This is a genomic window from Dryocola baronae (genome assembly GCF_051297175.1).
Taxonomy (GTDB): domain Bacteria; phylum Pseudomonadota; class Gammaproteobacteria; order Enterobacterales; family Enterobacteriaceae; genus Dryocola.
On sequence record NZ_JBINNY010000001.1, the window covers coordinates 4,796,051 to 4,853,721 of the forward strand.

Genomic DNA, 57,671 nt, shown 5'->3' on the forward strand with positions numbered 1-57,671 from the left:
TCTTCAGGAACTGCCTGCGCAGGGGCGTCAGGCTTTGCCCGTCTTTCATCGCCTGGCTGATGGTGTTGACCATGCGGCGGCACGGGCGTAGCTCGTCCATCTGCGTGCGGTACTGGAGCAGCGTGGTCAGCGCGTCGCGGTAGTCGGCGCTCAGCGCGGATTCGGCAAAAGACGCTTTCCAGTTCATCCCGCCCTGCATAAACAGCCGGATCACCCGCGAATCGCCGCGTTCGATGGCCGAGCGCAGGCTGTTTTCGTCCCAGGTGATACCCATATTGGCCAGCATATCGCGCGGGCTGTCTTTGTCGAGAGAACGCTCGTCGGCCATTACGCCGGTCGGCGTTTTCGGCGCGGAAACCGTCTGCGCGGGGCGAGCCATATCGCCGACGACAAACAGCCCGAAAATAACCATCGCCAGAACCGCGACCCCGACCGCAGCCCACAGCGCCACGGAGGCCGTTTGGGCCGCGTCGTGCTTTTTGCCGCTGGCGCGCAGGTTCGGGCGCTCGATGGTGTCCCTGATTTCATCCGCGTCCCCGCCCTGCGCCGCAAATTTTTTCTGCGCCAGGGCGACGTATTCCTCGAGCTGCATCTCGTCGCCCGCAAGCAGCGCCGCAGGGTTCACTTTGCTACGCCCTTCGTCGAACGCGCGCTGCACCGGCGCGCTGCTTTCACGGTAATAGTTATCCAGCAGGGCGATTTGCACGGTGCTAAGCGGGCGCTTGTGCATCAGCTCATTGCGGATCTGACGGACGTCATCAAGGAAGGTTTGCAGGGTTTTGCGCTGGTCGATAAGCAGGCTGAGCTGGGGAGCATTCTGGTAGATCGGCGCGTAGTGCCGCGCAAACTCTTTCTTATCCACCACCAGCAGCGCAAGTTCGCTAAAACGCAGGCCGCTCAGAATATCCCCGCGATCGGCATTTTTCAGCCAGCGTCGCACCTGTTCGCCGCCAAACTGGGATTTGAGCTGATTCACCAGCTGCGGCTGGCTGCTCCAGGCGCTGTTAATCAGCCCGCGCAGCATCATCTCCAGCGCGCGAATCTGCCGCTTCGCGGTCTGCTGCTGCGCCTCGCCGTCGCTGGATAAATCGGTGGAGTAGCCCAGCAGCGGCTGCTTGCTGCGCACGAGTTCGAGATAGCGAATAAAGCGCAGCGCGGCGATAAGCTGGTTATCGCTCACCTCCTGCCCGCTTTCATACTGCGGCACGAGCTGCTGGAAGTGGCGCAGCGCCAGGGTGAACTGCGAGATTTCCGCATCGTTCAGGTTCAGCCGCCGCGCCACCGCGGCCCAGCTGCCCATGCTCTGCCGGGCCTGTTCAAGCTGTTGATAGAACCACTGCGGGTCTTTGCCGTCGGCGGCACGAATTTTCAGTAGCGGTAGGATTTGTAGCGAGGCCTGACGGACAATATTCAGGCAAGTCTCAAACTTATCCCGTACAGCCAGTGCAGTACTGGTCATGATTATCCTTTAAAGGTAAGAGGCGCGAGCGCCTGACGCGGTTTGCCCCGCGCCGTCCATCAGCGATGGTCGTTTTTATGATTGTTAGCTTTCGGGTACAGATGCGCCCGGTGCCGAGTGTAGCGCACCGGCACCGGAGCAATGCTCAAAAAAGAGGGGGAAAATTAAGCGTTTTCCAACACTTCGCTCAGCACTTCACCCAGCCTGCGCAGCGCGGCTTCCATGTTGGCGTCGAGCGGCAAAGCGTAGTTCAGGCGCAGGCAGTTGCGGTACTTTCCGGAGGCGGAAAGCAGCGAGCCGACGGCGATATGAATGTGCTGCTCCCGCAGCGCGCAGCAGATCGGCACGATATCGATATTTTCCGGCAGCTCGACCCACATCATAAATCCGCCCTGCGGACGGCTAACGCAGATGCCGCACGGGAAATACTGGCGCACCCGGCAGGTAAAAATATCGAGGTTTTTCTGGTATTGCTGGCGCATCCGCCGCAGGTGACGATGGTAGTTACCGTTGCGGATAAACTCCGCCACCGCCAGCTGCGAAAAGGAGTTGGTGCTGCCGGTGACGATGTATTTCATGTGCAGCGCGCGGTCAAGATAGCGGCCCGGCACCATCCAGCCCACGCGCAGCCCCGGCGCGAGAGTTTTCGAAAACGAGCTGCAAAGCAGCACGCGGCCGTCGACATCCAGCGACTTAATCGTCATCGGGCGCGGGTATTCGTACGCCAGCTCGCCGTACACGTCGTCTTCAATAATGGCGATATCAAACCGTTGGGCAAGGTTAAGCACCGCACGTTTGCGCGCTTCCGGCATGATAAACCCGAGCGGGTTGTTGCAGTTGGGCACCAGAATCACCGCTTTGATCGGCCACTGCTCCAGCGCCAGCTCGAGCGCCTCTACGCTTATCCCCGTCACCGAATCCGTTGGGATTTCAACCACCTTGATGCCCAGGGCGCGCAGCATCTGCATCGTGCCGTGGAACGACGGCGACTCCACCGCCACGATGTCCCCGGCCTGGCAAACGGCGCGGATGCCGATCGACAGCGCCTCGTGGCAGCCGTTGGTGATCAGAATGTCGTCGGCGGTCACCACGCAGCCGCTGTCCAGCATCTGGCGGGAAATCTGCTCGCGCAGCGTTCGCATGCCGTGAATGCTGTCATAGCCAAGCAGGTCGGGATTCTGGTACTGCGCCATGCGGCTCACCTCGCGCCACAGGGGCTTGATGGTGGGCTGCGTCACGTCCGGCGAGCCGTTACCGAAAGCGACAATATCGCAGTCGTCGCGCGCCACAAGCTGCTCCAGCACCGCGTCCCACTGCGTCACTTCGACGGGGCGCTGCACCGGGCGGGTCAGCGGCGGCACCGGCGGCTGCGCCTTGCGATGGCTGACGAAATAGCCTGAACGCGGCTGCGGGGAAATAAGCTGCCGATCTTCGAGAATATGATAGGCCTGCTGGACGGTGCTGATACTGACGCCGTGCTCGCTGCTCAGGCTGCGTACCGACGGCAGCCGTTCGCCGCTGCGGTACAGGCCCTGCTCGATGCGTTCCGCCAGCAAAGTGGCGAGATGTTGGTAGCGCGTCATGCTGTATCCTCACGGTTAACCATACAGAACCCAAAACCAGTACAGAGCGATGGCAAAAGCACCATTCAGTTCATGTTTTAGCGCCTCTGTATGTTAAATAAAAGTAATTTTTGTCTCTATAGGCAAACTGTATGGCGGCGCATGATAAACCTCGAATCCACAACGGGAGCAGGATCATGGGCTTTGAAGAAAATCGTCCCCACAAACCTTTTTACGGCTTTGTGATGATTTACCGCTATTTCCGCCAGCGCTGGCTCCAGCGCCAGACGGCCCACACGTTACGGGCGCTGAGTAAGGAACAATTACGCGATATTGGACTGACACCGGATGATCTACCACGCTGGAAATAACCCGCCATAACGGTGCCAGATATTGGCACCGTTATTAATAACTGCTATCAAGGGATTACCCCCATAGCCGAGTTGCCGTCATGTTCCCACTCATCACCCCACGCCTTACCCTTACGCAAATCACCGAGCGGGAATGGCCGTTCTTCCTGCGCCTGCAGCTCGACCCGCAGGTTATGCAGTATGTGACGATGGACCGCACGGAAGCCGAGATCCGCCAGACCTATAACGATCGCCTGGTGCCGTGGGACAAGCGCAGCCGCCACTGGCTGTGCCTTGCAATGCGCGATAAACAAACCGGCGCTCTCATCGGCGTTACCGGCTTTGAGCGCAACGAAGAAGACCAGGCGGAAGTCGGCTATATGCTCGACCCGGCCTATTACGGCCAGGGCTACGGCACCGAGTCGCTGCACGCGATTTGCCGCTTTGCCTTCAAAGAGTGCGCCATCCGCAGGCTGACCGCCACGGTCACCGTCGGGAATATCGGCTCAAGAAAAGTGCTGGAAAAAACGGGGTTCCAGCTTGAAGGCACGCTGCGGGAAAACTACCTGATTAGCGGCGTCTGGCACGACGACTGGATCTTTGGGCTGCTCCGCCGCGAGTTCAACGCCCGCGGGTAAATATGACGCTTTCCTGACCTTATGCCAGGCTTAAAGGGTCTACCCCGAAGCTGAAGCTTAAGGAGAATCCATGAAGAAAGTTCTGGTGATAGCTGGACTGAGCGCCATATTGAGCCTGCCCGTAATGGCAGACGACCAGGGCGGTTTCAAAACCGACGCCGCGCCGCCGCCGCCCCACGCCATGGATAAAGGCTATCGCGGCATGGAAGATGCCAAAAGTATGACCGTGGTGCAGGCGAAAGCCATGCACGACGGGGCAAGCATTTCGCTCACCGGTAACATCATTAAGAAAACCGGCGATGACAGATACCAGTTCAGGGATAAAACCGGCACCCTGGACGTGGCAATCCCGCTCGCTATTTTCGACGGACGTAAATTAAGCCCCGACGAGCTGGTCGCCATTAACGGCACGCTGGATAAAAAGCAGAAGCCGTTCGTGATGAACGTCGATCATTTCCAGAAGCAGTAGGTAATAGACTGCGGCGGGTAGGCCACGCTTACCCGCCTTATAAAAGGGTGTGCAAATCAATAAATGTTAGCACCATTAAATTATAAATTAACCCTCCATTAATTAACTTAATTCTTAATAATTTCCGCTTGCGCGCGCGCAGATTTTATTATCAGATCGTCGAAATTAACCTGCCCACCCATAAACTTAACGCAAAGGATGCGAAAGGATGCGATGAAAAATTTTCTTAACTCCAGGGAAACTAAAAATATTCTTAACCAATGGGCTAACCGCCCCGACCACTATAAAATCATTCATGCTGTATCAGAAAATAACACCGCCTCGCGGCTTTACAATACCCGGGCAGAAGTTCTTTTTAGAGAATGGGACGTTATTTCTGCTTCTCTGATCAACTGTGAATATACACAAGCGCAGCGCAGCGGAAAAAAAACCGATAAACCCTCCCATCCATGGAAAATTTATACCGGCCTGGCTTTTGAAATAGGCTTTGAGCTGGATGTCAAACCGCAAAACATTCTCGGCACGCACTGCCACGACGTATGGTTCCCTAACCACGCTGGCCGCGTTGGCGATCGACCAACGGGAAAACTGGAGAACCGCATGGCCCTTGCAGACGCCATTCTATCCGGTAAAGGGATGGCAGACGGGGAGATCCTCTGGCCCGAAAAACAAAAAAATAGCTATAACTATTTGCTTACGCCGGCAGAGGTGCTGAATAAAACCATACACGAACACTATAACGAAATATTAATTATGGGGAGGCCGGACATTCGCGCCTATGCTGATTTCCCGGCAACCATGCCTGTAAAAGTAAAAAACATTATCGTTTCTTTTGTAGAAAACAAATTAAACGGCAGGGCCCGCGACGGGAATCAGAGGGATATCTACCGGATGGTGGATAAATTAAAACAGTTGAATCCCAACGTGCCGGTCGTTGAAATTTAAATAATGTAACGCTGCGCTTACCCACCCTACAACCCAGCCGTTTAGATTGGATAAGCGAAGCGCCATCCAACAATGGATTAAAGGAACATCCCGCCGGAAACCTCGATGCGCTGCGCGTTCGCCCAGGCCATCTCATCGCTCAACAACGCCGCAATCGCATTGCCGATATCATCCGGCTGCCCCACGCGGCCAAGCGCGGTTTGCGCCGCGATATGCCCGCTGACCTGCGGATTGTCGCGCACCACGCCGCCGCCGAAATCGGTCGCAATCGCGCCCGGCGCAATAATGTTCACTGAAATCCCGCGCGCGCCCAGCTCTTTGGCCTGATAGCGCGTCAGCACCTCCATCGCCCCTTTCATGGTGGCATAGGCGGCTTTACCCGGCAGCGCGAAGCGGGTCAGCCCGGTTGACACGTTAAGAATGCGGCCACCGTTTTTAATCAGCGGCAGAAGATGCTGCGTCAGGAAAAATGGCCCCTTCAGGTGGATGTTCATTAATTCATCAAACTGCGCTTCCGTCGTTTTTTCGTACGGCATATCCAGGCCGATACCGGCATTGTTCAATAAATAATCAAACGAGTCGCGCTGCCAGACGTGCTTCAGCTGCTGCTTCACCTCTGTCGCAAAATCTGCAAATCCCGCACTTTTACCGACGTTCAGCTGAATAGCCACGGCTTTCACGCCTTTTAGCTCAATTTCGTTTACCACCTGCTGCGCTTCCGCCTGCCTGCTGTTATAGGTCAGAATAATATTCACGCCTTTCTCAGCGAGCTTCAGCGCTGCGTTTTTACCTAATCCGCGGCTTCCGCCGGTCACTAAAGCAATGGTTTGACTCATGATAAACCTCGTTGGTGGCTGTTCGGTGATTGAGATAGAGCTTATTAGCTGCTACAAAATCAATAAAGACTGCGAAATACGTATCACTGTTTCATTACCAACAACAATGTGGGGAATGAGTGGATAAAATACAGGCAATGCAGCTGTTCATTCGGGTGGCTGAACTGGAAAGTTTTACCCGCGCCGCCGACACCCTGGGCCTTCCTAAAGGTAGCGTATCGCGGCAGATTGCGGCGCTGGAAAGCGCACTGGGCACGCGTTTGCTCTATCGCACCACCCGTCGCGTACAGCTCACCCAGGACGGCATGGTCTACTACGAGCGCTGCAAGGATCTGCTGGCGAACATCGAAGAGCTGGATGGTCTTTTTTTGCACGATCCCTCTACCATCAGCGGCAGGCTGCGCGTCGACATGCCGGTTTCGGTGGCGAAGAATCTCGTCATGCCGAAGCTGCCGACGTTTTTACACCAGTACCCCGGCATCGAACTGGAGCTTTCCAGCAGCGACAGAATGGTGGACGTGGTGCGCGAAGGGTTCGACTGCGTGGTGCGGGTCGGCCAGCTCAAAGACTCAGGGCTGGTGGCGAGAAACCTCGGCAGACTTACGCAGATAAACTGTGCAAGCCCGGACTATCTGGCGCGGTTTGGCTACCCCGAAAACTTAGACGACCTCGCCTCGCACGCGGTGGTGCACTATGCCCTCAACCTCGGCACGCGCCCGCAGGGTTTTGAAATTCAGGACGATAAAAGCGCGCGCTGGATTAAGACCGGCGGGACGATCACCGTCAACAGCACCGAAACCTATCAGGCCGCGTGCCTTGCGGGGCTGGGGATTATTCAGGTGCCGCGCATCGGCGTGAAAGAGCTGCTAAAAAGCAAGAAACTCATCGAGATCCTGCCGCAGTATCGCGCGGCCCCGATGCCCGTTTCGCTGCTTTATCCCCATCGTCGCAACCTGTCGCGCCGCGTCCATTTGTTCATGGAATGGTTAACTGACGTAATGAAAGGCTATGTCGACTAGCGTCCAGGCTATAATTTCTTTAACAATCTGTTCAGCCTTAAGGAAAAAAGAGCCTGATGACCACATCGGATAACAGCGAAAAGCGCCCAACCCATTCTCTCGACTACGAGCCGGTCGCCCAGTTCCAGACGGAACCGGCGCCTGAACCCACGGCCGCCGAACAGCACGATGAGGCCGAGCCGTTGGTCAAAATCAAAACCAGCAACGAAACGGTCAACAGCACCATAGACACCGTGAATAAGGCGGTACGACGCCCGATGGTGGCGCACCTTCTGCGGGCCACGGAGCGTTTTAACGATCGCCTGGGCAACCAGTTTGGCGCGGCGATAACCTACTTTTCGTTCCTGTCGCTGATTCCCATCATGATGGTCGCCTTCGCCGCCGGGGGGTTCGTGCTCGCCTCGCACCCTACGCTGCTGCAGGACATCTTCAATAAGATCCTCGAAAACGTCAGCGACCCGACGCTTGCCACCACGCTGAAAAGCACGATCAACACCGCCGTGCAGCAGCGTACGACGGTCGGTCTGGTCGGTCTGCTGATTGCCCTGTATTCCGGCATCAACTGGATGGGCAACCTGCGCGAGGCGGTGCGCGCCCAGTCGCGTGACCAATGGGAGCGCAATCCGAAGGACGAAGAGAAGTTCTGGGTGAAATACCTGCGCGACTTTATATCGCTGATTGGCCTGCTGGTGGCGCTGATCGTCACGCTCTCTATTACGTCTATCGCGGGTTCCGCGCAGGCGACGATCATCAGCTTCCTGCACCTTGACTACATCGAGTGGCTGAAGCCCGCCTGGCACCTGATCGGCCTCGCCATCTCCATCTTCGCCAACTACCTGCTGTTCTTCTGGATTTTCTGGCGTCTGCCGCGCCACCGCCCGCGCAGAAAAGCGCTGATTCGCGGCACCTTTATCGCCGCCATCGGCTTTGAGGTGATCAAAATCATCATGACCTACAGCCTGCCAAAACTGGTCAGCTCGCCGTCCGGCGCGGCCTTTGGTTCGGTGTTAGGGCTGATGGCGTTCTTTTACTTCTTTGCCCGCCTGACGCTGTTCTGCGCCGCGTGGATCGCCACCGCCGAATATAAAGATGACCCGCGCATGCCTGGGAAATCGCATAAATAAGCTTCCGCCAGGCTTTCTCCTTCTCCCCCAGGAGAAGGAGAAGATAACCGCAGCATATAAATCCAACCCGTAACTTTTATTTAACCAAAAACCAGTTTTATCCTCTGACTTTTTAATTCTGTGAAGCATTCCATAGAAGTTTCCAACCGAGACTGAAAATTATCCACTTATTGGGCGAATTTCACACAGGCTGCGGGCGGGCGGCGCGTTGAAATGAGGCTTTTGCTGTGCGTAATATGGCCCTTCGTTCGTCTAATAAATAAGAAAAAATTATGCAAGCATCCATTGCCACAACCGTTGATAGCGAAGCCGAAGCGACGCCAGTGAACTCACGGGGAAAAGTGGTCGTTGCCTCTCTGGTCGGCACGGCTATCGAGTTCTTCGATTTTTATATCTATGCCACCGCGGCGGTGATCGTCTTCCCGCACATCTTCTTCCCGCAGGGCGACCCGACGGCGGCAACGCTACAGTCGCTCGCCACCTTCGCCATCGCGTTCGTTGCGCGCCCGATTGGCTCCGCGCTGTTTGGCCACTTCGGCGACCGCGTGGGCCGCAAGGTGACGCTTGTCGCCTCGCTGCTGACGATGGGGATTTCCACGGTGATAATCGGCCTGCTGCCGAGCTATGCGACCATCGGCATCTTTGCGCCGCTGCTGCTGGCGCTGGCGCGCTTTGGGCAGGGCCTGGGGCTAGGCGGAGAATGGGGCGGCGCGGCGCTGCTGGCGACGGAAAACGCGCCGCCGCGCAAGCGCGCGCTGTACGGTTCATTCCCGCAGCTCGGCGCGCCGATTGGCTTCTTCTTTGCTAACGGTACCTTCCTGCTGCTCTCCTGGCTGCTGACCGACGAGCAGTTCATGTCCTGGGGCTGGCGCGTGCCGTTTATTCTTTCTGCGGTGCTGGTCATCATCGGCCTGTACGTGCGCGTGTCGCTGCACGAAACGCCGGTATTCGCCAAAATCGCCAAAGCGGGCAAGCAGGTGAAAGTGCCGATGGGTACCCTGCTCAGCAAACACCTGAAGGCGACGATTCTGGGCACCTTTATCATGCTCGCCACCTACACGCTGTTCTACATCATGACGGTCTACTCGATGACGTACAGCACCGCCGCCGCGCCGGTGGGCCTCGGCTTCTCGCGCAACGACGTGCTGTGGATGCTGATGATGGCGGTGATTGGCTTTGGCGTGATGGTGCCGATTGCAGGCTATCTGGCCGACGCGTTTGGCCGTCGCAAAAGCATGATTGTCATCACCAGCCTGATTATTATCTTCGCGCTGTTCGTCTTCCAGCCGCTGTTAGGCTCCGGTAGCCCGGCGATGGTGATGGCGTTTCTGCTGATTGGCCTGAGCCTGATGGGCCTGACCTTCGGCCCGATGGGGGCGCTGTTACCAGAGCTGTTCCCGACCGAAGTGCGCTATACCGGTGCCTCCTTCTCGTACAACATGTCGTCGATTCTGGGCGCGTCAGTTGCGCCGTACATCGCCACCTGGCTGCAGGCAAACTACGGCCTGTTCTACGTCGGCGTATATCTCGCCGCGATGGCCGCCTTAACGCTGATCGCCCTGCTGCTGACGAAAGAGACTCGGCATCAGTCGCTGTAAGACCTTCGGTGGATGGCGCTACGCTTATCCACCCTACGTTCCTGACCTTGTAGGGCGGGTAAGCGCAAGCGCCACCCGCCGCCTCACTTAAATCACTTCTTCATCTGCCCCAAAATATTCTGGCACTGATTCTGATTCCCCTCGGAAGGTGAAACCAGCGCCAGCAGCGCGGCGGCCGGGGTGACAAGCGTTGCCAGCGCGGCGGCGACCGCGCCACGGGCGATCAGCGGCCCGGCCTTCACGCCCGCGTCCGGATTTTTAAAGGTGCCGCGCACGTAGAGCGGCGAGCGCAGGGTAATAATACGAATCCCCTTACTCTCCGGATCGATGGTTAAATCGAGGCGCTCGCTGGCGAAGTTGGTGGTGCCGGTCACGTTAATCAGCGCGTTCTCGGTATCGAACGCGAAGATGCGCGGCGTGGCGACCCCGCCCCGCAGATCCAGGTTCGCGGCGGCGCAGTTAATCCGCACCTCGTCGTCGCCAAAGATCTGCCCGACGATGTAGTTACCGACGTTCAGGCCGACGATTTCCATCAGGTTGCGGCTGATCAGACCGTCGTTCATCAACAGCTTGAGATTACCGTCGCTGCTGCCCAGCAGCGCGGCGACCGAGTTCCCGCGCCCGCGAATATCCGCGTCGCCGTTAAGCTCGCCTAGGGTTTTCTGCATCGACTCCACCTTCGGCATCAGCTGTTTGAGCTGTAGGCGACGCGCTTTGATGTCCGCCGTGCCCTGCATCGGCTTTTTATCGCCTTCCAGATGAATGTTGGCGCTGATGGTGCCGCCCGCCATGCCGAACTTCAGCGGTTGGAGCCTCAGGTCGGCGTTTTTCAGGATCACGTGGGTCGACAGGTCGCTGAGCGGCAGCGTGCCGCTGTGTTCGATACGCCCGCCCTTAAAGCGCACGTCGGCGTCCATCACGTCCCACTTGTCGGTTTCGAAGCGGTCATACGGCAGCACTTTGTCGGCCGGCTGCACCGTTTTCTCGCCTTTTTTCTCTTCGGCTTTTTTGCTCTGCTGCGCGCCCTTGCCGGAATCGACGCCGATAAGCGGGCCTAAGTCCGCAAGACGCAGCTGTTTGGACTCAAGATCGCCCTCAAGCTTAGGACGCGGTTTGCCCTGCGAATAGGTCAGCGAGCCGTGAATGTCGCTGTCGCCAATTCGGCCGTTGAAGTTCTGATAGCGGAACACCGAGCCTTTTTCGGTATCGATTTTCGCCAGCAGGCGGCCGTCGGTTTCAAACGGCGGCGTGTCCGGCAGCAGTACGCCGGTCAGGTCATAGAGGTTGCCCAGCGAATCGCCGGAGAATTTCAACCGCAGATCGACGCCGCCCATTTTCATCGGGTCGTTGATGGTGCCGATTAACGCCACGCGCGAGCTGCCGGAACGCACGTCCGCCTGCACCGGGAACGCCGTGTCCCCTTCGCTGCGCAGCGCCAGCATGCCGCCGATTTTACCGGTGCCTTCGAGCGGTTCGCCGTTATAGCGCCCCTGCAGCTTCAGGCCAAAGACATAATCGCCCGCTTTGGCGGCGTCTTTGCCGGTCGGTTTGGCGCCCGAGACTTCGCTAAACGGCAGCGGTTTGCCGAGCGGATCGACGATAATTTCGATATCCGCCTTCGTCACCTTGTCATCCACGGTGATGCGGCCTTTATCGAAAAGAATGTTGTCCATGCGGAACGACCAGGCGGAGGGCTGCTTGTCCGCTTCTTTGTCATCGGCACCGGCCAGCTTGAACGTCCAGTTGTCGTTTTTGTCCGATAGGCGGATAAGACGCGCGTCGGGCTGCACCAGCTTGATCCACGGGATATATACGGTTTTGGTGAGCAGCGCCAGCGGCGCGAGCGTCGCGTCAACGCGCGGCAGATGCACCATGGTGACTTCAGGAATTTCTGGCGGGTTACCGAGAATAATATCCTCGGCGTGAACGTGCGGCCACGGCACCCAGCTGCGCCAGCCGTTTTCTTCTTTATTCCGTTCCCATACCACCCCTAAATCACCGCGTATCGCGAAGGGACGGTTGAGCTCCGTCGAGACTTTTTGGTTGATGGTCGGCTTGAGTCGATTCCAGTCAAACGTCGCAATCACGATGATTACCACCACAACCAACAACAATAAAATCCCTACAACCCAACTGATTACCTTGCCTGTCTTTGTCATGCCTTTCACCTACCTGAGTGGCTTCCCTTTAACTAAAGATAGTTGAGGGTCAGCAAAACGGCATCAGGGAAGTCGAATCAGCACGTTTTCCAGGTGTTCGAACGGTACGGGGCGGGAGAGATAATAGCCCTGCGCGGCATAAGCCGGAGATGCCTGAACGTCGCGCCATTCATCAAGCGTTTCAATGCCTTCGACGATCACGCCCTTGCAGTAGCGGTTCATCAGCTGCAGGAGCATGGTGAACAGCGTGCGGCCCTCTTCGCTTTTGCGCAGCATGATGAACAGGTCGCGCGCGACTTTGATGTAGTCATAGCGCACTTCGCTCAGCGCCGAGAAGTTCGCCATGCCGGTGCCGAAGTCGTCCAGCCACAGCGGGCCAAACTCGTGCATGCGGGCAAGCGTGGCGGCCTGCGGCTGGGTGATGTGCTCCACCAGCTCAAAGCGCACCCACGGCAGCCTGTCGATGAGCATCAGTATTGGCTGATGGTATTTCATCGCCATCAGCGTCGGGCCGTCGACGTTTACCGAGGCCAGAATGCCGTGCCCCAGAAACGTCGTCTGCCACGTTTCCAGCAGCCGCAGCTGTTCTTCGATGACCAGCAGGCGGCTGCGGGTAGAAATAGACGCGAAATAGCGATCCGGCGGAATGCGGATATCCGCCTCGCTCGGATGCGTGACCACCGTCAGCAGCTCGACCGCCATTAACGTGCCGTCAATCTTATAGATCGGCTGAAAGGTGTACTGCCGCTGGCACTGCAGCCAGAACCGCCGTTCCTGCAAACTTTCGATACTCGCTTCAGCCGTGTTAAGCCGGTGAGTAATCTGCTTCAACTTCATCCTGTACGTCCTGTTTGACTTGATAACTCAATGGCCCGTCGAGAGGTTATCGGCGTGGCGATTGATAACTTTATGTCCATCATGGGCGCAATGTGGCGTTGAGAGATTTCCGTCACGGCATCAATAAGCTGGCATAGCTCAAAGTTTTCTGGAACGTCGTTTTAAAATGTTTGACTCGTTTTTGACCGCGCTTCACACTAGCGGCAACTCCTTAAATTCAGGTTCTCAGCTCATGCCAACGCGTAAAATTGCCGTTATCGGCGAATGTATGATTGAACTGTCGCAAAAGGGCGCGGACGTCAGCCGTGGCTTTGGCGGCGACACGCTTAACACCTCGGTTTATATCGCCCGCCAGGTCAACGAAAACGATCTTGCGGTGCACTACGTCACCGCACTTGGCGAAGATAATTTCAGCCAGCAGATGCTCGACGCGTGGCATGAAGAGAACGTGCAGACCAGCCTAACCCAGCGCCTGGAGCACCGCCTGCCCGGCCTCTACTACATCGAAACCGACGCCACCGGCGAGCGCACCTTCTACTACTGGCGCAACGAAGCCGCCGCCCGTTTCTGGCTGGAAAGCGAACAGGCCGAGGCGATTTGCGCCGAACTGGCGCAGTTTGATTATCTGTATCTGAGCGGCATCAGCCTTGCCATCCTCAACGCGGCCAGCCGCGAAAAACTGATGGCGCTGCTGCATAAGGCACGCGCCAACGGCTGCAAAGTGATTTTCGATAACAACTATCGTCCGCGCCTGTGGGCCAGCCGCGAAGAAACGCAGAAGGTTTATCAGCAGATGCTGAGCTGCACGGACATCGCCTTCCTGACGCTGGACGACGAAGACCTGCTGTGGGGCGAAAAGCCGGTCGAAGAGGTGATTGCCCGTACCCAGGCCGCTGGCGTGCAGGAAATTGTGATTAAGCGCGGCGCGGATTCGTGCCTGGTCGCGATGGCCGGCGAGCCGCTGCTGGAAGTACCGGCGGTGAAGCTGCCGAAAGAGAAAGTGGTGGATACCACCGCCGCCGGGGACTCCTTCAGCGCCGGTTATCTAGCCGTTCGCCTGACCGGCGGCAGCGCCGAAGAGGCCGCAAAACGCGGGCACCTCACGGCGAGCACCGTGATTCAGTATCGCGGGGCTATTATTCCTAAAGCGGCAATGCCTGCCTAAGCTCGTAAGCTGGCGGGTGGCGCTTTGCTTACCCGCCCTACAGCGACCCGTAGGGTGGAAAAGCGCAAGCGCCATCCACCTTCTTTCTGTTCACACGCGCTACTGAACCGGCGGAATATCCGACACGTCCTGCTTAGGGCTGTCCGACAGCGGCTGCGTCTGCGGCGGCGTCATCACCTTATCCCACGTTGCCTTAAGCTCTTTCATATTCAGCTCCGGCTCGCCCTTCGGCTGCAGCAGCACCAGCGACATATCCTGGGACAGCTGCTGGCGCAGGTCCTGGTTAAGCATCGTCACCGTCAGGCTGTTCAGGAAGTCCTGGCGCAGCTTCTGATACTGCTCGGGCGCGATATCCACCACCTGGTTTTGCAGCGAGCGTAAGCGCTGGCTAATCAGCACGTCGGTATCGGTGCGGGCGTAGGTAGCGAACAGCTTGGTCAGCTCCATGGTCTTTTGCGCGATCAGCGCGTCAAACTCTTCCTGCGCAAGGCCTTTGTCCCTCACGCGCACCAGTTCGCGGCCCACCGTTGCCAGGTTGGCGTTGAGCTTATCGTTTGGCGTTTCAAGATTAATGCCGCACTGCGCGCGCTGGTAGAGCACGCGGCAGTCAAAGCTCAGGTTGAGATCTTTGGCGCTGCCCTTGCTGAGGTTCTGCTGTACGTGCCAGAACAGCGCTTCACGGGCAAGATCCGCGCGCCAGTAGCGCAGCAGGGCCGCGGAATCACGAATCGGCTGCCACGGGGTATCCCACATCAGCGAAAGGCGGTCCTGGCGCACGCTGTCGGTCATCAGGCTGACCGGCTCCTGCTTGAGCGGGGAAAGCGTTGGTACCGGGGCCGGCGTTTCGCGTTTGCCCTTCAGCTCGCCGAAGGTTTTGCTGATTTGCTCTGCGATGTTGCGGCTATCGACGTTGCCGACAACGATGAGGGTCATCGCATCCGGGGTGTACCATTTCTGGTAATAGGCCTTGAGCTGCTCGGCATCAACCGGCTGCTTAAGGCTTTCAGAGGGATCGTGCCCCAGCAGCGTGGAGCCTTTCAGACGATAGCGCCACCAGCTGTCCTGGGTATCCATCGGCCATGTCGCCACCATATCCTGCGTTTGCAGCGCGGCATTCACGGTTTCCGGCGTCACCGCCATATTCCGGCTGCTGTCTGCCAGAAACGTGAGCGCTTCTTTTAGCAGATCGTTGCGGTTGTTCGGCAGGCTGAGGTTAAACATCGTGTAGTCGTAGGAGACAATGACGGGCGGCAGGGGACTGGTTGGATTAACGCTTTGCTGCCATAAAGAACGTGCCTGCAACGGTTGCAGGCTGCCATGCTGGGTCAAAGCCAGCCGTGGCAAAAAGTGGCTGTAGCCGGTCTGTTGGGTACTCTCAGTTAAGGAGCCGGTATTCACCATCAGACGGATTTCTACACGATCGCTTGGGCGCTGCGGCGTGGCGAGAACCTGCCATTGAAAACCATTTGCAAGCTGGCCCTGTTGCCATGCCGGGTCGGGCTGTAGTGCTTCTGCCTGCACATTACTGGCGGCGGCGACCAACAGCAATCCGCCAGCTAAGAGTCGAATTTTGGTGCCCTGCATGTGAACCCCTGAGAAACATTCCTGGTTAAAAAGTATAACGACGGCGAAGCCTTAGGCTTAACAAGCCGACGTTGGTGACGTTTCACCATTCCGTTTGACCGCATTAGCGCGAAAACGTCACATAAGAAGAGAAAAAATAAGCATATGAGGGGGATTATGCCGACTCGCCCGCAGCGAGGGCAAGTCGCTGCGGGCAATTGGAGGGGGTTAAGGGGCGACTTCGGTCACTTTTTTGGCGGAATGTTTGTTATCCAGCGTTTCTTTAAGCTGTTTCTCATCGAGCTGCTTAACCCATTTCGCCACCACCACCGTCGCCACGCCGTTACCGACCAGGTTGGTCAGCGCGCGCGCCTCGGACATGAAACGGTCGATGCCCAGAATCAGCGCCAGGCCCGCCACCGGTAAATGCCCCACGGCGGAAATCGTCGCCGCCAGCACGATAAACCCGCTGCCGGTCACGCCCGCCGCGCCCTTGGAAGAGAGCAGCAGCACCACCAGCAGCGTGATCTGGTGGAAGATATCCATGTGGCTGTTCGTCGCCTGGGCGATAAACACCGCCGCCATCGTCAGGTAGATTGACGTGCCGTCGAGGTTAAACGAGTAGCCGGTAGGGATCACCAGCCCCACCACCGATTTGCGGCAGCCGAGCTTCTCCATCTTATCGAGCATGCGCGGCAGCGCGGATTCAGAAGACGAGGTGCCGAGCACGATCAGCAGCTCTTCTTTGATGTAGCGGATGAACTTGAAGATGCTAAAGCCGGTCGCGCGGGCAATCGACCCGAGCACCACCACCACGAACAGAATACAGGTGATGTAGAAGCAGATAATCAGCTGGCCGAGCTGCACCAGCGTGCCGACGCCGTATTTGCCGATGGTAAACGCCATCGCCCCGAACGCGCCGATAGGCGCCAGGCGCATGATCATATTGATGATGCCGAAAATCACCTGCGAGAAGCTTTCGATAACGTTGAAAATCAGCTGGCCCTTGTGGCCCAGGCGGTGTAGCGCAAAGCCGAACAGCACGGCGAACAGCAGCACCTGAAGGATGTTACCGCTGGCAAAAGCGCCGATCACGCTGCCGGGAATCACGTCCATCAGGAAGGCGACAATCCCCTGCTGCTGCGCCTGTTCGGCGTACATGGCCACGGCCTTGGCATCAAGCGTGGCGGGGTCTACGTTCATGCCCGCGCCCGGCTGCACCAGGTTTACGATAATCAGGCCGATAATCAGCGCGATGGTGCTGACCACTTCGAAATAGAGCAGCGCGACCGCACCGGTGCGCCCGACGGCCTTCATGCTTTCCATGCCCGCAATGCCGGTGACCACGGTACAGAAGATAACGGGCGCGATGATCATTTTAATCAGCTTAACGAAGGCGTCGCCAAGCGGCTTCATCTGCGCGCCCACCTCAGGATAGAAGTGCCCGAGCAAAATACCCACGGCAATGGCGGTCAGCACCTGGAAGTAGAGGCTTTTGAAGAGAGTGATTTTCATAGGGTGTCCTTGAGAGGAAAAATTCCGCAGCGCCGCCGATTTGCCTTACGGCCTGCGGGGGGAAAATTACCACTCATGGATTATTTGAGACGTGATGCAGCGCTAATTTGTAAACAAAATTGTTAAATTATTGAGCTGACTCGCGCCAGCCCAATAACATTTGCAACAATGGTGTTACTCGATGTGCGCCGACAGATAGCGGGATTCAAACTCTTCGAGCGTCAATGCCTTAGCGAACAGATAGCCTTGCGCTACCGTCACCCCTTGGGCCACCAGCCAGTCGCGCTGGGCGGTGTGCTCTACTCCTTCGGCAACAAGCTTCAGGTCGAGCGTCTTCGCCATTGCAACAATAACGCTTACCATTGCGCCGTCCTCCGGCAGGCCGTCGACGAAGCTCTTGTCGATTTTCAGCGCGTCGATGGGCAGCGACTTCAGATGATGCAGATGGCGCAGGCTGGCGTAGCCCATACCAAAATCATCCAGCGCGATCCTAACCCCGGCCTTACGCAGCGGACGCAGGATTTTCACCGCCGCGTCCGGGTCGTCAATGCGGCGGCTTTCCGTCACTTCCAGAATCAGCGTACCCGGCTGAATGCGATAGCGGGTCAGCATCTCCAGCAGCGACGGCACCATGGTTTCGTGCATCAATTGCAACGCCGACAGGTTGACGGAGAGCGGCAGGGTAATGCCGCGCGTTTGCCACGCCGACAGCGTGCGGCAGGACTCTTCGAGGATCCACGTGCCGATGGTCACCATCAGCCCGCAGGCTTCGATGCGGTCAATCAGGCCGTCCGGCAGCGCCCATGAACCGTCGGGCTGCTTCATGCGCAGCAGCACTTCGGCGCTGACCGTCGCGCCGGTTAGCATGTTCACCTGCGGCTGGAGCCAAACCGCCAGATGCTGATTTTCCAGCGCGCTCATCAGGTCGTGCTCTTCGGTGAGGCGGCGCTGGGCCTTTTCCATCTGCTCCGGGTCGAAGAACTGAATCTGGTTTTTACCGTGACGGCGGGCGGAAAACGCGGCGGACACCGCGCGGCGATAAAGCTGTTCCGCGCTCAGGCCGCCGTGATACATGGCGATGCCGATGCTGGCGGTCGGCTTAAGCTGTAAATCGCCGATCGGCAGCTTCTCGTTAAGCGCCGCCATGATCTGCTGGGCCAGCGCCATGGTGTACCAGGAATCCTTCGCGCCGTGGGCGATAATCCCGAAGTCGTTGCCGCTCAGCTGCGCCAGCACCATGCTCGGCGGCAGCACGCTTTTGATTTTGCTCACCATGGTCAGCAGCAGGGTTTCGCGCTGCTCTTCGTTGAGCACCCCGGCGGCGTCGTTCAGCGTTTCGCAGGCGATAATCATCAGCGCGCTGCTTTTCTCGTTCACCACCGTCTGTTCGAGCAGCGCCAGCAGCAGGGCTTTATTCGGCAGGTCGGTCACCGCGTGGCGGGTGCTCATCGCGCCCATTTCCTGATGCAGCCGCAGCGCCATCTGCTGATTGCGGTTGTAGCTGCGCACCATCATGCCGATTTCATCGTCGTGGTGCAGCGGCGGTAGCTTGAGCTGATGGGCCGCCGCGTCCTGCGGGCTGAGGCTGTCCAGCTCGCGGGCAATCTTACGTAACGGGTGGATAATCAGGCGGTTAATCGACCAGCTGATCGCCACGGAAAGAATCAGCGCCAGCAGCAGATAGGTGGTAAGCAGGGTCGAAATGGTGCTGATAATGAATTTGTACATCCGCCAGGAATCGGCCTGCAGAACGAGATAGGCCAGCGGCTGCGGGTTTGCCGGGCGTTCAAGCGAATAAAGCGGCAGGGAAATCTGCACCGGCAGCTCAAACAGACGGGCAATCCACATCGGGATCGGGCGTTCCGGCGTGAAGCTTTTGCGCAGGGCCTGGAACTGGTTTGGCAGCACAACGTCCGCCCGGCTGATAATGCCGGAAGGTTGAATTTGGCTAAGAATCGACTCGGCCTGCGGGATATCGGCCTTCAGGATGGCTTCGGACAGGGGTAAACGCACCGAATGGGCGATTTTTTCCATCTGGCTTGCCGTGTCGTAGCGACTTTGCTGCACGAAGTGGAACAGCTGCACGACGATAAAAATGAAGATAAACACCACGGAAACGGCTGACACCATCGCCATCTGTTTTATCGTTAGGGAACGACTGACTCGCAAGCTTACTCTCCGCTCTGTTTCAACCCGCCTAAGCATTGTCTTATGCGGGCTGAGTATACTTTATCTCAGCGCGGAAGGCGTTGCACTTATCCGCTTCGCGAATAGTTTATCTGGCTTTGAGAAGCTTGCGGCGGGTGGCGCTGCGCTTACCCGCCCTACCGGCTCATTCCCGTAGGTTGGATAAGCGTCAGCGCCATCCAACATTCAAATCACTTATACACCATCAAAAATCGGCGTAGGGCACCAACGGCTGCGGCGGCATGTTCATATCGCCCTGCCAGCCCGCGAGCGAATAGCGCACGAAGACCAGCGCGTGGCTTGGGGTGTAATCTTTCGCTTCCTGAATATCTATCCCCGCGCCAATCGACCAGTGGGAATCGATGCGACGTTCGACCAGCGCCCGCGCCGTGTAGCCGAAGCCGTTGCTGCTGCCGCCGTTCGACGGCGCGTCCCGGTCGTCATACTCGCCGTTGTTCGGCACCAGGCTTGAAACAGGATAGCGCCGCCCGTCTTTGGATTTGGAATACGACCACGAGCCGGAGCCGCCCAGCTCCCACGACCAGTTTTCCGTGCGCTGCCGCCAGATAACCGGAACCGCAAACGACACGTACTGCTGCGGGCTGTAATAGCCGCCCTGGCCGAGGAAATACTCGCTGAGATCCTTATCGTAGTGCCAGAGCATATTGCTCAGCCCGACGGTCAGACGGCGGTTGTTCTCGTTGATGAGCTTATAGTAGTAGCCGGTCATAAAGCGCACCCGCCAGTTATCCTCGACGTTTTTCCCGGTGAGCTGGTCGCCGCTGAGGCTCGCCCAGACGCCGTTCGCCTCGCCCTTGTCGTAGCTGGTGCTGACGCCGACGCCCGTTGCGCGCACCCCGCCCCACACCGTGTTGGTATTCGGGTCGCGCTGTCCGGCAAACGACAGCATCGAGCTGGAGATCGGTCGCCGATGGGCGTTAAGCGTGTAGCCCAGCGGGCCGAGATCGCTGCTGTAGCTCACGCCGCCGACCACGTCCACCACGTCAAAACCGAGCGGCGTGGTGCCAATATCGGTTTCCCAGGTGTCGTTTTTCCAGCCCACGGCGAGGCTTGCCCCGTTGGCGCGCTGCTGGTTGCTGCCGGAGCAGGTGTGTTCGTTACAGGTGCCCCAGCGTTCGTTGTAGCCGCCGTCGCCGGTGTCTTTAAAACTGCCCGCGTCCATGTTCACAATGTCGGTGCGGAACCACATCCGCCCGTCGCTTAGCGGCGCGTCCGCCTGCAGCATCGTGGTGTGCGCCTGCAGGTCGGAATACCCCGGCGTACCGCTCGAACCCCAGTAGTCGTGGTCGAGCGTGACGTTCACATCCTGCTGGCGATAAAGATCCGCCGCGTCGCCGCGCACGCCGCGTTTGAGCCAATCGTCTTTAGCGTCGTTGCGCGTCAGCCGCGTGAAGGTGTCGTTATCCATCGGGCGCTGCGCGGCGACGCCGGAAGCGACCATCGCGTCTTTGTAGGTTTCCAGCGCCTGCTGCGGCTGCCGGTTAGCCGCGAGGAAGCGCGCCCCGTCGCGCAGCACCAGCGCGCTTTCCATCGACGGCGGCGCGTTTTTGGCGGCGGGAATAATCTTCGCAAAGGTCTGCTGCGCCTGGGCGTTTTCGCCCACGCCAGCCTGAATATTGGCGATGCGCCGCGCGGTATTAAGCGATGGCGGCTCGGCGTTCGGCGCGGGCTTCAACAGGGCAATCTGCTCGCGCGCCTGGGCTTTGTCGCCCTGCGCCGCATACTCTTCCGCAAGCCCCAGCCGCGCGTCGGCGTTCTGCGCATCGCGCTGGAGAACCTGCTGATAGAGCGCCTCGGCGGTTTTGCCGTCGCCCCGCTGCGTCGCCCAGTCGGCAAGCGTTAAATCGATACGGTCGGACTGCGGCTGCTGTTTTAGCAGCGCGATGGCGTCCGCCTCCTGGCCGCCGTCGCGCAGGCGGTTTGCCGTTTCCATCACGCGGTTGCTTTGCAGGCGGTCGGCCAGCTCGTTGATATTGGCGTTCCATTCGCTTCGCGGCAGCGTATTGAGATGGGCAAGCGCCGCGTCGTCCTGATTGTTGCCGGACAGGTACAGCCCGTTGGCGTACACCTGCTCCGGGTCGCCGGGCCTGCGCGTTGCCAGTCCGCCCATCAGCGCGTCCGCTTCGCGGCGCTTACCCGCCGCCACAAGGTCTTTGCCGAGGCGATAGGTAATCCACACGCTGTCCGGGTCGAGCTTCAGCCGCTGGCGCTGCGCCTCTACGGCCTGCGCCCACTGCCCCTGGTTTTCAAGCTCGGTGGCCTGCTGCGCGAGGCGGTCGCCCTCAAGGCTGCGGGAGATGTCGTCGATGCTGCGCCGCTGGCTGGCGGAAAGCGTCTGGATAAAGGCCGTTGCCCGCTCCGGCGACTGGCGGCGATAGACGTTTGCCAGCCCGCGCACCGCGTTGGCGTTGCCGCTGTCCATGCGCAGCGCCTGCCGGTAATAGCGTTCGGCGGCGGCGTCGTCTTTGCGCGTAACCGCCACGTCCCCAAGCCCGAGCACGGCGTAGCTGTCGCTATTATCCACGCCTCGCGCCTGCTGGTATTTCTGCTGCGCGCCCGCCAGGCTGTTGGCCTTGAGCTGCGCGTCGCCCTGCTCGATCAGCAGCCAGTAACGGTTGGTTTGCAGCAGGCTGTCCCACTTGCTGCGGCTGTCGCTGTCAGGCTCCATGGCGATGGCTTTTTCAAACTGCTGGACGGCCTGCGCCCGCTTGCCCTGCCGGGAATACGCCTCGCCCTGAGCGCCCGCAATTTCGGCCGGGTTGTTGGCCTTCGCGACGGCAATCTCCTGCTCTTTTTTCTGCTCGGCAATCTTGAGGCGCGCCGGGTCCTGCGCCAGCACCGCCTGATATTCCGCCGCCAGATCGTCCGGCGGCGGATTGCCGTTAAGCAGCGTTTGCCAGGCGGCTATCGCCTCCACGGCGTGCCCGGTCGTCGCCAGCAAACGCGCCTGCTGAAGCTGCTGGCGGCCCTCCGGCGTGGCGAGCGTCATGGTGACCTGCGACTGCCGGTACGCCCGGGAAGACGGCGCGAGCGTTGATAATCGGTCGAGCTGTTTCTTCGCCCCGTCGCTGTCGCCCTGCCGCAGCAGATAGCGCAGGCGGGCGGCGATAACGTCCGGGTTATTCGGGTCCATCAGCTCCAGCCGATACAGCGACTGGCGCACCAAATCCTCACGCTTGCTGCTTTCGCCCAGCCGCACCTGATCGAGCAGCTGCTGCTGGGGCGTGACGGCCAGGGCCGACAGCGGCATCAGCGCAAGCCCAAGCGACAGGCTGATGATATTTAATGAAAATCTGCGCATAGCGTGCCTCCGCTGGTCACCGCTCTTACTCGTCATCCGGGTCGATACGGCGGCGGCTCAGAATACGCAGAATGCGCCACAGCACCCACGCCAGCAGCACGACGCTGATTGCGGCAAAGAAGGCCAGCAGCACCGGATGGTTTGAAAGCGCGTACCACACGCGTTCGAACCACGGCAGGTGTCCGACGTAGTAAATATCCCCCACGCGGATGCCGTTTACGCCGGATTCGCGGATCACCGCCACCGAGCCGGACATCGCCGCGCGCTTGCCGCTGTCGTTCATCGCGTTATTCAGCAGCTCGTAGCCGCGCGGGCTGTCGGCAAGCAGCGCAATCACGCTGCGCTGGTCGTTGTACGGCGACTGGAAGCCGACGACCGCCGCCATCGCGCCCTGGGAAGAAACCGTGGTTTGCGCGTCCGCCGCGCGGTCGATTTCGTCGGACATCGCGGTTTGCAGCACAGACTGCCGCATCGGGGTTTTCACCCAGCTTTTCGCGGCATCCACCAGCAGGTCGATGCGCTTATCGTCTTTCAGCTTGTCGGGAATCGTGCCGATTATCATGATATCGGCGTCTTTTCCCTGAATCGTGCTGGCATCGTCGGTCACCGTGACGTTAACCGCCGGGAAACCGGTCTGCGCGCCGATGGTGCCCAGCGCGTCCAGCATGGCGGTCACCTGCGCGGGCTTCGGCGCTTTGTTCACCACCACGATGGACTGCGACAGGTCGGCCATGCGGCTGAACGGGAAGCCCGCGTTGGCAAACGAACGCAGGTCAGGCATGGCGATAAAGTGGTAGTAGCTGGAGAAGTCGATGGTGGACTCGTCCTCGATAACCACGTGGTTCTGCACCGGCTGGAAGGTAATACAGTTGTCGATAGAGCCGCCCGGCATCGGGTTCATGTAGGCGAAATCGAAGCGCAGCTGGTTTGCCGCGCCGAGGCGCAGCGCCGGAATTGCCACGTCGTTTTTACCGTCCAGCAGGCCTTGCAGCACCGGCAGGCGCAGCAGCAGCTTGCTGTTTTCTTCGTTCGGCTTCAGGTCGAACGACTGCAGGAACTGGTTATTGAGGCTGATATCCATGCGCGAGCTGTCTTTGATCGGCGGCGCGGTGTAGCGGTATTTCAGGTCCATGTCGATGCCGTTGCTGCGCAGCAGGTACAGGTCAGGCGGCAGGTTGAGCGTGACGTTAATCGCCGTTGGCTCAAGGCCCGTGGACTGGAGCTGCTCCTCGTAGCTTTTCAGCTCGCCGAGCGTGATTGGCCGGTCGGTGCGCACCCAGTTCGGCGCGTCGTAGGGCTGGCGGGCCAGCAGCGGCTTGACGTCATCGACGGTCACGCTGCTGCCGCGAAACAGCACGTTGCCCTGGGCAATGCCTTTCGCCGCCTGAATCAGGTCTTTATCGTCGCGGCCCAGCACCACCAGCAGCTTCACGTAAGGGTTGTCCGGGTGGCTTATCATCTCAACCGTCGGCGCGTTAACCGGCGGGTGGTCGCGCAGGAAATCCGGGCGGCTGGCGTTGGTGGCAAAGATGATGCCGTTGCGGTCTGGAAGCTGGTTGTAGAGCACCGGGAACCGCTGGCCGCGCCACACGGTGCGCGAGCCGAACCATGAGGCGATGATCCCCGCCGCACGCTGCTGGTCAACGTCCGGCGCGGCGGCAAAGACCATCGGCAGCACCAGCGGGCGGTCGTCGCGGCTGTCGAAGAACGGGATCGGGAAGTGGGACAGATCGTTTTGCACCGGCAGGCGCTGGTAGGTCAGCGCCAGCGAGCTGCCGCGCCCGACGTCCAGCCACAGCGTGGAGTTCGCCGGGTTTTCGCAGATGTCGCGGTAGTGGCCGACAAACTCCATGCGCACGCGGTTAAAGTCGGTGATATACAGCGGGTCGATGGGCACCTGGGCGAGGGTTTTCTTGCCGAGCTGCTCTTTGGTGACCGGCAGCACGCCCATCAGCTCGTCGTTAAGATAGACCTTAAGCTGCGACTGCACCGGCAGCAGCGCGGGCGACGGGGTGTACTCCAGATTCAGCATCGCCTTCGACACCACTTCATCGCTGCGCATACCGAACTCCACCGCCCCGGTCGGGTTGACGCCGCGCAGCACCATGCTGCCCGGCGGCGGGGCGATCTGCGCGAAGTTCAGCTTCACGTCGCGGGAAGGCGCGCCGTCGTCCACGATCGGCGCGTTGGCACGGGCCACGCCCGGCAGCACCTGGCCTACGGGCTGTTCGGCCGTAGCCGTCGGTGCGGCCGCGTCCGGAGCCGCCGCAACGGGCGCGGCAGGCGTCGCCTCATCGGCCGCATTCACTGTCGTTGTCGGCAGGACGTTAAGCCCCAGCGCCGCTGCGCATAACCAGCTAATTTTTCTTTTCATCGCGTTTTCATCATTGTGGTTGGGCCAATGCAGACGGGGGCCGCAGCCGGGTTTTCTCCGGGCTCCGCGGAATAAATGACACAATCCAGTCCACCAGCGTCGTGAGGGTATGGAAAACAAACTTCAGCGACGGAGGGGCAAACTCCGCCAGGTGTCGGTAGCCCCGGAAGCCGAGCTTGAGGATATCGAGCAGGCTTTCGAGCGGCTTATCTTCCGGGAAGCTGTCCTGCCACAGCGCCCAGGTATCGGCACGGGCGAAGGTACACTGAATAAAATCGATGTGCTGACGGGTGGTCATGTCCGCAAGCTGGATGCCCACCTCGTCGCCAAACACGCGCACCACGCGCGCCGGGAAGAAGTACTCCTGCTGGCCGCGCTTGAGCAGCAGGTTTACCTTTTGCCCTTCCAGCACGTTGGCCGGGCCGTGAACCTTGATGCCCACCCCGCCGTCGGAATAGTCGTGTACCGTGCAGGGGAACAGGTGGCCGTCCTCGCGGGCGATGGCCGCAGGCATGGCGATCTCAACGCGGTGCGCGCGCCGCACCTGCTTGCTCTCAACCGATACCGCCACCGCGCCGCCCAAAATAATCAGGTTGTAAAACACCCACACCAGGCTCACCACCACGGTTAACACCTCGTCCTGCGGGCCGTTGAAGAAGCGCCAGACGCCGAAGGCGATGCCGAGAATATTGAGCATCACCAGCCACAGGTAGGGCTTGCTAATCACCCAGTCGACGTATTCGTTCTCCACCAGACCGCCCTTCGCGGTGACGTTGAACTTGCCTTTGTGCGGGTTAAACAGCGCCACCAGCGTCGGCTGGGCAATGTACCAGGCGAGCACCGTTTCGTAGATTTCGCTCCAGAACGAATGGCGATATTTGCCCTGAATCTTCGAGTTGGTGAGGCTCGCGTGAATCATGTGCGGCAGAACGAAGAGCGCGATCATCAGCGCCGGGGCGTAAATGATGTAGGCGTGGAGCAGCAGAAACGCCAGCGGCGCGGTCAGGAATATCAGCCGTGGTATGCCGGACAGGAAGTGGAACATGGCGTTGGCGTAGCACAGGCGCTGGGCGAACTTCAGCCCCTTGCCGAACAGCGGATTATCCAGCCTGAAAATCTGCGTCATGCCCCGCGCCCAGCGAATGCGCTGCCCAATGTGGGCGGAGAGGCTTTCGGTCGCCAGCCCCGCCGCCTGCGGGATGCGCAGGTAGGCTGACGTCCAGCCGCGACGGTGCAGGCGCAGCGAGGTGTGGGCGTCTTCGGTCACCGTTTCTACGGCGATGCCGCCGATGGCGTCCAGCGGCTCGCGGCGGATCACCGCGCAGGAGCCGCAGAAGAAGGTCGCGTCCCACATATCGTTGCCGTCCTGAACCAGGCCGTAGAACAGCGTGCCCTCGTTCGGGGTTTTGCGGAAACGCCCGAGGTTGCGCTCGAACGGGTCAGGCGAGAAAAAGTGGTGCGGCGTCTGCATCATCGCCAGCTGTTTCTCCTTGAAGAACCAGCCCATGGTCAGCTGCAGGAAGGAGCGCGTCGGCACGTGGTCGCAGTCGAAAATCGCTACAAACTCGCCGGTGGCGTGCTTCAGGGCGTTGTTGATGTTCCCGGCCTTCGCGTGCTCGTGCGTTGGACGCGCGATGTACTTCACCCCCACCTGGTCTGCAAACTGGCGAAACTCCTCGCGCCCGCCGTCGTCCAGAATCCAGATGTTGAGCCTGTCCTTCGGCCAGTCGATGCCGAGCGAGGCGTAAATCGTGCCCTTCACCACGCTCAGGTCTTCGTTGTAGGTCGGCACAAAAATATCCACCACCGGCCAGGTGTTGGTGTCCTTCGGCATCGGCACCGGCTGGCGGTTCAGCGGCCAGACCACCTGGAAGTAGCCCATCACCAGCACCAGCCAGGCGTAGGTTTCGGCGAACAGCAGCACCAGGCCGCACACCAGGCTCACCGGATCGTTCCAGTTCAGCGTCGAGGTGTAGCGCCACCAGATGTAGCGGCAGGAAACGGTGAGCGACAGAACGATCATCATCAGCGCCGAGAAGCGCCCCGGCAGCCGCCGGACAAGCAGCGCTACGCCCCACAGCAGAATCAGGAAGGTGAACTGCGCCAGCGGGTTAAACGGCTGGGTGATGCACAGCAGCGCCAGCAGGCCGGAAAACACCACGATGACGCCGAGGATAACCCGCCGCAGCACGTGGTTGAGATGCCCCAGCTCCTTTTCGTTATCCAGATGGCGCGTGCTGTGGCTAAAGCGATTGGGCAGCGCGTCCAGCCAGCCGTGCCAGCCCGCGCGCCACGCCTGCACCCGGTCGAAGGACTTCAGGCGCGACCACTGGCCTTGCCGCCTGTCCGGCGCGCGAACCAGCAGCCACAGGCTTTGCAGCGCGTAGCGCAGGGCGTCCAGCGGGCGCGGACGCGAGGGATTGATATGCGGATAAAGCCGGTCGTGCTGGGCGCGGATGCCGCTCCAGCGCGGGTTTTCCAGCGGCAGCAGCGCCCACGCGAGGGTAAACCACAGGCAGCCGAGCGCGGCGCTAAATGGCGGCGAGCCGCTGCGGCGATAGGTGCGATAGCGCGCGCCAAGCCGCTCGCTGGCGGCGGGCAGCAGCAGCCAGTTGGCGAGCGTGCTCACGCTCTGGCCCCGGAATAGTTCAGCAGGCACCAGCTGGCGAGCGTCATCAGCTCTTCGGCGGCGAGCGAGCCGGGGCGGTATTCGCCCAGCGGCTGCTTGATGGCGGCGGACTCCGCCATCGCCTCGTCGCGGTGAACCACGACGGGGATCATGTCGCGCTGGCTTTGCAGCCAGACCTGGTAGATATCATCCTGCAGCTGGCTTGCCACCAGCAGATAGTTGACCAGAATCTGCGCCCCGTGCGGCAGCGTTTGCTGGTGCAGGCGCGTGTGGCAGTTGGTATCCGGCTTCACCACGGTAATGACGTGGTCGATGCGGGTTAAAAGCTGGCGCGTGAGGGGGTCGTAGCCGTAAGGCAAATCCACCAGAATCCACGGGTAGCGCCCGCTGGACTTGAGTTCTTCGAGGGAATGGCTGAAGCCGCCGAGGGCTTTTTCAAGCGAGGTGAAGGTTTCGCGCTCGTCGTGGGTAAGCTGACCGAACGGCAGCACGTCGAGCCTTGTCGTGTAGTTCCACGCCGCGTCGTGCCAGTTTTGGTTATCCAGCAGCGCGCGCGCCCAGCCGCCGCGCTGCGCGAAGTCGATGTTGAAATTCAGGCGCAGCAAATTGTCCGGCGAGGCGTCCACCACCAGAACCGATTCGCCCAACTGCTGCAAGGCCCACCCAAGCGCTGCGGTGATAGAGGTGGTTCCCACGCCACCACGCAACCCCTGTAACCCAACGATCGCCATCAGGCACTCCCTATTGTTGCGTTAATTCCGCCAGCAGCGGCCAGCGTTTAAACGCGGCGGCCAGCTGTTCCCGCTGTGATATATCGGTGTAATCTATTTCGGGCAGTGAAAATGCTTTGCTGAGCGCTAAAAAATCATTCTGAAAAGCATAAACAAGGGTAGGTTCCCCAACATTTACCGGGTCAATTTCTTGCATATTGGTTAAGGTTCCTTAGCCACGCCCAAGCCGTAGGAAGTGGGCAAATGTTCGGAAAACGAAATTTGACTTACAATGTTAAAAGCACGCTGTTTATTTTTAATGTTAGGTTTATTTCCTGGCTTTCGCTAGTAAACTGACATACATACTAATTTATAATCAAGGGGACGCCATGGAACCCATATTTTCGCTCGGCATCCGTTCATTGTGGGACGAATTGCGACATATGCCAGCGGGTGGCGTCTGGTGGCTAAACGCTGAGCGTCAGGAAGACGCGATACGCTTAGTAAATCAAACGATTAGCGCACAAGGTACTCATACAAAAGTTGCGGTTATCACCATGGATTCTAAACCCCGCGAGAAGATTAATCTGGAGGCGGATCACGGCCCGGAAAAAATTCGCCTATACAGCATGCCAAATTCGCAGAATAGTCTAAAATCCTTGCGCCGCGATCTGATGTGCAGCATTAATCCTGAACATTACTTATTTATTGTTCTGGGCGCGCCCAACGCCTGGGATAATATATCAACGGCAGATTTAAGAAAATGGCTAGGGAACATCAGTAAATGGACGCAACGCTATAAATGCACACTCCTGTTCATCAATACAGGGAATAATAGCGACAAACAGCGTTCTTTATTAGTTAGCGAACACCAAATGCTTAACGGCCTCGCCAGCCTGCGCTATCAGGGCGATATTTATCGCTACGACGTTTCGTTCTGGTGTAATGAGAAAGGCGTCAGCGCCCAGCAGCAGCTCGATCTGCAATGGGACAACGGCTGGCGGCTGGTGGAAACCACCGAAACCGTGCTCCAGCCGCGCAGCGACGAAAAGCAAATTCTCAGCCATGTCGCCATTCTGGAAGGCGCGCCGCCGCTGTCGGAACACTGGCAGACGTTCGACTCCAACGAAGCCCTGTTCGAAACCGCCCGCAGCGCCCAGGCGGCTACCGTTATCTTCTCGCTTTCGAAAAACAATCAGATAGACAGCATCGCCCGCCAGATTCATACCCTGCGCCGCCAGCGCGGCAGCGCGCTCAAAATTATCGTGCGGGAAAATATCGCCAGCCTGCGCGCCACCGACGAACGCCTGCTGCTCGGCTGCGGCGCGACGCTTATCATCCCGTGGAACGCGCCGCTGTCGCGCAGCCTGACGCTGATTGAAAGCGTGCAGGGCCAGCAGTTCAGCCGCCACGTGCCGGAAGACATCAACCTGCTTATCGACCAGATGCAGCCGCTCAAGCTGCGCGGATACCAGCCGTGGGGCGAGTTTTGCAGCGCTATTTCGGCATTAATGAACAACACGCTTCTGCCGCAGGACGGCAAAGGCGTGATGGTTGCCCTGCGCCCGGTGCCGGGTCTGCGCGCCGAGCAGGCGCTTACCCTGTGCCGCACTAACCGCATGGGCGATATCGTCACCATCGGCGAAAACCGCCTGATCCTGTTTTTATCGTTCTGCCGTATCAACGACCTCGACACCGCCCTGGGCCACATTTTCCCGCTGCCGGTGGGGGACATTTTCTCCAACCGCATGGTGTGGTACGAGGATAACCAGATAGCCGCCGAGCTGGTGCAGATGCAGGCGCTCAACCCGGAAAAATGGGCGAAACCGCTGGCTGTCTCCGCCGACATTAGCGAAGCGCGCAGGGCCAAGCGCGGCGGCGAGGCGGTGCGCCGCATTCCTACGCCCGTCACCCTCCTGAAAGGGCCGAAGCGGGAGCAGGCACAATCATGATGAACCTCACCGATATCCTCCAGCTGGTGCTGCTGTGCGCGGTAATTTTTATCCCGCTGGGCTACTGGGCGCACCGCTGGCTACCGCGATTGACCGCGCTTATCCGGCTGCTCTTTTTAAAGCCACGTTACGTTAAACCGGCCGGCACGCTGCGCCGTTCTTCCGTCAGGGCAGACCATCGAAATGACTAAAAAACCAAAAGCGGTAACGCCGCTCGCCCCCCTGTGGCAAAACTGGCGCGGCCTCGGCGGCTGGAACTACTATTTCCTGCTGAAGTTCGGCCTGCTGTGGACCGGCTACCTCAACTTTCACCCGCTCGCCAACCTGGTGTTCGTCGCCTTTCTGCTGCTGCCGCTGCCGAGCCTGAAGCTGCACCGCCTGCGCAACTGGATTGCGCTGCCCGTCGGGATCGGCCTGTTCTGGCACGACACCTGGCTGCCCGGCCCGGAAAGCATCATGAGCCAGGGCTCGCAGCTGGCGGGCTTTAGCCTCGATTACGTGGTCGATTTAGTCACCCGCTTTATCAACTGGCAGATGGTGGGCGCCGCCTTCGTGCTGCTCGTGCTGTGGCTGTTTCTCTCCCAGTGGCTGCGCATCACGGTGTTCGTGGTGGCAGCGCTTATCTGGCTGAACGTGTTGACGATTGCAGGCCCGGCCCTGTCGCTGTTCCCTGCCGCTCCAGCGGCTGCCACGGCGGGTGCTACGGCAACGGCGACCGAAACCGGTGCGGCGGTAGCCCCGGTTCCCGGCGATATTCCCGCGCAGACCGCGCCGCCCACCACGCAAAACCTCACGGCCTGGCTGAATAACTTCTACGCGGCCGAGGCGAAGCGCGTGACCAAATTCCCCACCGAGCTGCCTGCCGACGCGCAGCCGTTTGAGCTGCTGGTGATCAACATCTGTTCGCTCTCGTGGGCGGATATCGAAGCGGCGGGGCTTAGCTCGCACCCGCTGTGGAAACACTTCGATATCCTGTTTAAAAACTTCAACTCCGCGACCTCCTACAGCGGCCCGGCGGCGATTCGCCTGCTGCGCGCCAGCTGCGGCCAGCAATCGCATAAAGATCTTTATCAGCCCACGGGCAACCAGTGCTATCTGTTTGAAAATCTGGCTAAGCTCGGCTTCAGCCAGCACCTGATGCTCGACCACAACGGCGCGTTTGGCGGCTTCCTGCAGGAGGTTCGCGAGGACGGCGGCATGCAGGCACCGCTGATGAACCAGGCGGGCCTGCCTGCCGGGCTGCTGTCGTTTGATAACTCGCCGGTGTACGACGACACGGCGGTGCTCGACCGCTGGCTGGAAGGCGAGGAGCGCCAGAACAACCCGCGCAGCGCCACCTTCTTCAACCTGCTGCCGCTGCACGACGGCAACCATTATCCGGGCAACAATAAAACCGCCGACTACAAGGCCCGCGCCCAGAAGCTGTTCGACGAGCTGGACGCCTTCCTGACGCAGCTCGAAAAATCCGACCGCAGGGTGATGGTGGTCATCGTGCCGGAACACGGCGCGGCGCTGCAGGGCGACAAGATGCAGGTGTCCGGGCTGCGGGATATTCCAAGCCCGGCGATCACCCACGTTCCGGCAGGGGTGAAGTTTGTCGGCATGAAGGCACCGCACGAGGGTAACGCCATCGAAATCGCCCAGCCGAGCAGCATGCTGGCGATTTCCGAACTGGTGGCGCGCTCGGTGGACGGCAAAAACTTCGTGGCCGATCGCGTGGACTGGGAGGCGTTAACGCGCGGCCTGCCGCAGACCGCCGCGGTGTCCGAGAACTCGAACGCGATTGTGATTCAGTACCAGGACAAGCCGTACGTGCGCCTCGGCGGCGGGGATTGGGTGCCTTATCCGCAGTGATTTTTTTGGCGTAGGGACGCCCTCACCCCGGCCCTCTCCCCCAGGAGAAGGAGAAGTCAGAAAGGCTTCTCCGGACATTCCCCCCTCCCTCAGCGAAAGGGAGCAAAAGAAAATCCCCTCTCCCGGCGGGAGAGGGTTAGGGTGAGGGTGGTTTAGCTAAACCTCGCCACCGCCCACTCGATAAACACCCGCAGCTTGGCGCTAAGGTGGCGGTTCGACGGATAAACCAGGAACATATGCTCCTTTGGCGGCTGCCAGTCGCCCAGCACGCTGACCAGCTCGCCGCTTTGCAGATGGGCTTCGGTCATAAAACGCAGCGTCTGAATAATCCCCAGCCCCGCCAGCGCCGACGCCAGCAGCGCGTTCCCCTCGTTAACGCTCACCTGATAGCGATGCAGCAGCTCGATGGTTTTGCCGCGGTCAACGAAGCGCAGCGGCAGCACGCGGTCGTTAACCGCGTGGCGATAGTGGGTCAGCGGGAAGCCCTGCTCCAGCTCCGCCGGGTGTTTTGGCGTGCCGTAACGGGCCAGATAGTCCGGCGAGGCGCAGGTTACCCACTCCAGCTCGAACAGGCGGCGGGCGATAAGCGTGGAGTCGGCGAGCGGGCCGCTGCGGATCACGCAGTCCGCGCTGTCGTTGATCAGGTCGATATTGCGGTCGCCAACGCCCAGATCGATCTGGATTTGCGGATAGCGCTCTAAAAACTCTCCTAGCGCAGGCAGCAGAACGTGCTTTGCCGTGCCGCCGCCAACGTCAATGCGCAGCACGCCCTGCGGCGCGCTTTGTGATTCGGTCATGCAGCCTTCCATCTGCTCCAAATCCGCCAGCCACTTCACGGTGCGGCGGTAGTAGCACTCGCCCTCCGGCGTCACCGACACGCTGCGCGTCGTGCGCTGAAACAGCTTGGTTTGCAGATGGTCTTCCAGGCTTTTAATCAGCTTGGTAAAGGTGGCCTTCGGCATGCGCAGCGAGTCGGCCGCGCGGGTAAAACCGCCGGTTTCCACCACCCGGTTAAACACGCGAATAGCCAGTAGATGATGATCCATAGCGCTCTCTGTGGCAGCCCCCGAGCGGGCCGGGGACTGTTTATCAACGGGAATAATCGTTATGACTGTTTAGCGCTAATCATGTTACTGCGCAAGGAAAGCCCGAACACCAGCGCGGCGGAAAGAATCAGCGCCCCGCCGAACAACATCGCGCTGCTCACACCCTGCCAGTCCACCACTTCCCCGCCCAGCAAAGCGCCGGATGCCAGCGCGGTCTGAATCACACACACCAGCAGCGCCTGCCCGGCTTCGGGCGCCTGCGGCACGGTGGCGAACATCCAGTTGGTGGCACACACCGGCACCGCGCCAAACGCCAGCCCCCAGACCAGCACCATCAGGGTGGCGCCGGCGAGGCCGCTCAGCAGAGGCGAGACGATCAGAATGCCCGCAAGCATCGCGGCGACGAGGATAAAGGTTGCACGCAGGCTGTGCTCGGCGAGGCGCTCCCCGGCAAAGGTGCCCAACAGCCCCACCGCGCCGTAGGCCAACAGCTGTACGGAAATCGCCGACGGGCTAAGCACGAACACCTGCTGCAACAGCGGGCGCAGGTAGGTATAGGCGGCGAAATGGCCGATGAACAGCAGCACGATGGCAATCAGCCCGATGCGCGCCATCGGCAGGCGGAACGGCAGCAGCAGGTCCTGCGGCGTCACCGGGCGGCTCGGCGGAACGGGGGTAAGCAGGCGCAGCTGGGCAGCAAACACGCCAACGGCAAGCGCCGCGCTGCCGAAGAACGCCGCGCGCCAGCCGAACAGATCGCCAATCAGCGCCCCTGCGGGCACGCCGCAGACGGCACCGACGGACACGCCGCTGATGATCAGCGCCACCGCGCGGCCCTGGCTCGCTTCCGGCACCAGATGACGGCCGTAGTTCATCGAAAATGACCAGAAGCCGCCGACGCAGACGCCGAGCAGCACGCGGCCCAGCAGCATCATCGGGAAGTTAACGGCCACGGCGGAAATCAGGTTGGACACCACCAGCAGCGCGGACAGGCCGATCATCAGCAGGCGGCGGTCAAGGCGGCCGGAAATCAGGCTTAATACGGGAGCCGCCACGGCGGCGACAACGCCCGGCGTAGTGACCATCAGCCCCGCGGTGCCGGTGCTCACGCCGAGAGAAGGTGCGATGTTGGTCAGCAGGCCGATAGGCAGAAACTCGGTGGTGACCATCACAAAGCAGGCGACGGTCAGCGAAAAGACCGCCAGCCACGAGGTGATTGCAGGTTTATCTTTATTATTCAGCATAGTAACGCCCGTCTGTTTGATTTGCAGAGCCAGAAAGTGACAGGGATCACAATCTACGCAGGGAGCGACGAGGGATAAATCCGTCTGGGCGGATTTCACTGTTTCCATGGGTGAACAATGGCGAACGCCGCCCCGCGCGCGGTTTGCAAGGCTATTGCCGGAATGTGGATAAGGTTGGGAGGAATTGGTGGAAGGGGAATGTCGGGTTGAAGGTGAAATGTCGGGTTGAATGTGAAATGTCGGGTTGAATGTGAAATGTCGGGTGGCGCTGCGCTTACCCGACCTACAAAACCAGCATTTGTAGGGTGGATAAGCGCAGCGCCATCCACCATCTAACGCTTGCGCCTTACCCGACCTACGAAACTGCGCCAAGCCATGACGCCTGAAGAACAGCAGATGTGGTGGCTCCTGCGGAACCGCCGTTTTGCAGGTTACAAATTCAGAAGGCAGCAGCCGGTGGGGGCTTTTATTCTCGATTTTGCCTGCTATCGGGCAAAGCTCGTGGTTGAGCTTGATGGCGGTCAGCACGATGAAAATCGTGATTATGACCGGGCAAGGACGCAATGGCTGGAGAAGAGAGGCTGGACGGTTTTGCGCTTTTGGAATAATGAGTTCAGGGGGAACGAGGAGGGGGTGTTGATGGTGATACTTGAAGCGCTGGCGTCGCTTTCAGGTCAGGACGCCCTCACCCCGGCCCTCTCCCCCAGGAGAGGGAGAAAGAAAGTCTCCGCTTCTGTAGGAGAGGGAGAAGGAAATAATCCGCACCGTACAATCTCCTCTCCTGGGGGAGAAGGTGAAGGAGATAATCTGCACCGTACAATCCCCTCTCCTGGGGGAGAGGGAGAAGGCAATAATCCGCACCGTACAATCCCCTCTCCTGGGGGAGAGGGTTAGGGTGAGGGCGTCCCAATCTCACAAACTATCACCGCGCCAAACCCACCAGCATCTTCAGGCTCGCGGAATAATAATCCTCCTGCGCTCCGATGGCAGGCTCGCCTGCGGGGAGCTGGCCAAGCACCAGATCCCGCACCGCGAGCAGGCCGCCGTCCATCATATAGGGCGCGGGGTCGCCGGTGGTGACGTTCACCCAGGCAGGCGTTTGCGTGCGCGAGAAGCGGCCCCACCAGGCTTTATACGGGTCCAGCAGCGGGCTGGACGGGTTGAACCACTTCACGTACAGCGGCACGCGGATCGCGTCGTAGCTAAACCTTGCCGGCCACTCTTTGGCGGGCGTTACGTGCCCGTCGGCGTAGAGCGAAACCCAGTCGGCCGGAAGCTGCGTGTTGCCAAAGCGCATTTTCACCAGCAGCTTTTGCCCGTCGCTCATCAGCTCCTGCCATACCGCCAGGTGGCTGCGGTTGGCGAAGTCCTGCCAGGCCGGAAAGACGAAGTAGGACGGATTGAGGTTCACGTAGCTGTTGAGGTTAAAGCCTTTCGCGCCCGGCAGCATCACGCGGTAGCCGCCAAAGCGGATGACGTTGTGCGCCACCAGCGCCTTCACGATGGCGTCCGAGGCCTTGAGATAGCCGTCGTTATGCCACTGCTCGCCCGCCTTCAGCAGCGCCCAGGCGATAAAGGTGTCGCCGTCCGTCGCGTTGTTTTTATCCGCTATCGGCTCGGCGGCCGCCGGATCGTAGCGCCAGTAGAACAGGCCGTTATCCGGGTTTCTGAGGGTTTTATCCGTCCAGCGCCAGATTTTGTCGAAGCCTTCGCGGTCGTTGTTTCTCACCGCCATCATCATCGCGAAGCCCTGGCCTTCGGTGTGGCTGACGCTGTTGTTGGCGGTGTCGATGATGCGCCCGTCGGCCATCAGAAAGCGGGATTTATAGCTGTCCCACGCCTCGCCCGCCAGCGCCTGCTGGCTGATAGCCATCGCCAGCACCGCCACGATCAGCATTTTGCATCGCTGCAACATTCCTGTACCCCTACCGGCTGTTTTGATATCTGAAATGAACCACCGTGGCGGACGGCGATGCCTCGCGCCACAGCGATACGTGGGATTTTCCACCCTGGTCGCGCAGCCAGCAGGCATACAGCCCTTCCAGCACCGCGCTAAAAGCGTGATTCCAGGCGGCCTGCTGCGCCTCAACGGGCGGCACCGGCAGCGCCATATGACGAATGCGCATCGCCGTTTCGCTGGCCTCGATATCAATATAGCCCCAGTTGAAGGCGGCGAGCTGAACATTTATCTGCGCCTCCAGTTCGCCCACGGTGCGCGCAGGCGCAAGCGGAAAACGCGCGCCCAGCGTGTCGCCCATCTGCACCAGGAAAGGCCGACTCTGCGCCTCGCCGACGTTGGTCACCATGCCGTCAATCATGATGTGGATTAGCGTAAACCAGCCCGGCTGCGCCTGCTGGTTCTGGAAATAGCTCAGAAGCCGTTGATCATTCATCATTTGTTCCCCAGCAGGTAGCGGAAGTAAACCTGCGCGGTGCTTTCGTTGTAGTCGCCAAAGGTGTCGTAACCGACCTGTCCACCCATGGTCATGTCTTTGTTGATTTTGTAGTCGGCGTTGGCGCGCAGGTTATAGCCGAGGCCGTTCTGGCTGCTGCCGCTGTAGAACGCCTCTTTGGCGAAGCCCTTCGCGACGTAGTCTTCAAGCTGGCCCTGCATCGCCGAGTCACCTGGGAAGTACGGGCTTTCGTCCTGGGTATAGGACTGATAGCCGAGCGACGCGCCGACGCCGAGCTTCCAGCTGTCGAACTTCTGGCTGTAGTCCACCGGGAAGGAGACGCTCACGTAGTCCTGCGGGCTGAAGTAGCCACCCTGGCCGTAGCTGAAGTAGCTCAGGTTTTTGGAGAAGTTCATGTAGCTCATGCTGATGCCGGTTTTCAGCTCGCGGTCCTCAAAGTGGAACGGACGCAGGTAGACGCCCGCCGACCCGTTGACGCTATTGTTGCTCGGCACGTTCTCGCCCAGGTAGTTATACAGCCCGAACCCGGCGTAGAACCCGGCGTCGCCGTTATCGTAGCTAAGCTGCGCCCCGCCGCCGTTCTTCGTCACCTGGCCCCATTTCTTGCCGCTGTATTTGTCTTCGACGCCGACGTAGGACAGCAGGCTATCGACAACGGCGCGGCGTTCGCCGGTCAGCACCAGCTTGAGGTAGTCCGTCAGCTGCGGCGACCACTGCACGCCGCCAACCACGGTGTTGAGATCCTGGCCGAGCGGCGTGGAGCCGACGTCAATCTTGTAGCGATCGCCGGTCAGCGCCATGCCGACTTCTACGCCGGAAGCGCTCTGGGAACCCTGCGACGGCACCTTGATTTTGTCGAGATTGGGAAGGGATTTCGGCGTGTCGGTGGAGGCGTTGTACACCTCCTCGCCCGCCGCGCCCTGAATCAGCGCCCCGCTGCCAAAGCGGCGGCTCGACTCGTCGGAGGAACTGCCGGCGTTGAGGCTGATTGGCGTGACGTTGATATCAAAGCGCGAGTCGCCAAACGGCACGGTCGACCACTGGAGCGGCGATTTGATCTCGGTGAGCTTGCTAAGGCCGCTTTCGCCGTCGCGCCCGCGAACGGCAACCGCGCCTCGCGCCCAGGTAGCGGTTTTGTCGGTCAGCTGCTCCATCAAGTTATCCACCTGGCGCAGGGTGCCTGCCCGAGCGCTTTCGACGGGCAGGTCGGCGCGCGTGGTGCCGGGCGGCGCGGTCTGCGGGTTACGCGCAAGCTGCGCCTCCTGCCACGGCATCGCCTCGCCGTACAGCGAAACGGACGTTGGCTGGGCGCTGCGGCCCGAGGTGCCGACAAACGGGTTATCCGCAAGCGCTAAACCGCCGAGCATCGGTGCGGTTTCGCCGTTCGCGCCCTGGAGGCCGAGCAGCTTACCGCGCGCGGTGCGCAGGTAGCTCATCGCCTGCTGGTGGTTGCCCTCGGCTTCCGAAACGCGCGCCATCAGCAGCAGGCGGTCCGGCGAGTCGTCGCTATGCAGACCGGCGGCGAGCTGCTTCGCCTTGTCCACGTTGTTGCTGGCGAGCGCCACGTCGATGGCCCCGGCGCGCGCGTCCTGCTGCGGCGTGTCGCGGGTCATCAGGTAGTCGTAGACCACGCCCGCCTCTTTGTTCATTTTGCCGGACTGGTAGAGCCGCGCCATGGCGAACATCAGGTCGGTGTTCTGCGGGTCGCTTTGCATCGCGCGGATCAGCCTGTCGTAGGCCGCCGCGTAGTTGCCCTGGGTGCGGAGCTGGTCGGCCTCGTTGATCACGTAGCCGTTGCGAATGCTCGCCAGCTGCGTGGTGGTGCTGCGCGACTGTAGCTCCGGGCTTCCAAGCCACGCCTGCGCCTCGCGGCCCAGCCCGGCCTGGTTGAGCACGGTGACCTGATCGGCATAGTCGCCCGCGTTGCCCTGCACGCCACGGCGCATGTTGTCACGCACGACGGCGACGGCGGTATTCACATCGCCGCTCTGCGCCAGCATCCGCGCCAGCCTGCCCGCGTCTGCCGGACTTTGCGGCGGCCGCACCGCCAGCGCCTTCAGCGTGTTGGCGGCGGCTGCGGTATCGCCCTGCGCCAGATAGCGTTCGGCAACCGTCATCTGCATGTTGTAGTTCACGCGCTGGGAAAGCTCGCGCATGTCGCCGTTCTGGCTTGACAGCGGAATGCGCGACAGCAGGGTCTGCGCCTGCTGCCAGGCGCTGTTTTCGCTGGCAAACAGCGCGGCGGCATACAGCTCGGTGTTGCTGGCGTTCGGGCGGAACGACGGGGCCATCACGTTGGCGGCCTCGGCGCTGCGCCCCTGTTTTTGCAGCTGGCGGGCTAAATCCAGGCGCAGCCACGGGTCGGACGGATACTGCGCCACGCCCTGCTGGAGAATGGCGACCGCGCGCTGCGGGTCGCCGCCCGCCGCCGCCTGCTGCGCCTGGCGACGCAGCGGATCGGTTGGATTGCCGCCGGACACGCGCGGGGCGAGCTTCGCCTGTAGGCCTGCGGGCAGCGTTTGAAGCATTGCCTGCGCCTGCGCCGTTTTATTCTGCTCGCGCAGAACGTAGTAGAGATTTTCCCGCGCGGCGGCGTTGTTCGGCTGCTCGTCCAGCACGCCGCGCAGCGTCTGTTCGGCGGCGGTGTAGTCTTTGTTGTGGCGCTGCACGTCGGCGCGGAACAGCTTTGCCGAGGTGCCCTGTTCGCCGCCAAGCTGCGCCAGCGGCGCGCTCAGCGCCAGCGCCTGGCTGACGTTGCCCTGCTTAAACGCCGCCTGCGCGCCGGCAAGCTGGCCGTAAAACTCGGCGTCGGCGGCCTGCTGTTTACGTTCGGCGGAATCCGCCCCGCCCAGGCCTGCCGCACGGTTCAGGTACTGTGCGCCCGCCGCGTAATCGCCCTTGCGCAGCGCGACGTAGCCCATCCCCGCCAGCGCGTCGGCGTCCTCCGGGTTGGTCTGTAAAACCTGTTCGAACTGGCTGCGCGCCGCGTCGGCGTTGCCGCTGTTCAGGGCGTTAAAGCCTTCCCCCTTCGCGGTGCCGCCGATGCTTTTACGGAAGTAGTCCTGCACGGCGGTATCTTTCGGGTGGCGCTGCAGGAAGGTCTGATAATACGCGTCGTCGCCCGCCTGCGGCCCGAGCCACAGCAGGGCCTGGCGCAGGGATTTGTCCGCGTCCGGGCTGCCGCTCGCCATCCCCTGTAGCAGGTCGATGCCTTCGCGGCGCGTGCTTTCCTGGTAGGTCAGCACTTTGCCCAGCGCGATGCGCGCGCCGTTGTCCTGCGGGTACCGGGCGGCGAGCTGGCGCAGGCCGCTGACCGCCTGCGGGTAGAGCGATTTGTCGCCCGCCATCGTCAGATAGTATTCCGGCGCAAGGCTCGGCGGCGGCACCTCGCCGGTGAACAGCGAGCGCCAGGTGGCAAGCGCGGCCGGAACGTTGCCGCTGCGCGCCTGCTGGCGGGCCAGTTCGAGCTGCCCGCGCGGCACCTGCTGCATCTGTTTGGCGTTGTCCAGCGCCTGGAGATTACCGTCCTGCGGGGAAACCGTCGCCAGACGCTCGCGCCACTGCGCCGCCCCCTTGAGATCCCCCGCCTGCTGCGACCACAGCGCCATGAGATACAGCGCCTGGGCGTTGCTGGCGTCCACCATCAGCACTTTTTTCAGCGATTCCATGGCGAGGTCGTCGTGTGACTTTTCGTGCCAGTAGTTCGCCTGGTCGAACAGCGCTTTTAGCGCCGGGCTGTTGTCCGCCGCGTGCGCGCCGACCGTCCCCATCGCCAGGCCGCCGAACAGGCAGAGCGTGGTCAGGTTGACGGCGGTTTTTTTCTTATTATTCATTTTGCTATCACCCTTACTCACGGTTGTCGTCCTGCGGGTTGAGGCGCTTACGGGCGCGCTGTTTCAGCAGGGCGTAGAGACTCAGACCGATAATCGTCGCGAACAGCAGGCCGAAGATCGCAAGCAGGGCCGAGTGCTGGTTGGCGTACCAGACCACCATCATGTACCAGGGCATCTGGCCGCTCGGGAACTGCGGGCCGACGCGGAAGCTGCGCACGCCGTTTTCGTCGGTGACGATCGCCGCGTCGCCGCGAATTCCGGCGTTGATGCGCGCGGAGCTAAGGTCGCCGTGCAGGCGCGAGAGCTGCTCGTCGTTGCTGCCGATAGCCATCACCACCAGGCGCGACGGGTTCCACTGCGAGCGGAAGCTGACAAACCCGCGCCAGGCCTCGTTCGAGGAGAAGTAGCGGTCGGCGTCGACGCCCGCCGCGTTCCAGTCCCCTTCCAGCCAGCGCTGCACTTTTTCCCACGTCGTCGGCTCGCGCACGCCGAAGGTGTGTTCGTTGCTGGTAAACGACGACTGCGCCAGCAGCGCGCGGTTGAACGCGGCTTGCTCAAGCGTGGACACCGCCAGCACGTCGCTTTCGCTCAGGTGTTGCAGGTTCGCGCCGCCGGACGGCAGGCCAAACATCACGCGGTTGTTGTTCAGCGCGGTGCCGGTGGCGTTGCCGGAACGGGCCGCCAGGTCCAGCAGCGTGCCAATCTCGCTTTCGCTCGGATTTTCCGGCAGCAGCAGCACGGTCTGCGAGTAGTCCGCCATGCGGGTGAACGGGAACGACGCCCCCACGAAGTACGACAGGTTCGGCAGCAGCGCAAAGTGGCGCGTTTTGCTCAGGTCGATCCATGAGTCCTCGTCGATGCGGCTCTTGATGTTGTTATTGAGCAGCACGCCGCACGGCGCGTTTTCCTTTGGTTCGATCTTGAAGTAGAGCGCCAGCTGGTTGTCGCCGTAAATCAGGTACGGCTCGAGCGGCATGTCGTAGCTTTCCTGGCGGGCGTCGCCGCCGACCTTGTGCCACAGCGTTTCCAGCGCGCCCTGCTTGTTGACCGGCAGGTTGTGCAGGAAGGTGCCGTTGAAGGTCATCGACAGGTAAGAGCGATCTTCGTCGATCCAGGATTCCGACGGGAAGCGGTAGCCGATCTTCAGCGGGATGGTGTCGCCGTCCCACATAAACAGATCGGGCGCGGCGCGGAACGCCAGGCGCAGGGCGTCGTGCCAGATGCCGGTGGCGGTCATGCTTTGATCTTTGCGCAACAGCGCGCTCAGGCGCACCGGGCGGTCGGTTGAGATCCAGCGCGGCGCGTCGTACGGCTTGCTCAGCGGGATGGTTTGCAGGTCAACCGGCGTGCTGGCCGTCAGGGTTTTAAACTGCCCGCGGGTCAGACGCCACGCGGCGCTGCGCAGCTGCTGGTCGTTGTTGCCGACCACCAGCAGAAGCTTGTAAACCGGGTTGCCGGGGTTGTCGATGATTTGCAGCATCGGCCCTTGGCTTACGGGCAGCGTCAGGCCGCCGATGGACTCGCCCGGCCTGCCGAACAGGATGCCGTTTTTCTCCGGCAGCTGGTCGCGCAGCGCGTCAAAGGAGATGCCGCGATAGTCGGCCTGGATGCCGAGCCACGAGGCGACGAGCGCCGCCGCGCCAACCTGCTCCGGCTGGGTTTTCGCCGGGAAGGAGAACGCCATGGTGGCGGGCGTCATCTGCATTTCGTCGAAGAACGGGCGCGGGAAGTGGCTGAGATCGGCACCGATGTTCAGCTGCTGGGATTCCAGGTCGAGCCGCGTGGTCGGCATGATGGTGACCTGGTATTTGTCCGACAGGTCGCGCTGGCACAGGAGCGCGTCGCCGTCGTTAATCTTGAAGCTGATGTTGTTGCGCGACACGACCATCGCCGCCGGGATCTCCAGCTGGTAGCTTGAAACGTTGCTGTCCGCCGAGCCGAGCGGCACGGTGCCCAGCGGCTGGCCGTTGAGCATCAGCTGGAGCGTGGTGTTACGCGCCGCCATCGCGGGCGACACTTTCAGGTTGAGCGCCAGCTGCGCGTTGGTCACCACCTGGTCGGCGGAAAGCGTGAAGTCGATGCCGCCCTGCAGCTGGCCGCCGCTGAGCACCACGCCGAGCGGCTGGCCCATCTGCGCGACGGTAATGCTGCTGACGTTGCCCGGCGTGAACGACGAAGGCGAGATCGGGGGGGCCGCGTCGGCTGCCGGTGCGGGTTCAGCCACCGGCGGGAAATCTACCGGCAGCTCCGGCTCCTGCGCCATGACCGGCAGGCTCAGCGCCAGCCACATCAGGCAGGCTTTGTAGGTCATCCGTTTCATACCGCGCTGTCCTCGTTGGCAATGTCCTGACGGCGGGCTTCTTCGTGGCGACGGCGGCGGTTTTCGCGGCGCGATGTCCAGGTCAGCCAGAAGAGATCAAACACGCTGCGGATGATGGTCAGCAGCGAGCGGAACGGGTTGTCCTGCGGCTTCGGCGGATGGATCCACGCGTCGGCGCGCGCCAGCACCACGCGCACCAGTTCGCGGCGGCGGGCAAGCGGGATCTCTTCGAACATCAGGCGAACCGACTTCTCGTCGCTGGCAATCACCTTCACCGGAATGCTTATCGCTCCGGACTGAAGCTGGAGTTCAACCTCTTCGATTTCATCGTTCAGGTGGCGTTCGTCCACCACCGCCACGCGGCAGCCGCCCATCGATAAATCCAGGGTCTGGCTGCGCGACGAGATGCCGCTGGCGTAGTGAATCACCACCGGCACGGTGACGTCGATACGGATGGTTTTGCGCGTCTGGCGGGTTTCCCGCGCCACGGCAATCGCCGCCAGAAGGAAGATCAGGCTGTACAGCCCCCAGCCGACGTTCAGGGCGATAACCATCGGGTCGACGCCGAAATAGTCGTGGGCGCAGGCGCGCACAATCCCGGCGATGACGCCGATGGCGAGCAGCACGGCAATGATCAGGTGCGGGCGCACGATGCTGAAGTCGAAATAGCCCACGTCGAGCAGCGCGCCTTTATCGGTAACGTTGAACTTGCCGCGCTTGGGGAAAATCATCGTGATCATGGTCGGCAGGATCAGGTGGAACGCCAGCACCAGGTCGTAGATTTCGCCCCAGAAGCTGTAGCGGAAGCGCCCGTTGAGCCGCGAGTTCAGATAGATGCACAGGAACAGGTGCGGCAGCATGTAGGCGAAGATCAGGCTCGCCGACGAGTGGATAATATTCAGGTTAAACAGCAGGTAAGCCAGCGGCGCGGTCAAAAACGCCACGCGCGGCAGGGCGAACTGGAACGACAGCATGGCGTTCAGATAGCACAGGCGCTGCTGCCACTTCAGCCCACGGCCAAACAGCGGGTTGTCGAGGCGGAATATCTGCGTCATGCCGCGCGCCCAGCGGGTTCGCTGAATGACGTGCAGCACCAGGCGTTCGGTGGCAAGACCCGCCGCCAGCGGAATGTCGAGATAGGCGGACTTCCAGCCCAGGCGCTGCATTTTCAGCGCGGTGTGGGCGTCTTCGGTCACCGTTTCCACGGCGAAGCCGCCGATCTCTTCCAGCGCGCTGCGGCGGATAACCGCGCAGGAGCCGCAGAAGAAGGTCGCGTTCCAGTTGTCGTTGCCGCGCTGGATTTGCCCGTAGAACAGCTGGCCTTCGTTAGGAATATTGCGGCCAACGGACAGGTTGCGCTCAAACGGATCCGGCGAGTAGAAGTAGTGCGGCGTCTGCATCAGCGCAAGCTTCGGATCGACCAGGAACGCGCCGACGGTGGCCTGCAGGAAGATGCGCGTGGCAACGTGGTCGCAGTCGAAGACGCAGATCAGCTCGCCTTTGGTGAGCTTCATGGCGTGGTTGAGGTTGCCCGCCTTGGCGTGGGAGTTGTCGTTACGGGTAATGTAGCCCACGCCGACGTTTGCGGCGAACACCGCAAATTCGCTGCGCTTGCCGTCGTCGAGCAGGTAGATTTTGAGCTTATCCGCCGGGTAGTCGAGGCACTGCGCCGCCAGCACGGTGTCGCGCACCACTTCCAGGCTTTCGTTGTAGCTCGGAATATAGACGTCGACCGTTGGCCACTGCGAGGTGTCGTCCGGCAGCGGCACGATGGTGCGCTTGAGCGGGAAGAGGTTTTGCAGGTAGCTCAACATGATAACGATCCAGATGTAGAGCTCTGCTAAAAATAGCCCGACCCCCAGAATGGCTTCTATTTCTGAATTAAAGTGCAGGGTCTGCGTCGCGCGAAAATAGATATATCGCGTCGACATTAAGACCGCCACCACCATCATGATCACGGAAATGCTGTGCTTTTTACTGAAGCCCAGTAAAAACAAAATGCCGATGCTGAGTAAGCCAAAAATATACTGCTTCTGGCTGTCCATCGGCGTAATAACGATCAGTACCGCTATCGGCGCTAATACCAATAGCAGTAAATAAAACAGGGCCTTTTTCATAGGTCGTCCTGAAGCTGTGGTCAGAAATGAGAGTTTTTCAGACTGGCGTGTACCGCACCGTCACCGATTTTTATGCCGAGAATGCCCGCCACGCGCTTGCTCACCAGCTCAATATCAAACGCCGCCGCCGAGGCCGCGCTGAAATCAAATATCGACTGCTGTGAGGCGTTGGCTTCGGCCACGCTTTCATCGCGGTTGATAATGCCGATCAGGCGGTCGCCGAGGCGCTGCTGCATAAAAGCGGTGACGTCGCGGCTGATGTGGCGGCGGCTGTCGCTTTGGTTGAGAAGGAAGTAGTACCCGGCCTTGTTGTTCATCGGCTCGCCGCCGGTCAGACGGTGGCTTTCGATGTGCGGCAGCAGCGACAGCGAAGCGGTGTCGGTCAGCAGGGTTATCAGGTGCAAATCGGCAAGCTGTGACATCGCCTTCAGCGCCGGGTTTGGCCCTGGCGGGAAGTCGGCAAGAATCACGAGGCCCGGGTAGTTCAGCAGCGTGCTCAGGCCACGCAGCAGGAAGTGGGGGTCGGTGGCGAGGCGGTGTTCAAAATCCAGGCGCTGCTCTTCGCTGACGTCGCCATAGGGCAGCACGAACATGTTGCTGCCGGCGGTGAGCACCGACTGGCTCCAGTCAGCCGATTCCCCGGCGCGGGCCACGAAGCCGCGCCCGTCGGACAGCGGCACGCCAAAGTGCAGGCGCAGGGCGTTTTGCACGTCGAAGTCGATAGCCAGCACTTTGCTACCGGAACGCGCCAGCGCGTAGGCAAGGTTGGCGGTAACGGTGGTTTTTCCTACGCCGCCTTTTGGCGAGCAAACACAAACTAGCGGCATGAAGCGATCGTCTCCAGGAGCGGTTGTAACGGCAGGTCTTTAGAAGGATTGCTGTCGGCAGGGGCCGTTTTAGCGGCGAAAAGCTGCTCAAAGCGAATCGGTTCAGCCTGCGGCAGCGCGGAAAGCGGCGCTTTTGGCAGTTGAGCGGGGGCTGGGGTGGCATCTGCGGGCGCAGCGGCAGCGGGAGCAAGCTGCTCGAACAGCGAAGCCGGAGCGGTTTTTTCTTCCGCGAGCGGCCGTTCAGCGGCCTTTTCAACGGGCATCGCCGCGCTCAGGCTGTTCATTATCGAGCGCTGGGCAGGTGACGGTTCGGCGGCCGGAGCCTGTAAGGGTTTAGCAACAGCGGCATCGAACTCGCCCGGCTTTACCGCCTGCGGAACGGGCACGGCCACGCTCCCGGCCTGCGCCAGCATCGTGTCGTCACTGCCACCGGAGAGCTGTTGAATAATCGGCCAGCTACTGGTGTTGAGCTGCTGGTTCTGCGCCGACATATCCTTGAAGTCGATGGCGCCCGTGCGTGTCTTATCCTTGAAACGCTGCAAATCATCATAGTTCTTCATCACTTTACTCATGATTTACAAGAGATTAACTGAATTCACGCACGGCTCAGGGTCTTGCCTTTAAGAGGGCAATGTTGCTTTCGCGCGCAATAATTAAAAAAAGCATCGCCGTCTTCCGCTCATTATGATTACGGAAGGTAATCGTTACAGTGTGTATTAGTTATTATAAAAAATGGATGGCAGGTATTTTGCGCCAATATATCGAGATCGACCGATCATCCACCATCTTTTTTTCGTATTCTTTTCCATCTAAGTTGAAATGCCTGTCTTGAGGTTGGATGTTGGTTTTAAGTGGATGAGTTAAAGCAAATTTCTGGATTATTCATTCGCATTTAATTATAAAAAAAGCATAACATCATGCAACATAAAAACCACAAGGAAATTAAACGTTACCCTGAGAAATATTTGGAAATAACTTCCTGATAGTTAGAAACGATATATTTTCACTAAGTGCTTATCGGGATTGAGTATTGTGGCGGCGAGGTAGATTTTTAGGGATTTACAGGCTATGGCAAACTGGATTTGTGGGAGCGCTCTTTTTTGGGGGTTGGGGAGTGGCGGGTGGCGCTGCGCTTACCCGCCCTACGAATTCGTTTTGTAGGTTTGATAAGCGTAAGCGCCATCAAACATTTGCAGCGGGTGGTGTTTCGCTTACCTGCCCTACGAATTCGTTTTGTAGGTTTGATAAGCGTATGCGCCATCAAACATTTGCAGCGGGTGGCGCTGCGCTTACCCGCCCTACGAATTCGTTTTGTAGGTTTGATAAGCGTAGCGCCATCAAATATTTGCAGCGGGTGGTGTTTCGCTTGCTTGCCCTTCGAAAATCAGTCCCGGCGGCAGCTATGCAGAAACGTCAGCATATCTGTGCCGTCTTTACTGACGTAGAAGCTCACCATTCTGTCGTTAAATTCCTGCGCCCTTGCAGCGGGTACGCTGATCGGATCGTAGCCATGTTTCATGAGCCAGCCATTCATCATATGGCGGCTGGTGCGCTTATTTCCGTCAAAGAAGAATTGTTGCAGCGCGCCAAAGAGGAACATGACAAGCGCCCCTTCAAACGGTGGTAATGTTTTGATGAACTCCACGCCTTCGGAATAAACGCGGTTGAGTTCAGGGGCACCGGGAAGCGTGGGTAATGGGCGGTGCTCACCTTTTTCGCCAAGTGCAACATAAGGTGAATACGTCGTTTCTTCGCCTTCACCTCTGAATACCCCCCATTCCAGGGCTTCATTACGGGCAATGATGGTATGCAGAAGAAGGATTGTCGGCTTATCCAGATCAAAACGATCCGTCTTGACCAGCTCCACCAGTTTTTTGCTGCTGTCAGCCAGGTTCGTTACCTGCTCGGCGTCGGACAGCTTGTGTCCTCCAACGGTCACACCATCAAGAAGCGTTTGCACTTCAACGAATGTAAAAGGATTATTCTCGAGTTTGGCTGCATCCCACACAAAAGAGGCCAGCTGCTGCTGATAAATCGCCAACGCCCGACGCGTACTCCCCGGGCTCACCGTTGGTAGTATGTTGGCATTCCAGGTGAAGCCAAGCGGCGTGGAATTTTGTGTGCTCAAGGGTCGCTCCTTTATGTATCTCGGCCTGTAATTTACAGCAGTGGGGCTAGTGATTCAAAAATGTATCACGTTCACTGAAGGCGGGTGGCATATCCGCCCACCCGCCCTACGATAATCAGTGAATTAATGCTTCCCCATCCCCGCTTATCATCACCAGGCCCGCATCAGTTCGAACAAAACGTGGGGCTTTCAAATCCTCGACCAGGACGTTGATCAATTCGAATAATAATCCGGTGATGTGCTCTTCTTGCTCCAGCGGCTGCTGGCGCTGTAAAAGCACTAAGGTTAGCGCCGCGCAGTATTCCCGCAGGGTTTCTGAATCCGTTGAAAGCGGGCTGCGGTAGTTGTCCGGCTCCGCCGCATCTACGGTCAGGCGCTGGATGAGGTGTTCAGGTAAAGGCGCGTTCAGACCCACTTTCAGCATTTCCAGCCCGGCACACAAACGGCCGCACAGCGCCATGCGCTCGGTGTTGTTATCGTTTTCGATAAGGGCATCGGCGTGCAGCTGGCAGCAGTCGAGAATCTGGAACAGATCCATAGAGATAGCGAGCGGGGTTTTTAACAGTGTGGTGACGGCAGGCTCGATTTCAGGGCGAGCGATTGTGTTACTATCGGCGTTAGCCATAGCTGTTACCTCGATTAACGGTTGTGGTTAGCCCTCGTAAGGTACTCCAATACCTTGCGGGGGCGTTTTTTTTGCAAGGGGCATCATGATAAGATGTCACCTGACAACTAAAACTAATAAATTGGTGGCCTCATGTCAATCACTTCGCGAGATAAAAAACCTAAAGGTGGGGGCCAGTCTCCACAATTTAAAATGCGTATCGATCCCGCACTACGGGAGCAGTTAGATGTCGAAGCCGCAGAGCAAGGAATAAGCCTGGCGAACTGGTTTAAGAACCTGGCGCGCGAGGCTTTGAAGCAGAAAGGGATTGAGCCGAAGGGTTAAAAATTGGGTTTGAATTTTGTAGGTTTGATAAGCGTAGCGCCATCAAACAACTATGGTTGGCGGCCTTGTTATCAGCCTATCCGAACAGGAAAAGACCACGTTCCCGCTTCTCCCCCGCCAAGGTATATCCCATTGACATATCCCATATCTTCGCTATGCTTATTTGTATGTTAGATGAGCGTTCAGGAGGTCATTATGGAAAAAACGACCGTCTTCAAAAGCAACCGTAGCCAGGCCGTTCGCCTGCCTAAAGCCGTTGCCTTACCAGAAGATGTTAAGCATGTGGAAATTGTCGCAATCGGCAGAACTCGCATCATCACTCCTGCGGGAGAAGGTTGGGACGAGTGGTTTAGCGGCGAGAGCGTCACCGCAGACTTTATGTCCGAAAGAGACCAGCCGGGTGAACAAATCAGGGAAGATTTTTAATGCTCAAATACATGTTAGATACCAATATTTGTATCTTCACTATAAAGAATAAACCGCAAGAGGTGCGTGAAGCGTTCAATCGCTTTTACGGGCAGATGTGCATCAGCTCTATCACGCTGATGGAGCTGATTTATGGTGCAGAGAAATCAGCTAACCCAGAAAAGAACCTGGCTGTGATCGAAAGTTTTGCAGCGCGACTTGAGGTGCTGAACTTTGGTTCTGAAGCTGCGGCCCACAGTGGCCAGGTCAGGGCTGAGCTCGCCAAAAAAGGAGCGCCCATCGGCCCCTATGACAATATGATCGCCGGCCACGCCCGTTCGCTTGGTTTAACCGTGGTGACAAATAATCTACGGGAGTTTGAGCGTGTTGCAGGGATTCGGGTGGAGGATTGGACTAACCGAGAATGATTTTTCAGAGTATAGCGCCATCAAACATTGTCAAATAAAAAAGCCGGGAAACTTCCCGGCTTTATCTTTTAACGAATCTCCCCGTTCTCATCCTGGTCAACGGCGAAACAGGCCACCAGCTGACCGCCGTAGTCTTTCAACTGCGGCTGAAGCTGCGTGCACGGACCGAAGCGGCGGCGGCAGCGGGCGTTAAAGGCGCAGCCCGGCGGTGGGTTCAGCGGGCTTGGCAGCTCGCCGGTTAGCTTGATGCGCTCACGGCGGTCGTCCGGGTTCAGGCGCGGCGTGGCCGACAGCAGCGCCTGGGTGTACGGGTGGCGCGGGTTGGAGAAGATCTGGTCTTTGGTGCCCTTCTCCACGCAGCGGCCCAGGTACATCACCATCACCTCGTCGGCGATGTGTTCAACCACCGACAGGTCGTGAGAGATGAACACGTACGACAGCCCCATGTCCTGCTGCAAATCCATCATCAGGTTCAGCACCTGCGCGCGTACGGACACGTCCAGCGCGGAGACCGGTTCGTCGGCTATCACCACGTCCGGGTCGAGCATCAGGCCGCGGGCGATGGCGATACGCTGGCGCTGGCCGCCGGAGAACATGTGCGGATAGCGGTCGTAATGTTCGGTTTTCAGGCCGACTTTCGCCATCATCGCCAGCGCTTTTTCCCGGCGCTCGGCCTTGCTCAGGCTGGTGTTGATTTGCAGCGGCTCTTCCAGAATCTGCCCTACTTTCTTGCGCGGATTCAGGGAGCCGTACGGGTTCTGGAAGACGATCTGGATTTTCTGACGCCTAAGCTTTTCGGCCGTGGCGTCGGGCTTTAAAAGGTCCTGCCCCTGGTAGTACAGCTCGCCGCCGGTCGGGATTTCGATCATCGTTAGCAGGCGGCCCAGCGTGGATTTCCCACAGCCGGATTCGCCCACCACCGCCAGCGTTTTGCCGCGCTCAAGCGTGAACGATACGCCGTCCAGCGCCTTCACCAGGCGTTCCTGGCCGAAAATGCCTTTCTTGACCGGGTAATGTTTTTTCAGATCGATGGCCTGCAACAGCGGTTGCGTGGTGGCCTTTTCGGTACTCATAGGGTTGGCCTCCCGGCATCATCGAGTGGGTAGTGGCATTTGGACTGACGCCCGTGGTCCACGAGGTTTAGCTCTGGCTCTTCGGCCCGGCAGCGGTCGGTGGCGTACGGGCAGCGCGGGTTCAGCAGGCAGCCGTTTGGACGGTCGTATTTGCCCGGCACCACGCCCGGCAGGGAAGCCAGACGCGCTTTGTCCTGCGCGAACTCCGGCAGCGCGCGCAGCAGCGCCTGGGTGTAAGGGTGGCGCGGCGCACGGAAGATATCCTTCGCTTCGCCGGTTTCCACTACCTGGCCTGCGTACATCACGATGATTTTGTGGGCCGCCTCGGCCACCAGCGCAAGGTCATGGGTGATGAGGATCAGCGCCATGTTCTCTTTTTGCTGTAGCTCCAGCAGCAGCTCGATAATCTGCGCCTGGATGGTCACGTCCAGCGCGGTGGTCGGCTCATCGGCAATCAGCAGCTTAGGCCGACAGGCAATCGCCATAGCGATCATCACGCGCTGGCTCATGCCGCCGGAAAGCTGGTGCGGGTAGACGTCGAGGCGCGAGGCCGCGTCGGGAATGCCCACCAGGTTCAGCAGGTCGATTGCGCGCTGGCGGCGGGTGCTTTTGTTGCCGCCCTGGTGCACCTTGATGGCTTCCATAATCTGGAAGCCCACGGTGTAGCACGGGTTGAGGCTGGTCATCGGGTCCTGGAAGATCATCGCCACTTCGGCACCAACCAGGTTGCGACGCTCTTTTTCGGAGATCTTTTGCAGGTCCTGGCCGTTGAACTCAAGCTTGTCCGCCATCACGCGGCCGGGGTAGTCAATCAGCCCCATAATCGCCAGCGAGCTGACGGATTTACCGGAGCCGGATTCGCCCACGATACCGACGACTTCGCCCTGATTAACGCTGTAACTGATGCGGTCAACCGCGCGGAACGGGGTGCCTTCGTCGCCGAAGTGCACCGATAATTTATCTACATTTAATAACGCCATCTCGAACCTCTTACTGCTTCAGTTTAGGATCGAGGGCGTCACGCAGCCCGTCACCCATCAGGTTAAATGCCAGCACCGTTAGCAGGATTGCAAGACCGGGGAAGGTCACAACCCACCAGGCGCTTTGCGCGAACTGCAACACGTCGGAGAGCATGGTGCCCCACTCCGGTGTTGGCGGCTGCGCACCCATGCCGAGGAAGCCAAGGGCGGCCATGTCGAGAATGGCGTTCGAGAAGCCAAGAGAAGCCTGCACGATCAGCGGTGCGAGGCAGTTCGGTAAAATGTTGACGAACATCTGGCGCATCGGGCTTGCGCCCGCCACGCGGGAGGCGGTCACGTAGTCGCGGTTCACTTCAACAAGCACCGCGCCGCGCGTCAGTCGCACATAGTGCGGCAGGGCAACGAACGTCAGGGCAAGCGAGGCGTTGACTATCGACGGGCCGAATATCGCCACCAGCACCAGCGCCAGCAGCAGGCTCGGCAGGGCCAGCATGATATCGACGATACGCATGATGATGTTGTCGATGATGCCGCCGAAGTAGCCGGCGATAAGCCCGAGCACCACGCCCATAATCAGCGACAGCACAACCACCAGGCAGCCCACCAGCAGCGACAGGCGCGCGCCGTACATCAGGCGAGCCATGATGTCGCGGCCCACGTCGTCGGTACCGAGGATAAACTGCCAGCTGCCGCCTTCCTGCCAGACCGGCGGGTGCAGCAGCGCGTCGCGGAACTGCTCGGCCGGGCCGTGCGGGGAGATGACGTTGGCGAAGACGGCAATCAGGATCATGATGGTGACGTACACCAGCCCGACCACCGCGCCTTTGTTGCGTTTAAAGTAGTGCCAGAATTCCTGGAATGGCGTCATCGGCTTCGGTGCCGCCACCGCTTTTGTTTCAGTAATTTGCGTCATGATGGCCCCTTATTTCTTATGGCGGATACGCGGGTTCACCACGCCGTACAGTAGGTCGACGATCAGGTTAACGAGGATAATCATCGTCGCCACCAGCAGCACGCCGCCCTGCACTACCGGGTAGTCGCGGCGCTGAAGCGCGTCAATTAACCAGCGGCCAAGTCCCGGCCAGGAGAAGATGGTTTCCGTCAGAATCGCACCGGCGAGCAGCGTACCGACCTGCAGGCCGATAACCGTCACCACCGGCAGCATGGCGTTGCGCAGGGCATGCACCACGATAACGCGCATGCGGGTCAGGCCTTTGGCGCGGGCGGTGCGGATGTAGTCCTCGCCCAGCACTTCAAGCATCGCCGAGCGGGTCATACGCACGATTACCGCCAGCGGGATGGTGCCGAGCACCACGGCGGGCAGGATCATGTGCGCCAGCGCGTCGATAAAGTCGCCCGATTCGCCCCATATCGCCGTGTCTATCAGCATAAAGCCGGTAAGCGGTAGGGTGTCGTCGAGGAATACCGTGTCGCTGACGCGCCCGGAGACCGGGGTCAGGTTCCAGTACACCGACACCAGCATGATCAGCATCATGCCCCACCAGAAGATAGGCATCGAGTAGCCGGTCAGCGCGAGGCCAACGGCGGTGTGGTCGAACACGGAACCGCGCTTCACGGCGGCCAGCACGCCGACCGGGATACCCACGGCAACGGCGAAGATCATGGCGCACACGCCGAGTTCCATCGTCGCCTTAAAGCGCGGCACGAACTCATCCCAAACCGGGAGGCGGCTTTTTAATGAAATACCGAGGTCGCCATGCATTACGCCCCAAATGTAATGGAGGTACTGCTGCCACATCGGCTTGTCGAGGCCAAGCTCGGCCAGCAGCTGGGCATGACGTTCAGGAGAGATACCACGCTCGCCGGCCATAATCATCACCGGGTCACCGGGGATCATATGCACAAAGGCGAAGGTGAGTAGGGTAATACCGATAAACGTGGGGATCACAAGACCCAGACGTCGGAGGATGAACTGCAACATATCCCGGATTCTCTGTAGTGACGGAAGGCCTGGTGACTCGCCGTCTGTATTGCTCACAAATCTTTCCCTCGACTGGAGGGAATAAGTAATTCACCCGAAGCGATAAACGGCTAAAACGTAGGGCGGATAAGCTGCGCGCCACCCGCTAAACCCACATAAGTGGTGGATGGCGCTATCGCTTATCCACCCTACGGTTCAGCTAGCTTCGGGTTGGTTCCGTTTTATTATTCGACTGACACGTTCTCAAAGTGGTGTTTGCCCAACGGATCGACCACGTAGCCTTTCACCTCTTTACGAACCGGCTCGTACACGGTGGAGTGGGCAACGATCAGCGCCGGAGCCTGGTCATGCATCACTACCTGAGCCTGTTTGTAGAGTTCGATACGCTTGTTGTGGTCGTCGGTTGCGCGAGCCGGTTGAATCAGGTCTTCAAACGGCTTGTAGCACCAGCGTGAGTAGTTGGAGCCGTCTTTCGCTGCCGCACAGCTGAACAGGGTGGCGAAGAAGTTATCCGGATCCCCGTTGTCGCCGGTCCAGCCCATCATAACGGTCTGGTGCTCGCCAGCTTTGGCGCGCTTCAGGTACTCGCCCCACTCGTAGGTAACGATTTTGGCGGTAACGCCGACTTTCGCCCAGTCTGCCTGAATCATCTCGGCCATACGGCGAGCGTTCGGGTTGTAAGGACGCTGAACGGGCATCGCCCACAGATCAACGGAGAAGCCGTCAGCGTGGCCGGATTCTTTCAGCAGCGCTTTTGCCTTCTCAGGATCGTAGGTGTAGTCCTTCACGTCATCGTTGTAGCCCCACATGGTTGGCGGGATCAGGTTTTTAGCCGCGGTGCCCGCGCCCTGATAAACGGCTTTGATGATCGCTTCTTTGTTCACCGCGTAGGTCAGCGCCTGACGCACTTTCACGTCGTCAAACGGCTTTTTCTCGGTGTTGAAGGAGAGGTAACCAACGTTCAGGCCAGCCTGCTCCATCAGGTTGATGTTCTTATCCTGCTTCATACGCGCGATGTCGGCCGGGTTCGGGAACGGCATAACCTGGCACTCGTTTTTCTGCAGTTTGGCGTAGCGCACGGACGCATCAGGCGTGATGGAGAACACCAGGCGGTCGATCTGCGGCTTGGTGCCCCAGTAGCCAGGGAACGCTTTGTACAGAATGCGGGAGTCTTTCTGGTATTGCAGCAGCTGGAACGGACCGGTACCGATTGGGTTCAGGTCGGTTTTTTCCGGCGTGCCGGCCTTCAGCATGTTGTCGGCATATTCTTTTGACAGGATGGAAGCGAAGTCCATCGCAAGGTCAGCCAGGAACGGTGCTTCCGGGCGCGCCAGCACGAACTGAACGGTGTTGTCATCAACCTTTTTGATTTCGGTGATCAGGTCAGGCAGGCCCATGCCTTCGAAGTATTCGTAGCTGCCGCCGGAGACTTTATGGTACGGGTTCTGGGCGTTTTTCTGACGATCGAAGGAGAACACCACGTCGTCGGCGTTCAGGTCACGCGTGGGTTTGAAATCTTTATTGTCCTGCCACTTCACGCCTTTACGCAGGTGGAAGGTGTAGGTTTTGCCGTCTTCGCTCACTTCCCACTTTTCAGCAAGGCCAGGAATGATTTCGGTGGTGCCGATTTTGAATTCGACCAGACGGTTATAGATAGGCACCGAGCTGGCATCGTAGGTGGTGCCAGAGGTGAACAACTGCGGGTTAAAACCTTCTGGGGAACCTTCTGAACAATAAACCAGGGTTTTGGCCTGAACGCTGGCTGCAACGGTCAGAGCGACCAGGCTCAGACCAAATTTCAGCATCCCTGACTTCTTCAAGGAAATACTCATTCTTCTGCTCCAATGTGAGATGTGTGTTGTTATTTTTCCGTTAGACCTTTGTTATTTGAGTGCGGTCTGTTCGGGGGTGCCCGGAGGCGGCGGTGAGGCCAGGGGTTCCTTTCGTCAGGCAAGCTGTGTGGTAGTGCGGACTGTCCATAAAGTGCCCCTCACGCCCTACAATCTGTCAACAGATTGTATAAACGTCAATACAGGTGTCGGGGATTTACAACCGGGGTGAGAAACGGCAAACAAAGTTAAAAAAAAGCCAGTTGGGACATTTCCAGCAGGGAAATTTATGCTACCGGCTTGTTACCAGAATATTACACTGCTTAATTTGCAACCGATAGCGGTAAACGGTTGCGCGCATTTTAAAAAATTTCTTGCCGGATGATGATTATATGAACGATTTGTTTTGTGATCGGCGTCTCTTACAGCGAATCATGCTGGAACAAAACATAAGCAATGGCGCAAAAAACCACGGTTTTTCATAACAAAATACAATGGAATATGTCACAAAATCATATAAAGACGCGCGTTGGGCGATGGAGTGGGCATTTTGGCGAGCGGAAGGTTTTGTAGGGCGGATAAACAGCGTGCCATCCGCCGATTTTCGGGAATCACCGTTGGATGGCGCTGACGCTTATCCAACCTACGTTTCCAGGAATTGCAGATGCAAAAAGGCCAGCTCTAAGAGCTGGCCTTTTCTGAATGTGGTCGGCGAGAGAGGATTCGAACCTCCGACCCACTGGTCCCAAACCAGTTGCGCTACCAAGCTGCGCTACTCGCCGAATGCGGAGCGCATCTTACTGCGCACCGTTTTAGCCGTCAATCCCTTAACTTAAAAATCCCTACCGTTTGCTTCAAAAGCAAGCGCTTGTATCTTAAATGTTACTGCGCAGCCTTCTGCGGCACGTGGCACCAGTTGTTGTTCTCGTTAATCCCGCCGTTTGGCGAGGTGTAACCGAGGCAACCCATGATGGTGTCGTACAGCTCAACGTGGCGATGCGGAACCTTCATCGCCGCCTGCTCTTTCATATGTTCGAACGAGCGGGCGCGGTCAGGGTCTTCAAGATACTTATCGGACGCCCAAACCATCAGCGGAACGCGGAACTGCTCTGGCGGCGCCATTTCACGCGGCGTGCCGTGCAGGTGCTTGTGCTCGCTGATGGATTCACCGTGGTCAGAGGCATAGAAGATAATCGCGCGCTTATCACGCAGCTGGTTGATAACGTCGGAGATCACCGTGTCGGTATACAACACGGAGTTATCGAAGGCGTTAATCAGCTGCTCTTTGCTGCACTCTTTATCGATGCTCACGCATTCCGGCGTCCATTTCGCAAAGCTGCGCGGATAGCGCTGCACGTACGAGAAGTGCGAGCCTTTGGTGTGCAGAATAATCAGGTGCTTGCCTTTTGGATGCTGGTCGATAGAGCGCTTCATTTCTTCCACCAGCAGCATGTCATCCACCTGCTTGCCGCTGTTGCGCGGTTCGGCGGCGATCTGCTCGCGGTAGGAGAAGTTATCGGCCATGGTGTTGCCGTAGAACCACACTTCGCTTTGCATTGCGTACAGGTTCGACGAGAAGCCGAGCTGCTTAAGGACGGCAAAGACGTTCTGCTCTTTTAAGGTACGCTGCGGGTTATCTTCCGCCCCGCCCTCGCGCACGAACATGCAGCGCAGAGAAAGCTTGGTCGCGGTGTCGCAGGACTCGCCGCGGAAGGCAACCAGGTTTTTCTCCTTGGCGAGCTTCGGCGTGGTGTCGCGGTCATAGCCGAGAATCCCCATGTGATCCCAGCGCGTGGTTTCACCGATGATGAACACCATATAGGTATCGTCGATGCCCTTCGGCGCGACGTAGGTGAATTTCTTCGCCGG

General features: G+C 59.5%; 44 protein-coding genes, 1 tRNA gene and 1 pseudogene (2 of these 46 running past the window's edge). 15 read left to right on the forward strand and 31 right to left on the reverse strand.

The window, feature by feature from the left end; all coding sequences use genetic code 11:
- Positions 1–1,459, reverse strand: the 5' portion of a protein-coding gene (locus ACSPHG_RS22695) for an STY4199 family HEPN domain-containing protein (RefSeq protein ID WP_435955728.1). Its footprint begins 179 nt before the window's first position; the window shows 1,459 of its 1,638 coding nt (coding positions 1–1,459); it begins with the start codon at positions 1,457–1,459; its stop codon lies beyond the left edge, outside the window.
- 164 nt (positions 1,460–1,623) lie between these two features.
- Entirely contained in the window at positions 1,624–3,042 is a 1,419-nt protein-coding gene (locus ACSPHG_RS22700) for an aminotransferase-like domain-containing protein (protein WP_435955729.1), read from the reverse strand.
- A gap of 176 nt (positions 3,043–3,218) precedes the next feature.
- On the opposite strand from ACSPHG_RS22700, the gene ACSPHG_RS22705 reads away from it, so the two are divergent.
- The 4 genes from ACSPHG_RS22705 to ACSPHG_RS22720 all read left to right on the forward strand — a co-directional run bounded on the left by ACSPHG_RS22705 (position 3,219) and on the right by ACSPHG_RS22720 (position 5,423).
- The gene (locus ACSPHG_RS22705; RefSeq protein WP_435955730.1) at positions 3,219–3,392 is read left to right on the forward strand and encodes a DUF1127 domain-containing protein; all 174 of its coding nucleotides are present in this window, start codon (positions 3,219–3,221) and stop codon (positions 3,390–3,392) included.
- A gap of 80 nt (positions 3,393–3,472) precedes the next feature.
- Positions 3,473–4,009: a GNAT family N-acetyltransferase gene (locus ACSPHG_RS22710; RefSeq protein ID WP_435955731.1), complete on the forward strand. Its 537-nt coding sequence runs from the start codon at positions 3,473–3,475 to the stop codon at positions 4,007–4,009.
- A 70-nt stretch (positions 4,010–4,079) separates the two neighbouring features.
- Complete coding sequence (locus ACSPHG_RS22715) at positions 4,080–4,478, forward strand: YdeI family stress tolerance OB fold protein (RefSeq protein WP_435955732.1); 399 nt, start codon at positions 4,080–4,082, stop codon at positions 4,476–4,478.
- Between the two features lie 213 nt (positions 4,479–4,691).
- Complete coding sequence (locus ACSPHG_RS22720) at positions 4,692–5,423, forward strand: hypothetical protein (protein ID WP_435955733.1); 732 nt, start codon at positions 4,692–4,694, stop codon at positions 5,421–5,423.
- 77 nt (positions 5,424–5,500) lie between these two features.
- Here ACSPHG_RS22720 and ACSPHG_RS22725 read toward each other — a convergent pair whose 3' ends face one another.
- Positions 5,501–6,259, reverse strand: coding sequence for an SDR family NAD(P)-dependent oxidoreductase (locus ACSPHG_RS22725; protein ID WP_435955734.1), 759 nt, complete (start codon positions 6,257–6,259; stop codon positions 5,501–5,503).
- A gap of 119 nt (positions 6,260–6,378) precedes the next feature.
- On the opposite strand from ACSPHG_RS22725, the gene ACSPHG_RS22730 reads away from it, so the two are divergent.
- From ACSPHG_RS22730 to ACSPHG_RS22740, 3 genes are all read left to right on the forward strand, one after another.
- Entirely contained in the window at positions 6,379–7,278 is a 900-nt protein-coding gene (locus ACSPHG_RS22730; protein WP_435955735.1) for a LysR family transcriptional regulator, read from the forward strand.
- Between the two features lie 56 nt (positions 7,279–7,334).
- On the forward strand, positions 7,335–8,402 hold the full coding sequence (yhjD, locus tag ACSPHG_RS22735; protein ID WP_435955736.1) for an inner membrane protein YhjD: 1,068 nt from the start codon (positions 7,335–7,337) through the stop codon (positions 8,400–8,402).
- A gap of 272 nt (positions 8,403–8,674) precedes the next feature.
- Positions 8,675–10,000, forward strand: a complete 1,326-nt coding sequence (locus ACSPHG_RS22740) for an MFS transporter (RefSeq protein WP_435955737.1) — start codon at positions 8,675–8,677, stop codon at positions 9,998–10,000.
- 92 nt (positions 10,001–10,092) lie between these two features.
- Here ACSPHG_RS22740 and ACSPHG_RS22745 read toward each other — a convergent pair whose 3' ends face one another.
- Entirely contained in the window at positions 10,093–12,159 is a 2,067-nt protein-coding gene (locus tag ACSPHG_RS22745; protein WP_435955738.1) for an AsmA family protein, read from the reverse strand.
- A 63-nt stretch (positions 12,160–12,222) separates the two neighbouring features.
- Complete coding sequence (gene pdeH, locus ACSPHG_RS22750; RefSeq protein WP_435955739.1) at positions 12,223–12,996, reverse strand: cyclic-guanylate-specific phosphodiesterase; 774 nt, start codon at positions 12,994–12,996, stop codon at positions 12,223–12,225.
- A gap of 232 nt (positions 12,997–13,228) precedes the next feature.
- On the opposite strand from pdeH, the gene kdgK reads away from it, so the two are divergent.
- A complete protein-coding gene (gene kdgK, locus ACSPHG_RS22755; protein WP_435955740.1) occupies positions 13,229–14,161 on the forward strand; it encodes a 2-dehydro-3-deoxygluconokinase in 933 nt (310 codons plus the stop codon).
- A 99-nt stretch (positions 14,162–14,260) separates the two neighbouring features.
- On the opposite strand, the gene ACSPHG_RS22760 is transcribed toward kdgK, so the two are convergent.
- From ACSPHG_RS22760 to bcsR, 8 genes are all read right to left on the reverse strand, one after another.
- Positions 14,261–15,745, reverse strand: a complete 1,485-nt coding sequence (locus ACSPHG_RS22760) for a M16 family metallopeptidase (RefSeq protein WP_435955741.1) — start codon at positions 15,743–15,745, stop codon at positions 14,261–14,263.
- A gap of 207 nt (positions 15,746–15,952) precedes the next feature.
- Positions 15,953–17,239: a dicarboxylate/amino acid:cation symporter gene (locus ACSPHG_RS22765; RefSeq protein WP_435955742.1), complete on the reverse strand. Its 1,287-nt coding sequence runs from the start codon at positions 17,237–17,239 to the stop codon at positions 15,953–15,955.
- A 174-nt stretch (positions 17,240–17,413) separates the two neighbouring features.
- Complete coding sequence (gene hmsP / locus ACSPHG_RS22770) at positions 17,414–19,408, reverse strand: biofilm formation regulator HmsP (protein ID WP_435955743.1); 1,995 nt, start codon at positions 19,406–19,408, stop codon at positions 17,414–17,416.
- Positions 19,409–19,631: 223 nt separating this feature from the next.
- Entirely contained in the window at positions 19,632–22,697 is a 3,066-nt protein-coding gene (gene bcsC / locus ACSPHG_RS22775; RefSeq protein ID WP_435956078.1) for a cellulose synthase complex outer membrane protein BcsC, read from the reverse strand.
- 76 nt (positions 22,698–22,773) lie between these two features.
- Positions 22,774–25,122 carry a cellulose biosynthesis cyclic di-GMP-binding regulatory protein BcsB gene (gene bcsB / locus ACSPHG_RS22780; RefSeq protein ID WP_435955744.1) on the reverse strand — a complete coding sequence of 783 codons (2,349 nt, stop codon included), beginning with the start codon at positions 25,120–25,122 and terminating at the stop codon, positions 22,774–22,776.
- A 10-nt stretch (positions 25,123–25,132) separates the two neighbouring features.
- A complete protein-coding gene (gene bcsA / locus ACSPHG_RS22785; protein ID WP_435955745.1) occupies positions 25,133–27,751 on the reverse strand; it encodes a UDP-forming cellulose synthase catalytic subunit in 2,619 nt (872 codons plus the stop codon).
- Complete coding sequence (bcsQ, locus tag ACSPHG_RS22790) at positions 27,748–28,482, reverse strand: cellulose biosynthesis protein BcsQ (protein WP_435955746.1); 735 nt, start codon at positions 28,480–28,482, stop codon at positions 27,748–27,750. The genes bcsA (ACSPHG_RS22785) and bcsQ (ACSPHG_RS22790) overlap by 4 nt, the downstream gene beginning before the upstream one ends.
- Before the next feature lie 10 nt (positions 28,483–28,492).
- Positions 28,493–28,678, reverse strand: a complete 186-nt coding sequence (gene bcsR / locus ACSPHG_RS22795; protein WP_435955747.1) for a cellulose biosynthesis protein BcsR — start codon at positions 28,676–28,678, stop codon at positions 28,493–28,495.
- 172 nt (positions 28,679–28,850) lie between these two features.
- Between bcsR and bcsE the strand changes: the two genes are divergently transcribed.
- Genes bcsE through bcsG form a run of 3 tightly spaced genes read left to right on the forward strand, consistent with a single transcriptional unit; the run spans position 28,851 to position 32,267 of the window.
- Positions 28,851–30,413: a cellulose biosynthesis protein BcsE gene (bcsE, locus tag ACSPHG_RS22800; RefSeq protein WP_435955748.1), complete on the forward strand. Its 1,563-nt coding sequence runs from the start codon at positions 28,851–28,853 to the stop codon at positions 30,411–30,413.
- Positions 30,413–30,604 carry a cellulose biosynthesis protein BcsF gene (bcsF, locus tag ACSPHG_RS22805; RefSeq protein WP_435956079.1) on the forward strand — a complete coding sequence of 64 codons (192 nt, stop codon included), beginning with the start codon at positions 30,413–30,415 and terminating at the stop codon, positions 30,602–30,604. Before bcsE ends, bcsF begins: the two co-directional genes overlap by 1 nt.
- Complete coding sequence (gene bcsG / locus ACSPHG_RS22810; protein ID WP_435955749.1) at positions 30,597–32,267, forward strand: cellulose biosynthesis protein BcsG; 1,671 nt, start codon at positions 30,597–30,599, stop codon at positions 32,265–32,267. Before bcsF ends, bcsG begins: the two co-directional genes overlap by 8 nt.
- A 152-nt stretch (positions 32,268–32,419) precedes the next feature.
- Here bcsG and ACSPHG_RS22815 read toward each other — a convergent pair whose 3' ends face one another.
- Positions 32,420–33,313 carry a LysR family transcriptional regulator gene (locus ACSPHG_RS22815; protein WP_435955750.1) on the reverse strand — a complete coding sequence of 298 codons (894 nt, stop codon included), beginning with the start codon at positions 33,311–33,313 and terminating at the stop codon, positions 32,420–32,422.
- A gap of 59 nt (positions 33,314–33,372) precedes the next feature.
- Positions 33,373–34,557: an MFS transporter gene (locus ACSPHG_RS22820; RefSeq protein ID WP_435955751.1), complete on the reverse strand. Its 1,185-nt coding sequence runs from the start codon at positions 34,555–34,557 to the stop codon at positions 33,373–33,375.
- A 375-nt stretch (positions 34,558–34,932) separates the two neighbouring features.
- On the opposite strand from ACSPHG_RS22820, the pseudogene ACSPHG_RS22825 reads away from it, so the two are divergent.
- Positions 34,933–35,296: pseudogene (locus ACSPHG_RS22825) on the forward strand (endonuclease domain-containing protein).
- Positions 35,297–35,479: 183 nt separating this feature from the next.
- Here ACSPHG_RS22825 and ACSPHG_RS22830 read toward each other — a convergent pair.
- The 9 genes from ACSPHG_RS22830 to ACSPHG_RS22870 all read right to left on the reverse strand — a co-directional run bounded on the left by ACSPHG_RS22830 (position 35,480) and on the right by ACSPHG_RS22870 (position 48,821).
- On the reverse strand, positions 35,480–36,454 hold the full coding sequence (locus tag ACSPHG_RS22830) for a family 8 glycosyl hydrolase (RefSeq protein ID WP_435956080.1): 975 nt from the start codon (positions 36,452–36,454) through the stop codon (positions 35,480–35,482).
- A gap of 28 nt (positions 36,455–36,482) precedes the next feature.
- On the reverse strand, positions 36,483–36,950 hold the full coding sequence (gene bcsD / locus ACSPHG_RS22835) for a cellulose biosynthesis protein BcsD (RefSeq protein WP_435955752.1): 468 nt from the start codon (positions 36,948–36,950) through the stop codon (positions 36,483–36,485).
- Positions 36,950–40,804, reverse strand: a complete 3,855-nt coding sequence (locus ACSPHG_RS22840; protein ID WP_435955753.1) for a cellulose biosynthesis protein BcsC — start codon at positions 40,802–40,804, stop codon at positions 36,950–36,952. Before ACSPHG_RS22840 ends, bcsD begins: the two co-directional genes overlap by 1 nt.
- A 13-nt stretch (positions 40,805–40,817) precedes the next feature.
- The gene (gene bcsB, locus ACSPHG_RS22845) at positions 40,818–43,124 is read right to left on the reverse strand and encodes a cellulose biosynthesis cyclic di-GMP-binding regulatory protein BcsB (RefSeq protein WP_435955754.1); all 2,307 of its coding nucleotides are present in this window, start codon (positions 43,122–43,124) and stop codon (positions 40,818–40,820) included.
- Entirely contained in the window at positions 43,121–45,241 is a 2,121-nt protein-coding gene (bcsA, locus tag ACSPHG_RS22850; RefSeq protein WP_435955755.1) for a UDP-forming cellulose synthase catalytic subunit, read from the reverse strand. The genes bcsB (ACSPHG_RS22845) and bcsA (ACSPHG_RS22850) overlap by 4 nt, the downstream gene beginning before the upstream one ends.
- 20 nt (positions 45,242–45,261) lie before the next feature.
- Positions 45,262–46,068, reverse strand: a complete 807-nt coding sequence (bcsQ, locus tag ACSPHG_RS22855; protein ID WP_435955756.1) for a cellulose biosynthesis protein BcsQ — start codon at positions 46,066–46,068, stop codon at positions 45,262–45,264.
- Positions 46,059–46,628 (reverse strand): cellulose biosynthesis protein BcsO, encoded by a 570-nt coding sequence (gene bcsO, locus ACSPHG_RS22860; RefSeq protein WP_435955757.1) that lies wholly within the window; start codon positions 46,626–46,628, stop codon positions 46,059–46,061. The genes bcsQ (ACSPHG_RS22855) and bcsO overlap by 10 nt, the downstream gene beginning before the upstream one ends.
- An 824-nt stretch (positions 46,629–47,452) precedes the next feature.
- Complete coding sequence (locus ACSPHG_RS22865) at positions 47,453–48,196, reverse strand: Fic family protein (protein WP_435955758.1); 744 nt, start codon at positions 48,194–48,196, stop codon at positions 47,453–47,455.
- A 115-nt stretch (positions 48,197–48,311) separates the two neighbouring features.
- The gene (locus ACSPHG_RS22870; protein WP_435955759.1) at positions 48,312–48,821 is read right to left on the reverse strand and encodes a hypothetical protein; all 510 of its coding nucleotides are present in this window, start codon (positions 48,819–48,821) and stop codon (positions 48,312–48,314) included.
- 132 nt (positions 48,822–48,953) lie between these two features.
- Between ACSPHG_RS22870 and ACSPHG_RS22875 the strand changes: the two genes are divergently transcribed.
- The 3 genes from ACSPHG_RS22875 (at position 48,954) to vapC (ending at position 49,978) form a co-directional block, all read left to right on the forward strand.
- On the forward strand, positions 48,954–49,145 hold the full coding sequence (locus ACSPHG_RS22875; protein ID WP_435955760.1) for a toxin-antitoxin system HicB family antitoxin: 192 nt from the start codon (positions 48,954–48,956) through the stop codon (positions 49,143–49,145).
- Between the two features lie 195 nt (positions 49,146–49,340).
- Entirely contained in the window at positions 49,341–49,571 is a 231-nt protein-coding gene (gene vapB, locus ACSPHG_RS22880; protein WP_435955761.1) for a type II toxin-antitoxin system VapB family antitoxin, read from the forward strand.
- On the forward strand, positions 49,571–49,978 hold the full coding sequence (gene vapC, locus ACSPHG_RS22885; RefSeq protein WP_435955762.1) for a type II toxin-antitoxin system tRNA(fMet)-specific endonuclease VapC: 408 nt from the start codon (positions 49,571–49,573) through the stop codon (positions 49,976–49,978). The genes vapB and vapC overlap by 1 nt, the downstream gene beginning before the upstream one ends.
- A gap of 68 nt (positions 49,979–50,046) precedes the next feature.
- Here vapC and dppF read toward each other — a convergent pair whose 3' ends face one another.
- The 7 genes from dppF to eptB all read right to left on the reverse strand — a co-directional run.
- Positions 50,047–51,051 (reverse strand): dipeptide ABC transporter ATP-binding subunit DppF, encoded by a 1,005-nt coding sequence (dppF, locus tag ACSPHG_RS22890; RefSeq protein ID WP_435955763.1) that lies wholly within the window; start codon positions 51,049–51,051, stop codon positions 50,047–50,049.
- A complete protein-coding gene (gene dppD, locus ACSPHG_RS22895; protein WP_435955764.1) occupies positions 51,048–52,031 on the reverse strand; it encodes a dipeptide ABC transporter ATP-binding protein in 984 nt (327 codons plus the stop codon). The genes dppF and dppD overlap by 4 nt, the downstream gene beginning before the upstream one ends.
- Positions 52,032–52,041: 10 nt before the next feature.
- Positions 52,042–52,944, reverse strand: coding sequence for a dipeptide ABC transporter permease DppC (dppC, locus tag ACSPHG_RS22900; RefSeq protein WP_435955765.1), 903 nt, complete (start codon positions 52,942–52,944; stop codon positions 52,042–52,044).
- A gap of 9 nt (positions 52,945–52,953) precedes the next feature.
- Entirely contained in the window at positions 52,954–53,973 is a 1,020-nt protein-coding gene (gene dppB, locus ACSPHG_RS22905; RefSeq protein ID WP_435955766.1) for a dipeptide ABC transporter permease DppB, read from the reverse strand.
- Between the two features lie 224 nt (positions 53,974–54,197).
- Positions 54,198–55,805 carry a dipeptide ABC transporter periplasmic-binding protein DppA gene (gene dppA / locus ACSPHG_RS22910; RefSeq protein ID WP_435955767.1) on the reverse strand — a complete coding sequence of 536 codons (1,608 nt, stop codon included), beginning with the start codon at positions 55,803–55,805 and terminating at the stop codon, positions 54,198–54,200.
- 702 nt (positions 55,806–56,507) lie between these two features.
- Positions 56,508–56,584, reverse strand: a tRNA-Pro gene (locus ACSPHG_RS22915).
- Between the two features lie 100 nt (positions 56,585–56,684).
- A protein-coding gene (gene eptB / locus ACSPHG_RS22920) for a kdo(2)-lipid A phosphoethanolamine 7''-transferase (RefSeq protein ID WP_435955768.1) crosses the window boundary here: on the reverse strand, positions 56,685–57,671 show its 3' portion. 696 nt of this gene lie beyond the right edge of the window; the window shows 987 of its 1,683 coding nt (coding positions 697–1,683); its start codon lies off the right edge, out of view — the gene reads right to left on this strand; its stop codon occupies positions 56,685–56,687.

What these genes read in the sequence shown, in the direction of transcription:
- ACSPHG_RS22700 (WP_435955729.1), bottom strand. Translation starts at nt 3,042, where the DNA reads ATGACGCGCTACCAACATCTCGCCACTTTGCTGGCGGAACGCATCGAG.
- ACSPHG_RS22705 (WP_435955730.1), top strand. Translation starts at nt 3,219, where the DNA reads ATGGGCTTTGAAGAAAATCGTCCCCACAAACCTTTTTACGGCTTTGTG.
- ACSPHG_RS22710 (WP_435955731.1), top strand. Translation starts at nt 3,473, where the DNA reads ATGTTCCCACTCATCACCCCACGCCTTACCCTTACGCAAATCACCGAG.
- ACSPHG_RS22715 (WP_435955732.1), top strand. Translation starts at nt 4,080, where the DNA reads ATGAAGAAAGTTCTGGTGATAGCTGGACTGAGCGCCATATTGAGCCTG.
- ACSPHG_RS22720 (WP_435955733.1), top strand. Translation starts at nt 4,692, where the DNA reads ATGAAAAATTTTCTTAACTCCAGGGAAACTAAAAATATTCTTAACCAA.
- ACSPHG_RS22725 (WP_435955734.1), bottom strand. Translation starts at nt 6,259, where the DNA reads ATGAGTCAAACCATTGCTTTAGTGACCGGCGGAAGCCGCGGATTAGGT.
- yhjD (WP_435955736.1), top strand. Translation starts at nt 7,335, where the DNA reads ATGACCACATCGGATAACAGCGAAAAGCGCCCAACCCATTCTCTCGAC.
- ACSPHG_RS22740 (WP_435955737.1), top strand. Translation starts at nt 8,675, where the DNA reads ATGCAAGCATCCATTGCCACAACCGTTGATAGCGAAGCCGAAGCGACG.
- ACSPHG_RS22745 (WP_435955738.1), bottom strand. Translation starts at nt 12,159, where the DNA reads ATGACAAAGACAGGCAAGGTAATCAGTTGGGTTGTAGGGATTTTATTG.
- pdeH (WP_435955739.1), bottom strand. Translation starts at nt 12,996, where the DNA reads ATGAAGTTGAAGCAGATTACTCACCGGCTTAACACGGCTGAAGCGAGT.
- kdgK (WP_435955740.1), top strand. Translation starts at nt 13,229, where the DNA reads ATGCCAACGCGTAAAATTGCCGTTATCGGCGAATGTATGATTGAACTG.
- ACSPHG_RS22760 (WP_435955741.1), bottom strand. Translation starts at nt 15,745, where the DNA reads ATGCAGGGCACCAAAATTCGACTCTTAGCTGGCGGATTGCTGTTGGTC.
- ACSPHG_RS22765 (WP_435955742.1), bottom strand. Translation starts at nt 17,239, where the DNA reads ATGAAAATCACTCTCTTCAAAAGCCTCTACTTCCAGGTGCTGACCGCC.
- bcsC (WP_435956078.1), bottom strand. Translation starts at nt 22,697, where the DNA reads ATGCCGCTGTCGGCCCTGGCCGTCACGCCCCAGCAGCAGCTGCTCGAT.
- bcsB (WP_435955744.1), bottom strand. Translation starts at nt 25,122, where the DNA reads ATGAAAAGAAAAATTAGCTGGTTATGCGCAGCGGCGCTGGGGCTTAAC.
- bcsQ (WP_435955746.1), bottom strand. Translation starts at nt 28,482, where the DNA reads ATGGCGATCGTTGGGTTACAGGGGTTGCGTGGTGGCGTGGGAACCACC.
- bcsR (WP_435955747.1), bottom strand. Translation starts at nt 28,678, where the DNA reads ATGCAAGAAATTGACCCGGTAAATGTTGGGGAACCTACCCTTGTTTAT.
- bcsE (WP_435955748.1), top strand. Translation starts at nt 28,851, where the DNA reads ATGGAACCCATATTTTCGCTCGGCATCCGTTCATTGTGGGACGAATTG.
- bcsF (WP_435956079.1), top strand. Translation starts at nt 30,413, where the DNA reads ATGAACCTCACCGATATCCTCCAGCTGGTGCTGCTGTGCGCGGTAATT.
- bcsG (WP_435955749.1), top strand. Translation starts at nt 30,597, where the DNA reads ATGACTAAAAAACCAAAAGCGGTAACGCCGCTCGCCCCCCTGTGGCAA.
- ACSPHG_RS22815 (WP_435955750.1), bottom strand. Translation starts at nt 33,313, where the DNA reads ATGGATCATCATCTACTGGCTATTCGCGTGTTTAACCGGGTGGTGGAA.
- ACSPHG_RS22820 (WP_435955751.1), bottom strand. Translation starts at nt 34,557, where the DNA reads ATGCTGAATAATAAAGATAAACCTGCAATCACCTCGTGGCTGGCGGTC.
- ACSPHG_RS22830 (WP_435956080.1), bottom strand. Translation starts at nt 36,454, where the DNA reads ATGCTGATCGTGGCGGTGCTGGCGATGGCTATCAGCCAGCAGGCGCTG.
- bcsD (WP_435955752.1), bottom strand. Translation starts at nt 36,950, where the DNA reads ATGAATGATCAACGGCTTCTGAGCTATTTCCAGAACCAGCAGGCGCAG.
- ACSPHG_RS22840 (WP_435955753.1), bottom strand. Translation starts at nt 40,804, where the DNA reads ATGAATAATAAGAAAAAAACCGCCGTCAACCTGACCACGCTCTGCCTG.
- bcsB (WP_435955754.1), bottom strand. Translation starts at nt 43,124, where the DNA reads ATGAAACGGATGACCTACAAAGCCTGCCTGATGTGGCTGGCGCTGAGC.
- bcsA (WP_435955755.1), bottom strand. Translation starts at nt 45,241, where the DNA reads ATGAAAAAGGCCCTGTTTTATTTACTGCTATTGGTATTAGCGCCGATA.
- bcsQ (WP_435955756.1), bottom strand. Translation starts at nt 46,068, where the DNA reads ATGCCGCTAGTTTGTGTTTGCTCGCCAAAAGGCGGCGTAGGAAAAACC.
- bcsO (WP_435955757.1), bottom strand. Translation starts at nt 46,628, where the DNA reads ATGAAGAACTATGATGATTTGCAGCGTTTCAAGGATAAGACACGCACG.
- ACSPHG_RS22870 (WP_435955759.1), bottom strand. Translation starts at nt 48,821, where the DNA reads ATGGCTAACGCCGATAGTAACACAATCGCTCGCCCTGAAATCGAGCCT.
- ACSPHG_RS22875 (WP_435955760.1), top strand. Translation starts at nt 48,954, where the DNA reads ATGTCAATCACTTCGCGAGATAAAAAACCTAAAGGTGGGGGCCAGTCT.
- vapB (WP_435955761.1), top strand. Translation starts at nt 49,341, where the DNA reads ATGGAAAAAACGACCGTCTTCAAAAGCAACCGTAGCCAGGCCGTTCGC.
- vapC (WP_435955762.1), top strand. Translation starts at nt 49,571, where the DNA reads ATGCTCAAATACATGTTAGATACCAATATTTGTATCTTCACTATAAAG.
- dppF (WP_435955763.1), bottom strand. Translation starts at nt 51,051, where the DNA reads ATGAGTACCGAAAAGGCCACCACGCAACCGCTGTTGCAGGCCATCGAT.
- dppD (WP_435955764.1), bottom strand. Translation starts at nt 52,031, where the DNA reads ATGGCGTTATTAAATGTAGATAAATTATCGGTGCACTTCGGCGACGAA.
- dppC (WP_435955765.1), bottom strand. Translation starts at nt 52,944, where the DNA reads ATGACGCAAATTACTGAAACAAAAGCGGTGGCGGCACCGAAGCCGATG.
- dppB (WP_435955766.1), bottom strand. Translation starts at nt 53,973, where the DNA reads ATGTTGCAGTTCATCCTCCGACGTCTGGGTCTTGTGATCCCCACGTTT.
- dppA (WP_435955767.1), bottom strand. Translation starts at nt 55,805, where the DNA reads ATGAGTATTTCCTTGAAGAAGTCAGGGATGCTGAAATTTGGTCTGAGC.